Raw genomic sequence first — 54,406 nt, forward strand, 5'->3', positions numbered from 1 at the left:
TGTGATGAGTCGGGACATGTGTTCCAGATGAGTCGCGACATTGGTTACTCAGAGAGAGCCCGGCCATCGGCCGGGCTCCTTCTGTTGGTTGCGCCAGTAGCTGCGGGTGGGGTCGATGGTGTGGGTGGAGAGCACCTCGCCGGTGTGTAGGGCGATGACGGTGATGGTGGCGTCGTCGGCGAGGGCGAGGACGCGGGTGCCGCGGTGGTCGGCGCCGATGCCGAGGTGGTGCATGCGGCCGGCGCGGCGGAGGCTGATTTTGCCGTGCTGGTCGACGTGGTCGTAGCGGATCCGGTAGTGGCCAGGGGTGCGGGGTTCAGCGGGGAGGGCCTTCGGGGTTGCCCGGTAGGCCTGCCCGGGTGTTGATCGGTTCAGGGCGCGGTGGGGGCGTTGCTCGTTGTAGTGGTCGCGAAAGGTTTCGAGCTGGGCTTGCATCTCGGCGAGGTCGTGGGCGGCGGGGCGGGCTGCGAGCCACCGTTTCTGCGTTTGGTGGAAGCGTTCGATCTTGCCCTGGGTTTGCGGGTGGCCTGGTGAGCCGTTCTTCTGGGTGACGCCCAGGAGCGGGAGCAGGTATTCGAAGGCGTTGCGGCCGCCGCCGAAGCGGGCGGTATAAACGCGTCCGTTGTCGGTCAGGGTGGAGGCCGGGACGCCGTAGTTCTCGGTTGTGTTCAAGAAGATGGCGACGACATCGTCTCCGGTGACCGGGCGGTGGGCGGTGCAGGCCAGCAGGTAGCGGGAGTGGTCGTCCAGCCAGTTCAGGATCTCGATATCGGTGCCGTCGGCCAGGCGCCAGTGGGTGAAGTCGGACTGCCAGGTCTCGTTTGGTTGCGCGGCTTGGAAGCGGATATAGGAGGAGCGTGGTCGTTTGCGCGGCTCGGGCACCACGAGCCCGGCCTCGTGGAGGATGCGCCGGATGGTCGAGGTGGATGGTGCGGGTAGGCCCTCGTGCTCGAGGTGCCATGCGATGGTGGCCGGGCCGGCATCCAACCCGTTCCCGATCAGCTCTTGCCGCAGCTGCACGACCCGCTCCCTGACTTCGGGGGCGGTCTGCTGCGGGCTGGTATGTGGTGCCCGAGAGCGCGGCTCGACCGCGTCCAAGCCGCCCTGGCGATAACGGGCAAGGAGTCGATGTAGATGCTGGCGGCTCATCCCATACTCAGCCGACGCCGCGGCGACGGTGAGCTGCTTGGAAACGACCTTCAAAACGGCGACCCGGTTCTTCGACACGAGAGCGACTGTCGCCTATGACGCGACTCATGTGTCACCTATCAACTGTCGCCTATGTCGTGAACCCAGACACCTCGTGGCGCACACTGGTTGAGACAGTAGAGGAAGCCCCGGCGAGAGCCGGGGCTTTTTCGTTGGGTCGTCAACGTCGCGCACCAGACGAAGTGGACCACGCTCGGAATACGGGCTCTGCGGCCCACTCGGGACGGCGTGGGCGACGTACGACATCGGCACAGAACGACCGGCTTCCGCGCCCCAATGCGGGGTACCAGGTCGGGTCGTGGCTATGCTCCGCTTCATGGAGTACTTCGGGTGGTTTGGCGGGTTTGTCCTGCTGGCCGCCGCCATTGTGGGGCTGATTAAGCCGGTCCGCGAGGAAGTCGTGAATGTCGTTCGTTCCGGCTACTTGCGCTGGCGACCGTGGCGCATCGTTCTCTCGCAGGATTGGCTCACTCGCGAGCTGCGTGCAAGCTTGATAAGGGGGGACGACGGGACCGAAGTTCCGTACGTAATGCGCAACAGAGGGCCAAATCGCGTGACCAACGTCAGCCTGACCCACACATTCGGCAAGCGTGGATACTTGGCTGTGAACATCGAGGACCTCGCCCCCGAGTCCGAAAGCAAACCGTTCAGCTTCCCCAACCAGGGGTTGAAGAGGATCTGGCTCACAGTCGAGTGGGACGAAGCGTCGAGCAGGTCCCAGCGGGTGCGCCTGCCTAGGTTCAATGTGATGACCCGCGCGGATCGAAAGATTCAAAGGTGGCACAAGAAGGGCTCGCATTAGCGGTGCTCGACTATGCGACAGTCCGCTCTACGAGCTTGTCGCTGTGCACGAGCTGAACGAAAGCCTCCACTCGGCATCCGTCATGTACTCCGAGCTCATGCCTGGTCCCGGCCGCTAGGCTGCGCTCATGGACAGTGACGAATTCGCGAGAGCGACGAGCGACTACCAGCGCCCGAAGGGGGCCGACGAAACCTTCGGCGACTTCCTCGATCGCATGCATCTCGCACTGCCTCCCGAGGACTACCCGATCACTGCGAACCTCGTGGCATTCATTAAGGCGAGTCACGACGTAGACGGGGCCATCGACCCCGGCGACATGATGGTCGAGCTTCTCGGCGCGGTGTTCTCGCTGGAGACCCGCGTCGCGGCGCTTGAACACCGCCAGAAGTAGAGCCACCCAGCCTACGGATCAGAAGGTTTGGGGGTTCGATTCCCTGGTGGCGCACACTGGTTGAGACAGTAGAGAGAGCCCCGGCGGAGAGCCGGGGCTTTTTCATTGGGTCTTAGCCGTCGCGCCTCCGACAACGTGGGCCGTGCTCGGAAACGGGGCGCTGCGGCCACTCGGTACGGAGTAGGCGACGCGCGATATCCGCGAGAAGTAGCGCTCTCAGCGCCGCGTCGGATAAGTGGGCGGGCCGCCGGCCGTTGTCGCCAGTCGCGGCCCGCCTCACTATTCAAGAGCTTGGCACGTCGCGGCCATGACGTGCGCACCGCAACGCGTTCTGCTCAAACGAGCAGCGCGTTCACTCGAGGTCGTACGTCAGGTGCGTCGCCGTCGTGGTGACCACGACCTCCCGCTGCACGAGCTGACGCGGCCGCGACCCGGTGAACAGGGGGGTGCCTGCGCCGAGGATGATCGGTGACAGGTGCAGGACGAGCGTGTCGACCAGGCCCGCGGCGAGCGCCGAGCCGACGAGGGCGCCGCCGCCCATGAGGACCGCGTCCAGGTCGGCTCCGCGCTCCGCGGACACCGCTTCGGCGCGCGAGCGGGCGGCGGCGACGGCGTCCTCCAGGCCGGTGGTGACGAACGTCCAGTCCAGTCCGGTGAGGCGCACGGCGGGCGGGGCCGAGCTCGTGACCACCAGGAACGGGGGCTTGCCGACCTCCGTGGCGCCGTAGCCGAGGTCGTCGCTCCAGCCTCCCGGGCCGTCCACGACGTCGAAGAGGTTGCGGCCCATGACCACGACGCCGGAGCGCTTCGTCGCCGCCGCGAGGATGCGCTTGTCGTCGGGGTCGTCGGAGAACACCCAGCGGTGCAGCGGCTCTCCCCCGGTGCCGAGTCCGTTGCCGGGGCCGGCGTCCGGGCCGGTGACGTAGCCGTCCAGCGAGACGGTGATGTCGGCGACGACCCTGGTCATCGCGGTCAGCCCCTCGCCAGGAGTTCGTCGAGCTTCTCGTAGCCCTCGCGCATCCCGTACTCCATGCCCGAGGAGATCATCGCCTCCAGCGCCTCCTTCGACGGGAACACCGAGTGGCCCGCGAGCCGGGTGCGGCCGCCGGGGAGCGGTTCGAAGCGCAGGAGGTCGAGGCTCACCTGGTCGGGCGCTCCGAGGAACTCGAAGGTCTGGATGATGAGCTCGTTCTCGACGACCGTGTGGATGACGCCGCGGAACGCATAGACGTCGCCGCCGGCGTCCTTCTGCTCGAAGGCGTAGCCGCCTCCGGTGCGGAAGTCCCAGTGGGTGATCGTGTTGTCGAGGCTGCGGGGGCCGATCCACTGCACGTACAGGTCGGGGTCGGCGTGGGCGCGGAAGACGGCCTCCACCGGCGCCTCGAACTCCCGCGTGATGTCGGCGTACGAGGTGCCGGGTACGGCATCGATGACGACAGGGTTGGTCATGATTCCTTCTCCTTGGTTCGCTTGCTCTGTTCTGGTGAGGATGCCGGGGGCGCGGCGAGCAGGGCGTCAAGCCTGCGGTACTGCTGCTCGGCCTCCAGGCGGTACCGGTCGATCCACGAGGTCAGGCGTTCCAGCGCGGCGGCGTCGAGGTGCACAGGGCGGCGCTGCGCCTCGCGGGTGCGCCACACGAGCCCGGCGGACTCGAGGACGCTGATGTGCTTGGACACCGCCTGCAGGCTGATCTCGAACGGCTCGGCCAGCTCGTTGACCGTCGCCGGCCCCCGGCTGAGCCGCGCGACCATCGCGCGCCGCACCGGGTCGGACAGGGCCGCGAAGGCCCGGTCGAGCTCGTCGTCCATCGTTATCAACCTGTCCATTTATCAATCAATCGGTTGATAAAAGAATAGATCGCGTTGAGGGAGGCGTCAACCCCTGCCTCCCCGGGTCAGGACGGCAGCGAGGCCCCCACGACACCGGGCACGGCGCCGGTGTAATCCCGGAGGCGCTCCAGTCCGTCGGTCGTCGCCGACACGTGGCCACCGACCACGACGACCCGGCCCCCCGACGCGACGGCGGCGACTAGGCCGGCCTCGGCGTCCTCGAACACGACGCACCGGTCGATCGGCACGCCGAGACGCTCGGCGGCGAGGAGGTAGCCCTGCGGGTCGGGCTTGCCGCGCGACACGTCCTCCGCGGCCACCAGCACGGCCGGGACGGGGACGCCCGCCGCCTCCAGGCGCACGACGGCGAGTTCGCGCGGCGCGCTCGTGACGATCGCGACGGGCACGCCCGCCTCGGCGAGCGCCGCCAGCAGCGCGGCGGCTCCCGGCACCTCCACGATGCCGTCGGTGCGCGTGAGCTCCTCGGCGACGAGCCCGGCCACTAGTTCAGCCCGTCGCTCGGCGGGAAGGCCGGGCAGGAAGTGCGCGACGGTGTCGACGGCCTGCCTGCCGTGCGCGTAGGCGAGGATCTCCGCAGGGTCGAGGCCGTGACGCCGGCCGAACTCGCTCCAGACGGCCTCGACCACGGCGTGCGAGTCGACGAGCGTGCCGTCCATGTCGAAGAGGAATCCGGATGCGCTGATCTCCATCGGACCAGCCTAGGCGGCGCCCGCGGCGGGAGTCCGCGGGCCGCCGTCGCTCAGCGTCCGGTCGTGCGCGCGTCCTGCGCTGCCCGCAGGTCGGCGAGGCCGCGCTCGGTCTCGCGGGTGACGCGCCCGCCACGCGCGGCGACCGCCGCGGGGAGCCAGTCGCTCAGCACGAAGCGGCGACGGCGCGGCGGGATGGGCTCGCCGCCGTTGGTCTTGACCGGGCGGGCCACCCAGCCGTGTTCCATTCCTTGTATCCAGGTTCCGTTTGCCATGTCATCAACGTTACGACCGAAAATATTCGGCCACCATGTGGCTTCAGGTCTATCTTCGCAAAGATACGGCCAGTACACTCGGAGGCATGTTGAAGCGCGTGGCCGTGCCCGTCATCGACGAGTTCGCGATGTTCGAGTTCGGCGTCATCTGCGAGGTGTTCGGCCTCGACCGCAGCTATGCGGGGATCGAGCCGTTCGACTTCCGGGTCTGCTCGGCGACCCCGGGCGAGCCGATCCGCAACGAGACCGGCGTGCAGCTCATCGCGCCATACGGGCTGGAGGCGATGGAGGACGCCGACCTCATCGCGGTGCCGGCCGCCACCATCCGCGACGAGTACCCGGAGGAGCTGCTCGACGGGCTCCGGCGCGCGCACGCCCGCGGCGCCATCCTGCTCAGCGTCTGCTCCGGCGCGTTCGTGCTCGGCGCCGCCGGCCTCCTCGACGGCCGCGAGAGCACGACGCACTGGCGCTACGCCGACGCCCTCCAGCGCCGCTTCCCGCTCGCGCGGGTGAACCCGGATGTGCTCTTCATCGACGACGGCACGATCATCACCAGCGCCGGCACGTCTGCCGGGATCGACGCGTGCCTGCACCTGGTGCGGCGCGAGCTCGGCAGCGCGGTCGCCAACACGATCGCGCGCAACATGGTCGTGCCGCCGCAGCGTGACGGCGGCCAGCGGCAGTACATCGAGCGGCCGGTGTCCGACTGCGAGGACGACACCTTCAGCGAGCTGCTGGAACACCTGAGCACCACGCTGGACGAGAACCACACCGTGTCCGGCCTCGCGGCCAGGACCCACATGTCGACCAGGAGCTTCTCGCGCCGCTTCGTCGCCGAGACCGGGGTGCCGCCGATGCAGTGGCTGACCACGCAGCGTGTCCTCCATGCCCGGCTGCTGCTGGAGACCACGGACATCCCCGTCGAGGAGGTCGCGCGGCGCAGCGGGTTCGCGAGCGCCACGCTGCTGCGCCACCACTTCGACTCGGAGGTCGGCGTGCCGCCCACGCGCTACCGGGCGGCGTTCGCGAGCCGTTGACGCGCGGGGAAACAATCCGCCGCCGCCCTGGTTGACTCGAAAGGACGATCACCCGCGACGGAAGGACCCCCGCATGGCCACGCAGATCCAGTACGACCGGCTCGGCGGTCCCGAGGTCCTCCAGGTGGCGACGGTCCCGGACCCGGTCGCGCCCGACGACGGCGTGGTCGTGGAGGTGCGCGCCGTCGGCGTGAACCCGATCGACGGCAAGCTGCGCAGCGGCGGCCGGCCGAGCGCCCCGATCACCGCGCCCCGCGTGCCGGGAAGCGACGCAGCAGGGGTCGTGCTCTCGGTCGGGGCCGGCGTGGACGGCTGGGCGCCCGGCGACGAGGTGGTCGTCCGCAACGCACGCGGCGCCTACACCACGCACCTGGTCGCACCGGCCTCCCACCTCGTGCGCAAGCCGGCCGCGGTGAGCTGGGAGCAGGCGGCGGCGATCGGCGTCCCGGTGAGCACCGCGCACCAGGTGCTGGTCTCGCTCGGCGTCGGGCCGGGGACGACGCTGCTCATCCACGGCGGCTCCGGCAGCGTCGGGAGGGTGGCGATCCAGCTCGCCCGCCGGATGGGCGCGACCGTGATCGCGACCGGGTCGCCGGCGAATCACGAGCGACTGCGCGCTCTCGGGGCGACCCCCGTGGCGTACGGCGACGGGCTGCTGGACCGCCTGCGGGCCGCCGCGCCAGACGGGTACGACCTCATCCTCGACGCCATCGGCTCCGACGAGGCGCTGGAGGCCTCCTTCGCGCTCGTCGACGACCGCTCGCGGATCGGCACGATCGTGGTCGGGCCGCGCGCGGCCGAGCTGGGCATCCGCGCGTGGGGAGGCGGGAACCCCGTCCCGCTGACGGCCGACGAGCTGCGGCTGCGCGACGACGCCTACGCGCTCGCCCTCGCCCTCATCGCCGAGGGCGGGCTGGAGGTGGACATCGCGCGGACGTTCCCGCTGACGGAGGCCGCCGACGCCGCGCGGTTGGTGGAGTCGGGGCATCCCGGCGGCAAGGTGATCCTGCTGCCGTGACCTGTCCGGGTCAGTGGTGCAGCAGGCGCCGGTGGACGGCGTGTGCGACCGGGAGGTCGTCCCCGCGGTAGTGCTTGAGCAGCCTCCAGTTGCGCAGTGCGAGCCGGGCGCAGACCGCGACCGTCACGACCCCGCACACGACGATCCCCCACGCCCGCGGGTTCTCGCCCTCAGTCGGGATGAGCACGGTGACCGCGACCGTGAAGATCAGCGCGAGGACGGCGAACAGCACTCCCAGCCCGACGCGACGCAGCGCCCGGGCGCGCTCGACACGGTCGCCCATGCAGCGCAAATTACTCCGCGCGACGGGCGTGCGCCAGGTCGTACACGCGGCTCCAGCCGAGCTCGAAGCCGACCTCGTCGATCCGGCCCTCGTCCCGCGCGCGCTCCAGTGCGAGCAGCGACGCGAGGGAGGCCGTGACCAGGTGCTCGTCGCCGTACGTCTCGTACCGGTCGCCGACCGCGACGGTGGAGCAGCGGATCACGCGGCACTCCCTCCACACCCGGCGCGTCAGCACCGCGGCCACGATGAAGCCCGCGAGGTAGACGGCAACCAGCGCTCCGATCGCCGTCACCGCCGGAGCGGGCGCGAGCACGAGCGCGGGGAGGAGGGCGAGCAGGCCGCCGACGGTCGGCCAGCGCCGCCGGAAGACGATGGCGCGGCGCTCGGCGGAGGTGGTCCCGGGCGGATAGAGGAACAGCCGGCGCGCGCAAACACCCGTGCGCGCCGTGTACAGCGCGGAGGTCTCCTCGAACCAGCCCCAGCGGTGGGCTCCCTCGAAGAACCGGCTCGCCCTGCCGCGCACGGGAGGTCGCTCGATCGTCGTCACGGATATCGGTCTACGCCGCCACGGGCGCGGTGGCGCGCATCCTCACAGAATCCATGCGCGCAGCGGGCGGAACCAGACGATCTGCACACGGCGCTCCTCCGTCCGCCGTCATTCGGTCGTGGCGCCGCTGCCGAACCGCTCCTGCCATTCGGCGTAGGTATGGTCGCGTCCGAGCGGGCACTCGCAGCGGATGAGGATCGGCTGTCCGGTCACCACGCTGGTCGCGCGCTCGACGTGCGGCACGGTCGGCCCGGCATCGGACGGGACGCCACGAGACTGCGGTTTCATGGATGCGAGTATCCGGTGTCCGCGCGGTCCTCCCCCGGTCGGCTCCACGGTCACGCGCGAGCAAACATGCAGGATTTCACCTGCCCAATCACTGTCCGGAGGTCGGTGGTCGCTGGCAGGATGACGTCATGGCCGTCACCTTCCTCCAGCCGGACGGGCTCGTCCGCAGTCCCGCCTTCAGCCACGTCGCCGTCGTCCCCGCCGGATCGGCGACCGTTTACCTCGGTGGCCAGAACGGCGTCGACGAGACCGGCACGCTCGTGTCGCCGGAGGTCGGCCCGCAGGCCGCGCGCGCCCTCGACAACGCGAAGGCCGCCCTCGCGGCGGCGGGAGCGACGCTCGACGATGTGGTGCAGTGGTTCGTCCTCATCGACGCCTCCGCCGACCTCGGCGCGGCGTACGGGGCAATCGCGCCCCAGCTCGCCCGGGAGGGCGCGCCGCCGCTCGTGACCGGGTCGCGCGTCGCGGGGCTGGGGGTGCCGGGGGCGTTGATCGAGATCAGCGCGATCGCGGCCCTGCCCTCCTGAGCGGCCCTGCCCTCCTGAGCCGTTAACGCGAGAGCCCCCGCCCATCTGGGCGGGGGCGACTCGTGGAGGACGTCAGTGCTTGAAGGCGTCCTTCACCTTCTCGCCGGCGTTCTTGAGGTCGGCCTTGGCCTGGTCCCCCTTGCCCTCGGCCTCCAGGCGCTCGTTGCCGGTCGCCTTGCCGGTGGCCTCCTTGGCCTTGCCGCCCGCGTTCTCCGCGGCGTTCTCCATCTTGTCGTCGAGTCCCATCGTTATCCCCTTTCGATCAGGTCGTCCCGACGCTCCCACGGTGTCGTGCGCCGGTCCAGGGTGCACAGCCGGACGGGTTTTTCAATCCCCTCAGTCCTCCACAGGCGCGTGCGAGCGCGAGTTATCCACGGGAATGTCCAGCCCCTTCCAGCGGGGTTCGCCGCGCGAAAGAATCCTTGGTGTGAGCCACGACGTCCCGAAAAGCACCTACCGCCTCCAGATCACGCCCGACTTCACGCTGAGGGACGCCGCGCAAGTGCTCGGCTACCTGCGGCGTCTGGGCGTCGGCGCCGTCTACCTGTCGCCGCTGCTGCAATCGTCCGCGGGGTCGGCGCACGGCTACGACGTGGTCGACCCCACACGGGTGGACGAGTCGCGCGGCGGCCCGGACGCGCTGCGCGAGTTCGCGGACGCGGCCCACCGGCGCGGCCTCCAGGTCATCGTGGACATCGTGCCCAACCACCTCGGCGTCGCCGTGCCGCACGAGAACCCGTGGTGGTGGGATGTGCTCCGCTTCGGCCAGGAGTCCGCGTACGCCGGGCACTTCGACATCGACTGGGCGTTCGGCGGCGGCCGGCTGCGCCTCCCGGTGCTCGGCGACGGGCCGGACGAGGAGGACGCGCTGCGCGTCGTGGACGGCGAGCTGCGCTATTACGACCACCGGTTCCCGATCGCTCCCGGCACCGAGTTCGCGTCGCCGCGCGAGGTTCACGCCCGCCAGCACTACGAGCTGGTCTCGTGGCGCCGGGCCGACGCCGAGCTGAACTACCGCCGGTTCTTCGCAGTGAACTCGCTGGCCGGGGTGCGGGTGGAGGATCCGCGGGTCTTCGACGACACGCACGCCGAGATCGCGCGCTGGGTGCGCGAAGGGCTCGTGGACGGCCTCCGCGTCGATCACCCGGACGGCCTCCGCGACCCCGGAGACTACCTTCGGCGGCTCGCCGACCTGGCCGATGGGCGACCGGTCTGGGTGGAGAAGATCCTGGAGGGCGACGAGCGGATCCCGAGCTGGCCGATCGCCGGCACGACCGGGTACGACGCGCTCGGGCTCGTGGATCGGGTGTTCGTCGACCCGTCGGGCGAGGAGCCACTGACGGCGCTCGCGGAGGAGCACGACGCGCGCGAGGAGAGCAGGGACTGGCCGGGGCTGGTGCATCGCCGCAAGCGGGCGGCGGCCGACGGGATCCTGCGGTCGGAAGTGCTGCGGGTCGTGCGCGACCTGGGCGGGGAGGGTGCCGCCTCCGACCCCCTCGCCGACGCCGTGGCCGAGCTGGCTGCGGCTTTCCCGGTCTATCGGAGCTACCTCCCGTTCGGCGATGACCACCTGCGGGCGGCGCTCGACGCGGCCTCCGCCACGCGGCCGGACCTCGCCGACGCGCTGCAGGAACTCGGCACGGCCTTCGCGCCGGACCCCGACAGCAACCTGGGGGCGGCCTCCGCGCGCTTCCAGCAGACCAGCGGCGCGATCATGGCCAAGGGCGTGGAGGACAACGCCTTCTACCGGTACACCCGGCTGGCGTCCCTGACGGAGGTCGGCGGCGACCCGGCGGAGTTCGCCGTGGCTGTGGCGGACTTCCACCGCCTGCAGCAGCAGCGCCTGGCCGACCTCCCGCACTCGCTGACGACGCTGAGCACGCACGACACCAAGCGCAGCGAGGACACCCGGGCGCGCATCGCTGTGCTCGCGGAGCTGCCCGAGCGCTGGGGCCGGTTCCTCGCGGCGGTCCGCCAGCGCGTGTCGATCGGCGACGGGTCGCTGGAGAACCTGCTCTGGCAGTCGATCGTCGGAGCGTGGCCCGCGTCGCGGGAGCGCCTCCAGGCGTACGCCCTCAAGGCCGCGCGGGAGGCCGGCGCGAGCACGAGCTGGACCGACCCCGATGCCGCCTTCGAGGACGCCATGGGCGAACTGGTGGACGCGGCGTTCGACGACCCGCGCGTGGCCGCGGAGGTCGCGGCGATCGCCGCGATCGTCGAGGCGCCGGGTGCGAGCAACGGCCTCGGCGCGAAGCTCGTCCAGCTGACCATGCCCGGCATCCCGGACGTCTATCAGGGCTCGGAGCGCTGGGAGCGGTCGCTGGTCGACCCGGACAACCGCCGCCCGGTGGAGTTCGACGCCGCGGCCGGGCTGCTCGCCCACCTCGATGACGGCTGGGCCCCGCCCATCGACTCCTCGGGAGCGGCGAAACTGCTCGTGACCTCCCGAGCGCTGCGGCTGCGCCGCGAAAGACCGGAGCTCTTCGCCGAGTACCGGCCCGTGACGGCGGACGGCGAGCGCGCAGAGCACCTCGTGGCGTTCGACCGCGGCGGCGCCGTCACGCTGGCCACCCGGCTGCCGGTCGGGTTGGCTCAGGCGGGAGGCTGGGGCGACACCGCGGTCGACCTGGGACCGGCGACCTATCGGAACGAGCTGACCGGACGCGAGGTGCGCGGCCGGGCCCGGCTCGCCGAGCTGTTCGACCGGTACCCGGTCGCGCTGCTGGCGGTGGTCCGATGAGCGCGCGGGGCGGCGTGATGGGTGACGACTTCCGCGACCGCACCTTCCCGGTGTGGGCGCCGGACGCCGGTGCGGTGGAGGTCGAGGTCGCCGGATCCGGGAGGCATCCGCTCCAGAAGGACGAGCGCGGGTGGTGGCGTCTGCCCGCACCCCTCGACGGCGGTGACGCCGCCCTCGACTACGGCTTCGTGGTGGACGGAGCCGGCCCGTTCCCCGACCCGCGCTCGCGGCGTCAGCCCGGCGGCGTCCACGCGCTCAGCCGCACCTGGGACCCTGACGCCTTCGCCTGGACCGACGACGACTGGCGCCCCGGCACGCTCACCGGCCGCGTGATCTACGAGCTCCACCTCGGCACCTTCACGCCCGAGGGCACGCTGGACGCCGCGGCCGCTCGGCTCGACCACCTCGTGGACCTCGGTGTGGAGGCTGTAGAGCTGCTGCCGGTCAACGCGTTCAACGGGCCGCACGGGTGGGGCTACGACGGGGTCCTCTGGTTCGCGGTGCACGAGCCGTACGGAGGTCCCGACGCCTACCAGCGGTTCGTGGACGCGTGTCACGGCCGCGGGATCGCGGTCATCCAGGACGTCGTCTACAACCACCTCGGGCCGAGCGGCAACTACCTCCCGATGTTCGGCCCCTACCTGAGCGAGGGGCGGAACACCTGGGGCTCGTCCGTCAACCTGGACGGGCCGCACTCAGGCGAGGTCCGGCGGCTCATCCTCGACAACGCCCGGTACTGGCTGCGCGACATGCACGTCGACGGCCTGCGCCTGGACGCCGTGCACGCACTCCACGACAGCAGCGCCGAGCACATCCTGGAGGCGCTCGCGCGGGAGGCCGCCGGCATCCGCGAGACGACCGGCCGGCCGGCGACCCTGATCGCCGAGAGCGACCTCAACGACCCGAAGCTGATCCGCGAGCGGCGCAGCCACGGCTACGGCCTCGACGCCCAGTGGGACGACGACGTGCACCACGCCGTCCACGTCAACCTGACCGGAGAGACGAGCGGGTACTACGGCGACTTCGCCGGGCCGCAGGCGCTGATCAGGGTCTTCGAGCGCGGCTTCTTCCACGACGGCGGCTGGTCGAGCTTCCGCGAACGGAACCATGGCCGGCCGCTCGACGCCGACATCCCGTTCACCCGGCTGGTCGCGTTCAGCCAGGACCACGACCAGATCGGCAACCGCGCCGTGGGCGACCGGCTCACCGCGACGCTCGACGAGGGGCGCCTCGCGGTCGCCGCCGCCCTGATCCTGCTCGGCCCGTTCACGCCGATGCTGTTCATGGGCGAGGAGTGGGGCGCGACCACGCCGTGGCCGTTCTTCAGCTCGCATCCCGAGCCCGAGCTGGCGGAGGCCACCCGCGCCGGCCGGATCGCCGAGTTCGCCCGGATGGGCTGGGACCCGGACGTGGTCCCCGACCCGCAGGACCCGGCCACCTTCGAAAGCGCCCGCCTTGATTGGACCGAACCCGGCCGTCCGACGCACGCCCGCCTGCTCGCCTGGTACCGCCGCCTCATCGAGCTGCGCCGCGGGCTGCCGGCCGACGCGCGCGCGACCGATGTCAGCTGCGTGGATGGCATGTTCGGGTTCACCCGCGCCGGGCTCCGCGTGGAGGCGGCACTCAGCGGGAGCGGCCTCCCCGCCGCCGCGGATGAGACGGTCACGGAGGCCGTGTTCGACGGCGCGGTCCGCGTCAGAAAAGTAGAGAGGTGAACAGAATGCTGTACGCAACGCCCCCGGCAGACCTATATAGTGATCTATATAGCTTTGAGGGGGAGGTCATGGCCATCACATCGATCGACATCGATCCGGATCTGCTCGCGCAGGCGAAGGCGACCACGGGTGCATCCTCCAATCGGGAGGCCGTCGACATCGCGCTCCGGAGGCTGGTCGCGATGCACCGTCAGCAGGCAGCTGTCGAGCGCATCATCGCCCACCGATTCGAGCCGGACCAGATCGACGCTCCGACCATCAGGCCGACGTTCATACCGGGCACCGGGGTCGACTCGTGACCACCTATCTCGTCGACAACAGCATCTGGCAGAAGGTTTCCAGCAGCCCGGCTATCGCGCGGCGACTGAGGGAAGTCACCCCCCAGCATCTGCTCATCACCTGCCCACCGCAGGTTCTGGAGTACTGCCACTCCGCCCGTTCTCCCGAAGAGTACGAGAAGTTGCGGGAGCACATGGCTGGGTTTCTCGAAGCCTGGGAGCACCCCAGTGAGAGCGAGGCTCTCGGCATCCAGCAATCCCTCTGGGACAACGGTGCCGTGCGCGCCGCGGGCGCGTTCGACTGCCTCATCGCCGCGTACGCCGTGGCGAACGACGCCGTGATCCTGAACTCCGATCAGGACTTCGGCTTCATCGAATACGCCACGGGTGGCGCCGTGCGGCAGGAGTACGTCGCGGCCGCCTAGCTGGCCCCGATACCGCTGTCAACCGCTTCCGCCGCCGCCACGCGCGCAGGTAGGGTGTCGGTCTACCGATCATCGGAGGCACCGTGCCCCAGCTCTGCCCCCAGCTCAGCGACCCCGCGCCCACCAGCGTCGCGCACCGCAGCACGTCCCAGGCGGTCCGGTGAGCGGCGACGGCTCCGCGCCGTATCCGCTCGGCATCACGCTCGTCGAGGGCGGCGCCAACGTCGCCGTCTACAGCGAGAACGCGGACAACGTCTACGTCTCGCTCTTCGACGCGCGCGGCCGGGAGACCCGCACCGAGCTCACCAACCGGACCGGGCATGTCTTCCACGGCTACGTGCAGGGCCTCGTCCCCGGCACGCGTTACGGCCTCCGGGTCGCCGGACCCTGGGATCCCGCCAACGGGCTGCGCTTCTCGCCCGCGAAGGTCCTACTGCCGACCCGCGCCCGCGCCGTCACCGGGTCGTGGGACAACTCCCAGGCCGTGTTCGGCCACCAGCTCGGCAGGCCCAAGCGGCGCAGCGACACCAACGGGAAGCGGCACGTCGCGCTCGGCGTCGTCGTCGACCCGCAGGAGTTCGACTGGGGCGACCACGAGCGCCCGTTCACGCCGCTCAGCGAGACCATCATCTACGAGACCCACGTCAAGGGTTTCACCAAGCTGATGGAGTGGGTGCCGGAGGAGTTCCGCGGCACCTACGCCGGCCTCGCGCACCCGGCCGCCGTCGAGTACCTCAAGAACCTGGGGGTCACGGCGGTCGAGCTCATGCCCGTGCACCAGTTCGTGCAGGACCCGCACCTCCAGGAGAAGGGCCTCCGCAATTACTGGGGCTACAACTCCATCGGCTTCTTCGCGCCGCACAACGAGTACGCCGCCACGGGCGACACCGGGCACCAGGTGGACGAGTTCAAGGGCATGGTGAAGGCGCTGCACGCGGCCGGCCTGGAGGTCATCCTCGACGTCGTCTACAACCACACCGCCGAGGGCAACGACCTCGGGCCGACCTACAGCTTCAAGGGCATCGACAACCCCTCCTACTACCGGCTCGTCGAGGGCGACCGCGCGCACTACTTCGACACCACCGGCACCGGGAACAGCGTCAACGTCAGCCATCCGGCCGCCCTGCAACTCATCATGGACTCGCTGCGCTACTGGGTGGACGACTACCACATCGACGGATTCCGGTTCGACCTGGCCACCACGCTCACCCGGCAGGGCGGCGACGCCAGCCTGCACAGCGCGTTCCTCACACTCATCCAGCAGGACCCGACCCTCGCGCGCGTCAAGCTGATCGCCGAGCCGTGGGACACCGCCGGGTACCAGCTCGGCGGGTTTCCGGCCGACTGGTCGGAGTGGAACGGGCAGTTCCGCGACGACGTGCGCGACTTCTGGCGCGGCACCCCCGGCGTGCTCGGGACGCTTGCACAGCGCGTGCTCGGCAGCCCGGACATCTACGAGGACTCCCGCCGCGCGCCGCTGTCGAGCGTCAACTTCGTCACCGCCCACGACGGCTTCACGCTGGCCGACCTCACCAGCTACGACGAGAAGCACAACGAGGCGAACGGGGAGGACAACCGCGATGGGGAGTCCGACAACCGCTCGCGCAATTACGGCGTGGAGGGCCCGACCGACGACGAGGAGATCCTCGCCGTCCGCGTCCGGCAGCGGAAGAACTTCCTCGCGACGGTGTTGCTCTCGGCCGGCGTCCCGATGATCCTCGGCGGCGACGAGCTCGGCCGCACCCAGCAGGGCAACAACAACGCGTACTGCCAGGACAACGAGATCTCCTGGTACGACTGGGCGAACGCCGACTGGGACCTGCACGCGTTCACGGCGACGCTCATCCGCCTGCGCCGCACGGAGCCGGCCCTCCGGCCCGAGTGGTACCGGCACGCGCCCGACGTGGGCGGCCCGGACACCGTGCGGATCGTGCGTGCGGACGGGGAGTCGTTCACCGACGAAGACTGGGCCGACCCGGAGGCGCGCTCGATCGCGTTCGTGCTCATGCACGAGGGGGCGGACTCCTTCCTCCTGCTGCTCAACGCGGCCGGGAACGGGGTGGAGTTCGTGCTGCCCGACCCGCCGGGCGCGCACTGGGAACTGGAGCTGTCCAGCGACCCGGAGCTCGCCCTCCACGATGGCGAGAGCGTCATCGTCGGCGAGACCTCCTTCGCCCTGTTCCGGTCCGCGGCGGCGGGATGACCGAGTGGAACGGTCCTGACTCAGAGCCGCCGCAGCCGCAGGGCCGGGTCGCGTTCGCGGGCGGCGACCACCTCGGCCGGGTCCACGTCGCCGAGCAGCACCTCCGACGAGTCCCCCGCCTCCCCGATCACATCGCCGTGCGGGTCGGCGAGCAGGCTGTGGCCCACCGAGATCGGCTCCGCCTGCGACACCGCAGCGGCGAAGCAGCCGTTCTCGATCGCGCGTGCCCGCGCGAGCGTCCGCCACTGGTCGACCTTGTGCGGGCCAGGCACCCACGACGAGCACACCGCCAGCAGGTCCGCGCCGGCGTCGGCGAGCGCGCGGCCGAGCTCGGGGAAGCGGAGGTCGTAACAGGTCATCAGGCCGACAGTCAGCCCGCCCGCTTCGAAGACCACCGGCTCCGGCTCGGGGGCGGGGGCGATCCACTCCGACTCCCGGAAGCCGAACGAGTCGAAGAGGTGGATCTTGCGGTACCGGGCCAGGAGGCTGCCGTCCGGGCCGAACGCCGCCAGGGTGTTGAACGGCCGGGGGTCGGCGCCGTCGGACGACCGTTCGACGAGCCCCGCCACGATCGTCACGCGCCGGGAGGCCGCCAGCCCGGCGACGGCGGAACCGAAGCGGCCGTCGAGCGGTTCGGCCACGCCCGCGAAGGTCGCGTCCACCATCTTCTTCTCGTACATCGCGTACTCCGGCAGCAGCACCAGCTCCGCTCCCCGGTCCGCCGCGCGCGCGACGGCGTCGCCGACAGCCCGGAGGTTGCCTGCGACGTCGTCGTCCGACGCGAGCTGCGCGAGCGCGAGCCGCACGCCTACTCCCTGGCCGGGGCCGGGGCGGCCTCCGTCGCCACCGGGGCCGGAGCAGGGGCCGGAGCGGCCGGCCGCGTCTCGTCTGCGGTTTCCGCATCGGCTTCGTCGTACGCGATCTCCGGAGGAAGCTGGCGGAAGCCCTTCGTCACGAAGGCGAGCACGATGACGCCGATCACCAGCCAGCTCAGTCCGAGCACGATGGCGTTGATGTCCAGCCTCGTCAGCAGGTAGCCGGTGATGATCGCGCCGATCGCGGGCAGCACCACGTAGAGGATCGCGTTGTGGCGGTGGCCCTCACGCCGCTGGCGGAAGTAGTAGACGATCACGGACACGTTCACCATCGTGAAGGCGACGAAGGCGCCGAAGTTGATGAACGAGGTGGAGGTCGCGACATCCAGGAACATCGCCACCAGCCCGACGACGCCGATGATCACCAGGTTCACGACCGGTGAGCGGAACCGACGGCTGATCTCGCCGAACACCTTGCGGGGCAGCGCTCCGTCCCTGCCCATCGCGAACATCAGGCGGGCGGCGGAGGCCTGCGCGGCGAGGCCGGAGGCGAACTGCGCGACCACCAGGCCCGCGATGAAGATCGAGCCGAATACGTTGCCGCCGATGGTGATCGCGATGTCGAACGCGGCGGACGACGCGTCGTGGAACTGGCCGCCGGGGTGCACGAGTTGGGTCGTGTATGACACCAGGATGAAGATCACGCCGCCGATCAGGGCGATGAGCAGGATGGCGCGCGGCACGGTCTTGCGCGGCTCGATCGTCTCCTCCGTGAACGTGGTCACGGCGTCGAAGCCGAGGAAGGAGTAGGCCGCGATCGCGGCGCCCGCTGTGACGCCCTGGAACGACGCAGTCGGGTTCGCGAACGGCCCGGCCGAGATCAGGCCGCCCGCACCCTGACGCGCGACGACCGATCCGATCGAGAGCCCGACGAACACGACGATGACGAGCACCTGGAACGCCATCAGGATGTAGTTCGTCCGGTCGGCGACCTTGATGCCGAGGATGTTCAGCAACGTCGTCACGATGATGAAGCCGAGGATCCACAGCCAGCCCGGGACGGCGGGGAACTGCGCTTCCAGGTAAGCGGCGCCGATCAGCCAGATGACCATCGGGAGGAACAGGTAGTCGAGCAGCACCGCCCAGCCCACCAGGAAGCCGACCCGTGGATCGATGGTGCGCCGCACGTAGGTGTAGGCCGAGCCGGCGACGGGGTAGGCGGCGGCCATCCTGCCGTAGCTGGAGGCGGTGAACAGCATCGCGACCAGCGCGACGAGGTAGGCGGACGCGCTCGCGCCCCCGGTGGTCTCGGCGACGACGCCGAAGATGCCGAGGACGATCAGCGGCGTCATGTATGCGAGGCCGAAGAGCACGAGGGACGGGAGGCGCAGGGTCCGGGCCAGCGAGGGCTGAGCGGGAGCAGGAGCAGGAGCAGTGGACATGCCGGGTTCCTTCAGAGGAGAGGCTGACGGGAGAGGGTGGTGCTCGGGAGGGCGCGGGACTGGACGGCCCAGTCGCGCGGGTCGATCCGTCCCGCGTACAGCGGCAGCGGGATCGCCGCGTCCTCTGGGCGGAACTGCGACCACATCCGGTTGACGCCGGCGGTGCCGTACTCCCGGACGTGGGCGACCCGGTCGAGGTCGAGCGCGAGGGCGAGGACGGTCTCCTCATCCCCCGCCGACTCCGCGAGGACGGCGCCTTCGGGGTCGACGACGATCGAGCGCCCGCGACCGACCGGGCCGGCGGTGTTGACGCTCACGGTGAAGACCTGGTTCGCGATGGAGTTGGCCCGCGCGAGCACGACCTCCTGCTCGCGGTCGGGTGTGGTCGTCTTCACGACGTTCACGATGACCTCCGCGCCCAGCCAGGCCAGGTGCCTGCTGACCTCGGGGAACCAGGCGTCGTAGCAGATGTCGAGCCCGACGGTGCTGCCGTCGAGGTCGAACACGACGAAACGGTCTCCAGGCACGTACGGCTCGAAGGGACGCCACGGGAAGATCTTGCGGTAGCTCGCGGCGAGCGCGCCGTCCGGGGCGAACGCGAGCGCGGTGTTGAAGAGCTCGCCCTGCGGGCCGCGCTCGCAGACGCTGCCGGGGACCAGCCAGACGCCCGCATCGGCGGCGATCGCGCCGAGGGTGCGCACCAGCTCGCCGTCCAGGGGGACGGCCGACGCGCCGAGCGCAGTGTTCCGCACCGACTCCGGCAGGTGATCGGCCCCGAACAGGTGGAGCTCGGGATAGACGACGAGGCGGGCGCCCGCGGCCGCGTGGCGGGCCACGTCGGCGGCGAACGGCTCGAGCTCGGCTCCGATCGCACGGGGCGCCGACTGGACGGCTGCAACGGTGAGCTGACCCGGCATTGCGGACCTCCATTGGTCGGGATGGGCGGGGACGGGGATGCTGCGGAACTGCTGGGAAATAAAATAGATCATTATGATCGAATTTGTCCACCCCCGGTGATCTCCCTATGCTGGACGCCATGACCGGAGACGCTCCCGGCACGCTCACGCACACGGCCGTGCCCGCACTGACGGGCCCTGCCGTGGCCGGGATCACGCGGCTCTCGGCCGTCGACACCGTGCGCGCGCGCATCGCACTCGCGGTCGAGCTGCGGCTGCTCGCGCCCGGCGAGCAGCTCCCGAGCGACGCGGACGTCGCCGCCGCCCTCGACGTCAGCGAGATCACCGCGCGGCGCGCGATCAAGAGCCTGGCCGAGGAGGGCCTGCTCCGGCGGGTCAGGGGCCGCTCGGGCGGCACGTTCGTCGCGGAGGCCGCGCCCGCAGCCACAGCCGGCGCCGGCTCCGCGGTCGAGACCTATCGCGCGGACGCGGAACAGGTGCACCGCCTCATCGACCAGCGCCTGCTCGCCGAGACGAGCCTGACGCACCTGGCCGCCGTGGCCGCCAGCGACGAGGACCTCGCCGAGCTGGACGCAGCGGTCGCCGCTGCCGCCACCGCCCAGGACTGGACCGAATACCACGCCGCGGACGAGCGGTTCCACCTGGCGGTCGCGCGCGCCGCCGGCCGTCCGGCGCTCGTCGGCCTGTACGAGGAGACCCTGCGGCGCCTCTACGCGTACTTCATCCCCTACCCGATCGCCTACCTCCACGAGGTCAACGCCGAGCACGCCGCGCTGGCCGCCGCGATCCGCGGCCACGACCCGCAGACCGCTGTCGCGCTCGCAGAACGGCACGTCGCCGTGCTCCACGAGACCATGTTCGTGGGGTTGGAGCGGGACTGACCCGCTCCGCCGAGTTCACTGCGACCGCGCCGCGAGCACCTCCGCGATCCGCCCCGGCACCGTCTCGTCCTGCAGGGAGGTCGTGTCGCCGAGCGGCCGCCCGTCGAACAGGTCGACCAGCAGCCGCCGCATGATCTTGCCGGAGCGCGTCTTCGGGAGGTCGTCGACCACCACGACGTGGCGCGGCTTCGCGATGGCGCCGATCGCGCGGGCCACCTGGTCGCGCAGGCCGGAGGGATCGAGCGCCCCGGCCGGGATGACGAACGCCGCCACCGCCTGGCCGGTGGTCGCGTCGCCGACGCCGACCACGGCGGCCTCCGCGACGGACGGATGCGCGACCAGCGCCGACTCGATCTCGATGGTGGACAGCCGGTGGCCGGAGACGTTGATGACGTCGTCCAGCCTCCCGAGCAGCCACAGGTAGCCGTCGTCGTCCACCGCCGCGCCGTCGCCGGCGAGGAAGTAGCCCCGGTCGGCGAACGCGCTCCAGTAGGAGTCGCGGTAGCGCTCCGGGTCGCCCCAGACCGTGCGTGACATCGCGGGCCAGGTGCCGTCGATCACGATGGAGCCGCCGGAGCCGCGCGGCACGTCCTCCCCGCGCTCATCCACCACGCGCACCGTCACGCCGGGCACCGCCAGTGTCGCCGAGCCGGGCTTCAGCGCGGTGACACCGGGCAGCGGGGCGACGATGGCCGCGCCGGACTCCGACTGCCACCAGGTGTCGACCACGGGCGCGCGGCCGGCGCCGAGCTGCTCCCGGAACCAGACCCAGACCTCCGGGTTGATGGCCTCCCCCACTGTGCCGAGGAGCCGGATGCTGGAGAGGTCCCAGGGGCCGGCCGCGGCGAGCCCGTCCGGGAACCAGCTCATGAAGGTGCGGATGAGCGTGGGCGCCGTGTAGTACGTCGTCACGCCGTAGCGCTCGATGATCTCGAAGTGCCGGCCGGCGCTGGGCGTGTTCGGGGTGCCCTCGTAGATGACCGATGTCGCGCCGTTCGACAGCGGGCCGTAGAGGACGTAGGTGTGCGCTGTCACCCAGGCGAGGTCGGCGGTGCACCAGTAGACGTCGGAGTCCTTCGCGTCGAAGAGCGCCCAGTGGCTCCACGACGCCTGGGTGAGGTAGCCGCCGGTGGTGTGGACGACGCCCTTCGGCCTCCCGGTGGTCCCGGAGGTGTAGATGATGAACAGCGGGGTCTCGGCGTCGAAGAAGCGGGGCTCGTGAACGTCGGGGGCGGTGTCGACGACGTCGTGCCACCAGACGTCGCGGCCGGGCGTCCACGGGACGTCCGGGGTGAGTTCGCCGGTGCGGCGGACGACCAGCACGTGCTCTACCGCGTCGACGCCCGCGACGGCGGCGTCGGCCTGCGCCTTCACCGGCACCGCCTCGCCGCGGCGGAACTGCCCGTCCGAGGTCACCAGCAGTTTCGCCCCGGTGTCCTCCACCCGGAACCGCAGCGCCTCCGCCGAGAAGCCGCCGAACACGAGCGAGTGGATGGCGCCCACCCGCGCGATGGCGAGCGTGATGACGACCGTCTCCGCAAGCACCGGAAGGTAGACGACGACGCGGTCGCCCTCCCCGATTCCGAGCGCGGTGAGGGCGTTGGCGGCCCTGGCGACGCGGCGCTGGAGGTCCGCGTAGGTGACGGTCTCGCGGTCGCCCGGCTCGCCCTCGAAGTGCAGCGCGACGCGGTCGCCGTGGCCGGCGGCGACGTGCCGGTCGACGCAGTTGACTGCGGCGTTCAGTCTTCCACCGGCGAACCACTCGGCGCGCGGGATGCTGAGCTCGCCGTCGGGGCCGGGGGTGGCGGGCTCCCAGGTGTGGGCGGTGCGCCAGGGCTCGGCCCAGTCGAGGCGGGCGGCCTGGCGCTCCCAGAACGCGACCGGGTCGGCGGCGGCCTCGGCGAACACGTCCGGCCCGACGTTCGCCTGCGCGGCGAACCCGGCGCTCGGCTCGTAGAGGCGGGACTCGCGGCCCAGGTTCTCGATCGCGGTGCTCACCCTCCGACGCTAGCGGCGGCCTCCCGCACCGCCGCCCTCGCCCGTAACGCCCCGTAACCGCCGGCAGGGTGGGAGCATGAGGGCATGGAACCGGTCGCAGCGCTGAACGAGATCGCCTTCTGGCTGGAGCGCGAGCTCGCCCCGTCCTTCAAAGTCCAGGCGTTCCGGAAGGCCGCCGCGATCATCGCGCCGCTCGGCACGCCCGAGGTCGCCGCACGCGTCGCGGACGGACGGCTCAAGCGCACGAAGGGGATCGGCGACCGCACCTTCCAGGTCATCTCGCAGGCCGTCGAGGGGGAGGTCCCGACCTACCTGGCCGACCTCCGCGAGCGCAACGCTGAGCCGCTCGACGCCGGCGGGGCCGAGCTGTGCGCCCAGCTGCGCGGCGACCTCCACAGCCACACCGAATGGTCGGACGGCACCGTGCCCATCGAGGTGATGGCCGCCGCCGCCGCGACGCTGGGGCGCGAGTACCAGGCGATCACCGACCACTCCCCCACGCTCACGGTCGCCAGCGGCCTGAGCGCCGAGCGGCTGGAGGAGCAGCTCGACATCATCGCCGGCCTCGACACCGGCAGCGTGACCCTCCTGACCGGCATCGAGGTCGACATCCTGGAGGACGGCACGCTCGACCAGACCCCCGCCCTCCTCGACCGGCTGGATGTCGTGGTGGCGAGCGTGCACTCCAAGCTGCGCGCGGACAGCCGCACCATGACCGCCCGGATGCTCGGCGGCATCCGCGCCCCGCACACGAACGTGCTGGGCCACTGCACGGGACGGCTGGTGCAGGGGTCGCGCGGGACCCGGCCGCCGAGCGAGTTCGACGCCGACGCGGTGTTCGCGGCGTGCGCGGAGAACGGCGTCGCGGTCGAGATCAACTCGCGGCCGGAGCGACAGGACCCGCCGGACGACCTCATCCAGCGGGCGCTCGACGCGGGCTGCCTGTTCTCGATCGACACCGACGCGCATGCGCCGGGACAGCTCGACTTCCTCGCTTACGGCGCGGCGCGGGCGGCGGCGAACGGGGTGCCGGCGGAGCGGATCGTGACGACGTGGCCGCTGCCTCGGCTGAAGGAGTGGCTGGCGAAGTAGATTTCGCCGACTGTCGGAATCGACACTCAAAACGCCGAATCACCACGTATTCCGCGGCTGAATCGCCCGATATGGTATGCGATCCGTCGTTGTCGATTCGGATTTCGTTGCGGAGTGGGCTTACTATGGCACGTCCCCGACTGCAGCGAAGGAGCTCGCGTGTCCACCAACCCCGCACCCACCGCACTCCGCCGGTCCCTCGGCCTCTGGGCGATCGTCGGCCTCGGACTCGGCTACATGACCCCGATGACCGTGTTCGACACGTTCGGCATCGTGACCGGGGAGACCAACGGCGTCGTCCCGTCCGCGTACCTCTTCGCGCTGGTGGCGATGGTGTTCACCGCGGTGAGCTACGGCCGGATGACGCGGGTCTTCCCCTCGGCCGGGTCGGCGTACACCTACGCGTCGGAGACCATCCACCCGAACGTCGGCTTCCTGGTCGGCTGGTCGTCGCTGCTCGACTACCTGCTGCTGCCGCTGGTGAACGCGCTGATCGTCCGGCTGTACCTGGAATCGTTCTTCCCGCAGGTGCCCGGCTGGATCTGGGTGGTCGGCTATGTGGCGGCGATCACGGCGATGAACCTGTTCAGCATGTCGTCCACCTCCAAGGTCAACGGCGTCCTGGTGGCGTTCCAGGTCGTCCTGATCGCGGTGTTCGTGGCGCTGACCTGGGCGTCGCTGAACGCGGGCGCGGGCACCGGGACGGTCTTCAGCCTCACGCCGCTCTTCCACGGAGGCGTCCACATCCTTGCGGTGATCGGCGGCGCGACCGTCGTCTGCTTCTCCTTCATCGGCTTCGACGCGATCACGATGTACACCGAGGAGGCCAAGGACGCCCGCACGGTGCCGAAGGCGATCGTGCTCGCGCTGATGATCGGCGGCGCGATCTTCTTCGTCGCCGCGTGGTTCGCGCAGTCGCGCTTCCCGACGCTCGCCGGCTTCCACTTCACCGACGACACGCTGCCGGAGATCGCGCTCAAGACCGGTGGGCTGCTCTTCCAGATCCTGTTCATCTCGGCGGCGGTCGCGGCGGCCGTGGCCTCCAACCTGGCGTCGCACGCGAGCGTCTCGCGCATGATCTACGTGATGGCGCGCAACGGGAACGGCCGCATCTCGCGGACGCTGTCGTTCGTGCACCCGAAGTTCCGGACTCCCGCCGTGGCGGTGCTGCTGGTCGGCGCGGTGTCGCTGCTGGCGGCGGCGTTCACGCTGGAGTTCGTGTCGTCGATGATCAACTTCGGCGCGCTCATCGCCTTCACGATGGTGAACGCGACGGTGATCATCCACTTCGCGATCCGCAAGCGGCAGGTGCGCGGGGCGAAGCAGATCGTCCGCAACCTCGTGCTGCCGGGGATCGGGATGCTGCTGACCGGCGTGCTGTGGGCCAACCTCCACTTCGACGCGCTCACCTACGGCCTGATCTGGCTGGCGATCGGGATCGTCACGCTGCTCGTGCTGACCCGGGCGTTCCGCAAGCGCCTCGGCGTGAAACTGGACGAGGACGGCGACGCTGCGATCATCACCCGAGAGGGCGCACCCTCCGAGGTCGCGCGCTGACGGCTTCCGTCGAGGGGCACGTTGTTGTCACTTATGCGCGTGCAAAGTGACAACTACGTGCCCCTCGGCGCCGGTCGGGGTGGACGCGCGGGCTAGTTGCCCCAGGCGGAGGCGGGGGCGGTGACGATCGGCACGGGGGACGTGCTCCAGTGCGAGCCGTAGCCGTAGTGGCTGCTCGCCCACGGGGAGGCCCAGATCGCGGCGGCGGTGACGTCGGCGCTCGTGCCGGCGGTGAGTCCGGCGACGACGGCCGGGTAGCCGCGCTGCAGGTTCTCGGCGCAGTACTTCGCGGCCGTCACGAGGTCGGGGTAGCTGCCGAAGCCGGCGCCGCCTCCGGAGCCGTAGCCGTTGTTCAGCGGGTTGTTGCGGTTCCACCAGTCCGGCGGGCCGTTCTCCTGACGCATCCAGCGCAGCATGAAGTCGACGTTCGGCTTGGTCGTCTGCCAGCCGCCGAACATCAGCACCAGCTCGGCCCACGACTCGTTCGTTCCGATGCGGGCGAGGCTCTCGATGCTGTCCGTCGCGCCGAGGGTGTCGCGGTCCACGACGGGGGCGCCGATCGTGGCGTCCACCAGGAGGTGCTGCACGGCGTCCGAGGCGGGCGCGCCGGGAGCGAGCGTCGTGGCCTCCGGGCCGACCACGGTCGCGGCGAGCGCGGCGTCCGTCGGCACGATCGAGAAGCCGCAGACCAGAGCGATCACGGCCAGCGAGACGCCGAGGCGGTGGTGGAGCGGGAGCTGCAGCGGGCGGCGACGACGTCGGGGTGCTGACGCATTCCGGGGCGTGGTCCGGGGCGCCTTCGGGGCGCTCGACCGCCTCGCCGCGGGTACGGCGGCACGACGGCCTGCCGAGCGGCGGCCGCGACTGCGAGAGGGGTCCGCGGGCGTCATACCCGATCGAGGGTACCAGCGGCTGACTTTAAGGGAACCCGGGAGGGTGGGCTATTCGGCGGCCAGAGTGGAGCTCGCGCGCCCCTCCGCGGCGGTCGCCCCCGGCCCTGCGGGACGGCGGACGCTCATCACCACGACGCACACGACGATGGCCGCGAACAGCACCAGGCTGACCGGTCCGGTGCCCAGGTCGAGGCCGCCGCGCGCGTGGGAGACGGCCAGATAGTCCGAGATCGAGGCTCCGAAAGGCCGGGTCAGAACATATGAGGTCCAGAAGGCTGCGGTCGCGCCGAGCCCCCACCAGCGGTACGCGACACCCGGAATGGCGAACAGCACGCCGAAGAGGATGCCGGACACCAGGTAGCCGAGCCCGAAGGTCGTCGCGGTGAGGTCACCCACCGCCGTGCCGAGCGCGAACGTCGCCAGCACCGCGCACCAGTAGAAGAACTCCCGGGGCCGCGTGTCGATGTGGTGCACCGACAGCGTCCGCTGCGTGCGGTACCAGACCAGGAACACGACGGCCAGGACAACCGCGAAGAAGACCGTCGAGACCAGGTACGGGATGCCGATGACGATGTGCAGGACGTCGGCGACCATCGTGCCGAACACCGCCACCATCAAGACCGTCAGCCAGTACACCCACGGGATGTAGCGGCGCACGGCGAACTGCAGCACCAAGGCGGCGGCGAACACCACGAAGGCGGCGATGACCGCGATGACCGGGTCGTAGTTCTTGACCAGGTAGTCGGAGGTCGTCTCCCCCATCGCCGTCGTCAGCAGCTTCGTGACCCAGAACAGCGCCGTGACGGCGGGGACCTTGTTGCGGAGCATCCCGACAGCATCCCGCATCGCCTCCCAGAATCCTCTGAGAGGCCGGGGGCTGGGAGGGGGCCGGGGATCCTTAGCGGCATCTGGGGAGGCGGCGCGCAGGCTGGAGGGTCGAAGGAGGAGCGATGACCGCGACCACACCCCGCCGGGCGCTCGGCGGAGACGAGCAGCGATCGGCTACGCCGTCCGCCACCGCGCGTGGCGTCATCCTCCCGCTCATCGTCGTCCTGCTCGTGGTGCTCGCCGGCCTCGCGATCGTGGCCTCCCCCGCCTTCACCGCGTGGGACCTCGGCGTCATCCGCGCCGTCGAGAGAGCCCGCACGCCGTTCCTCGACGCGGTGACGCTTGCCGACGACCTCCTGTTCTCGCCGGCGGCCGCCCTCGCGACCGTCGGGCTGATCTCCGCGGCGACCTGGATCGCCCGGCGCAGGCTCGGGCCGGCGCTCGCGTTCGCGGCGCTCGCCCTGCTCCCCTGGCTGGGCAGCTCCGTCGTGAAGGATGTCGTGCAGCGCCCGCGGCCGCTGTCCGCCGGGCTCCCGCACCACGTCCTCACCGACACCGGATTCAGCTTCCCGAGCGGGCACACCAGTTTCGCGGTGGCGCTCGCCCTCGGCCTGCTGATCGTGTTCGGCCAGGGCCGTCTGCGGAGACCGCTCATCGCGTTCGCGGTCGTCGCTCCCCTGCTCACCGCGCTCTCCCGCGTCTACCTCGGCGTGCACAATCCCAGCGACGTGCTGGCGTCGCTCGTCTACGCGACGGCGGCGGTCCTGCTCGTGCTCGGCGTGCTGCGGCTGATCGCGCCGCCGCTGGAGCGGCTCCCGCTCATCGGTCCGGGGCTCGACCCCGCGCACGGCCGCGAACCACGGGGGCCGCGCTAAGTTGAACGACATGGAGGCCTCCCGACTGCGCGTGCTGCTCGTCGAGGACGACCCGCGCCTCGGCCCGCTGATCGAGCAGGTGCTGTCGGAGGCGTACGACGTGACGCGCGTGGTCGACGGGGAGGCCGGGCTCGCGGTGGGGCTCCGGGAGCGGTTCGACGCGATGGTGGTCGACCGGCGGCTGCCCGGCATCGACGGCGTGACCCTCGTCGGCAAGCTGCGCGACGGCCGCGTCGTCGCACCGATCATCATGCTCACCGCGCTCGGCGCCCTCCGGGACCGCGTCGAAGGCCTGGACGCCGGGGCGAACGACTACCTGGTCAAGCCGTTCGAGTTCGACGAGCTGCTCGCGCGGCTGCGGGCGCTGACCCGCATTTTCACCGGCGAGGGCCGCGAGCTGCCGGTCGGGGGATGGCGGTTCTACCCGGAGAGCCGCAGCATCTACTCGCCCTACGAGGGTCGCATCCAGCTCACCGAGCGGGAGTCCGACCTCCTGCGGCTGCTGGCGGAGAGCCCGCTGCGGACGTTCTCGCGCGCGCACATCCTGGAGGCGGTGTTCGAGGCGGACGAGCAGCCCGGGACCGTCGACACCTACGTCCACTACCTGAGGCGCAAGACCGATCCGGAGATCATCGCGACCGTGCGCGGCGAGGGCTATCGGCTGGGGCAGCTGTGACCAGGCGGGATGATGTCGACTTCCGGGAGGTCCGCCGCGCCTCCCGCACGGTCGGCCTCCAACTCACCATCGCGTCGGGCGCGCTGGTCGTCGCGGCGATCGGGGTGGCGTTCTTCTTCGTGCTGGACCAGCTCCAGCCGTCGGAGCTGCAGGAGGCTCCGCGCCCCGGCGAGCACAAGATCTACATCGACACCGTGGACGCGATGATCGCGTTCATCGTCGTCGGCGTGCTCGCGGTGATCGTCGCCGGCGTGCTCGCCGTGGTGGTCACACGGCGAGCGGTGCGGCCGCTCGGGGAGGCGCTGCGCCGGCAGCGGGACTTCGTGGCGGACGCCAGCCACGAGCTGCGGACACCGCTCGCGGTGCTCGACGCGCGGCTCCAGGTGTTGCAGCGCGGCCTCCCGGACGGCGACCCGTCGACCGCGACGGTGGCGGAGCTGCGCGACGACACCCGCACGCTGATCGAGGTCGTCAACGACCTACTGCTCGCCGCCGACCCCGAACGCGAGCGCGCCGCGGCGTCGGACGGTCCGGTGCAGCTGGCCGACCCGGTGCGCCGAGCGGTCGAGTCGCTCGGGGTGCTTGCGGGGCAGGCCGGGGTGACGGTCCGGCTGGAGGTGCGGGACGAGGTCGCGAGCGACATCCCGGCGACGACCCTGCAGCGCTGCGCGACCGCCCTGCTCGACAATGCCGTCGCACACTCCCCTGCCGGCGGCGTGGTGACGGCGACGATCCGGCGGGAGGGGCGCTCGGCGTACCTGACAGTCGCGGACCAGGGGCCGGGCATCCAGGGAATCGACCCGGCCCGGATCTTCGACCGGTTCGCTCGCGCGGCGCCCGCGACCACGACCGCCGGTCCCTCCCGATCGGGCTTCGGCATCGGCCTCGCGCTCGTGCGGGAGGTCGCGGTGCGCCACGGCGGCGAGGTCCGCGTGGCCTCCACCGGCCCCGCCGGGACCGCCCTCGAGCTGCGCCTCCCGGCCCGCTGAGCCGCCGACGCGGCGGATTCTCCGCCCACTCGGCGACTTTGGGGCGAGTTTGCGCCGTCTCGCGCGGTTGGTGAGGCTGGGTCAGGACTGGTTGAGGCGGGCGAGGAGGGTGGCGAGGCGGGAGACGTCGTCCGGGCCCCACTGGCGGAGGCTGCGGTAGAGCTGCGCCTGGTCGGCGGCGCGCGCCTCGTTGACGCGCTCGATCGCGGCGGGGGTCGCGACCAGGAAGCTGGCGCGGCGGTCGGCCGGGTCGGTGCGGCGCTCGACGAAGCCGAGCTCCTCCAGGATGCGCACCTGGCGGCTGACGACGCTCTTGTCCGTCGCGAGCTCCCCGGCGAGGGCGCCCGCGTGCACGGGCCCGGTCCGCACCAGGGTGTTCAGGAGTTTGAAGCCGACCGGCTGGAGGTCGGGGTGCACGCGCGCGGACCGCTCGCGCATCCCGGCGCTCACGCGGTTGAAGAGGATCGTGAACTGCTCCTCCACCGCCGCGATCGCCGTGTCGGCCGGGTCGGTGGGAGCGGATTCGGGGCGGGCGACGCTGTCATCCAGCGCGACCTGCTCCGTGTTGTCCATGGGCGCGATCATAACGCGTCCGGTCAGCGTCGTTCCTGGGGTGGCTAACGGAGGAGATCTGTGCGGCCGGACCCCGGAATCGCAGTCAGCGGAGGAGATCGGGACGGGTGAGGGCCGTAGGTCCTCCGTTGGCGACCGGCGGTGGGGGTGGGGCCTGTGCCCCCTACACTTGCTGCATGACAGCCCCCGCCCTCCTCGCCTTCGCGGGCCTCTGCGCGATCCTGGCGGTGACGCCCGGCCCCGACACGTTCCTCGTCCTCCGGTACAGCCTGGCCCGCCCGGGCGCCGGCCTCGCGGCGTCGGCGGGGTCCGCCGTCGGCTCGATGCTGTGGGCGCTCGCCGTCGCGTTCGGGCTGGCCGCGCTGCTGGAGCAGTCCGCCGAGGTCTACCGCGTCGTCAAGATCGCGGGCGGCCTCTACCTCCTCTACCTCGGCGTCGCAGCGCTGATCGCCAGCCGCCGGCACGCCGCCCAGGGTCCGGAGGCGAGGGTGCGGACGACCAGCCTCCACTCCGGCTTCCTTGCTGGGGTGCTGTCCACGGTGATGAACCCGAAGGTCGGTCTCTTCTTCCTCGCGATCGCGCCGCAGTTCGTCCCCCACGACGGCGCCGCGATCGGCAACACCCTCCTGCTGGGCGCGATCGACGCTGTCGTCGCGGCGGCGTACCTGACGGTGGTGGCGCTGCTCGCGTCGCGGGCTGTGCTGTGGCTCAAACGGCCGGCGGTGACCAAGACGCTCGAACGCGTCTCGGCCGCGATCCTGGCAGCACTCGGCATCGGCACCATCGCGCTGAGCGCCGCCGAATAGGCCTACGGGCGTGCGCATGGGCTGACAAGATCCACAAGGTGTACGGTTGTTCTGACATTTGGACCGACCTGTGGAGGACGCGGATGCAAGCCGAGTACCCGCTGCCCGCGGACCTGTTCGACAGCCTCGACAAGTCCAGCCCGGTGCCGCTCTACTACCAGCTCGCGACGGCGCTGGAGGCGGCGATCCGCGCCGAGACGGTGCCACCGGGATCCCGCCTCGAGAACGAGATCTCGCTCGGCAACCGGCTCGGGCTGTCGCGTCCCACCATCCGCCGCGCGCTGCAGGAGCTGGTCGACAAGGGCCTCCTGGTCCGCCGCCGCGGCATCGGGACGCAGGTCGTCCACGGCCGGGTGACCCGCAATGTCGAGCTGACCAGCCTCTACGAGGATCTGGGCCAGTTGGGGCAGACGCCGACGACCCGCGTCATCTCCTACGAGATCGGGATCGCGGACGAGACCGCGGCGCGCGAGCTCGGGGTCAAGCTCGGCTATCCCGTGCTGGAGCTCACCCGGCTGCGGTCGGCCGACGGCGTGCCGCTGGCGATCCTCGAGAACACGCTTCCCGAGGACTTCATCGACATCCCGCGCGAGGACCTGGAGACCCGCGGCCTCTATCAGCTGCTGAAGGCGCGCGGCGTTGCCATCCGGGTCGCCAATCAGCGGATCGGCGCCCGCGCCGCCAACGCGAACGAGGCCGACCTCCTGGAGATCCGCCGCGGGTCGCCGCTGCTCACCATGTCGCGCACCGCGTTCGACAACTCCGGCCGGGCGGTGGAGTTCGGCCGGCACGTGTACCGTCCCGACCTCTACTCGTTCGAGCTCACCCTGGTCGACCGCTGATCGACGCGGCTCAGGCGTAGAACGCGGGGCGCTCGACCGACTCGACGGGGACGGGACCGGACTGCTCCAGCGCCCGGACGCCGGCCTCGCACGCGAGGGCGACGAGGTAGCCGTCCCACGCGTTCGGCCCGGCGATGAGCGAGCCGTCGCGCACGGCGTCCACCCACGCCTGCACCTGGGCGTCGTAGGCGCGGGCGAACCGGGTCTTGAAGGTCGTGTGCTCGGCGATCGAGAACGCGGCGTCGGACCAGCGCTGCAGGCCGGACGGCTGGCCGATCCGCGCGACGCCGGTCTGGAAGACCGCCTCGGTGCCGACCTGATAGCCGAAGCGCACGCTGACGTTCATCTCCACGTCGACCAGGACGCCGTTCTCCAGCTCGATGAGCACCAGGATGGGCTCGCGGAGCCGCTCGGGCGCGAGGTCGTTGCGCCGCGGGTACTTGACCTCGACGCTGCGTACAGGCGAGCCGGCGAGCCACGGCATGACGTCGAACTCGTGCACGACCGAGTCGGTGATGAGCATCGACTGGGTGTAGCTGTCGGGCACGGACGGGTTGCGGTGCACGCCGCGCAGCATCAGCAGCTCCCCCGCGTCGCCGCCGACGATCAGCTCGCGCAGCGCGCGGTACTCCTCGTCGAAGCGGCGCATGAAGCCGAGCTGGATGTGCGGGCGGTCGAGCTTCTGCTCCAGCTCCACGATGCGCAGCGACGACGCGCTGTCCGGCGTCAGCGGCTTCTCGCACAGGATCGGGAGCTTCGCCTCCAGCGCGGGCACGAGCACGGGCTCGTGGAACTGGCCGGGCGTCGCGATGATCACCGCGTCGAGGGCGGAGGCGTCGAGCGCGTCCTCGACGCTCGCGAAGGCCCGCGCTCCGGGCGCCGCGGCTGCCGCGGCCTCCGCCCGTCCGGCGTCCGGCTCCACGATCGCGGAGACGGTGGCCCCGCTGATGGTGCGCGTGATGCGCTGGATGTGGTCGGCGCCCATCTGCCCGGCGCCGACGACGCCGACGCGGAGGTCCTGGTTGCTGGTGGTCATGCGGATACGGCTCGATTCTGTGCGTGGCGGAGGGTGTCAGCGGGCGAAGGTCAGCGGGTGCGGGTGAGCGGCGAGCATCCGAAGATGTGCCGGCGCGTGCGGGTGGCGATCCCGAGCGGGACGTCGATGTCGATGCCGGGCATGTCCTGCTCGACGATCGCGAAGGTCTCGGGGTCGATGGCGGCGACTGCCTCGATGATCGGAGCGAAGTCCGGGATGCCGGCCGGCGGCTCGACCATCACGTCGATCGCGGCGTCCGCGAACGCGACGTCGTTCTTGAGCACCTCGAAGCGCAGCTCCGGGTCGATCTGCTTGAGGTGCAGATACCCGATGCGCTCCGGGTGGTCCTGGATCAGCGTGACGCTGTCACCGCCGTAGTAGGCGAAGTGGCCGGTGTCGAGACAGAGGTTCACGTAGCGCGGATCGGTCTGCGCGAGCAGGCGCTCGACCTCGCGGTGCGTGCCGACGTGGGAGTCGGCGTGCGAGTGGAACTGCTGACGGAGACCGTATTCCTCGAGCAGCATACGACCGAGGCGGTCGTGCCCGGCGGCCAGCGAGGTCCACTGCTCGTCGGTCAGCGTGCGCGGCTCCAGCGTCTCGCCGGTGGCGTCCGACCGCCAGAGGTCGGGGATGACCACGATGTGCTCGCCGCCGACCGCCCGAGTGAGCGCGGCGACCTTCTCGACCTGCTCGACGGCGCGGTCCCACTGGTCGGCTCCCTTGTGGAAACCGGTGAAGACGGTGCCGCCGCTGATCCGCAGGTCCCGCTCGGCGAGCTCGTCCAGGAGCTGCGCCGGATCGGTCGGGAGGTAGCCGTACGGCCCGAGCTCGATCCAGTGGTACCCCGCGGCCTGGACCTCGTCGAGGAAGCGGTCCCACGGGGTCTGCCGCGGGTCCTCGGGGAACCACACGCCCCACGAGTCGGGCGCTGTGCCGATGCGGAGGCCGGAGGTGTGCGCCTCGGGCGCGCGGTGGTCGGTGGCGGTGTCGGTCATCGTCGTCCTTCGGTGGCTGTGGTGGTCGTGGTTCGGTGCGGCGCGCTCACCCGAGCAGAGGCCGCTGCTGCTTCTGCTGCCGGACGTAGGCGGCGCGGGCGGTCCGCGTGCTCTCCAGCGCGGAGACCTCCGCGACCGGGACGTCCCACCAGCCCTCGCCGTCGGGCGCGTAAACGAACGGGTCGGAGTCGATGTGGATGAGCGTGGAGGTCGTGGACGCCTTGGCCGCCGTGACGGCCTCCTCGAGTCGGGCGGCGGCATCGGGGCCGGGCGCCAGCTCGATCACGTCGATGCCGAAGCTGCGGGCGTTGGCGGCGAGGTCGACCGGCAGGAAGTCGCCGCGCTCGAAGTTCAGCTCGGCCTCGTCGCGGTACCGGTAGCGCGTGCCGTAGCGCTGCGAGCCGACCGTCTCGGAGAGGTGGCCAATGGACGCGTAGCCGTGGTTCTGGATGAGCACGACGACGATCTTGATGCCCTCGGCGACGGCGGTCGCGAGCTCGGTGTGCAGCATCAGGTAGGAGCCGTCGCCGACCAGGACGATGACGTCACGGTCGTCACCGGCGGCGTCCAGCCCGCGTTTGACGCCCATCCCGCCGGCGATCTCGTAGCCCATGCACGAGAACGCATATTCGACGTGGTAGCCGAGCGGGTCGCGGACGCGCCACAGCTTGTGCAGGTCGCCGGGAAGGGAGCCCGCCGCCTGCACGACGACGTCGCGCGGGTCGGAGGCGCGCTGGACGGCGCCGATGATCTGCGGCTGCCCGATGAGCGCGGACTCGGCTTCGAGGGCCGTGGGAGCGAGGGCCGCGTCGACGACGGCGTCCCACTCCGTCTTCTCCTCGGCTATCCAGGTCGCGTAGCCGGGGTGCACCGTGTACCCGGCTAGCGCTTCGGTCAGCGCCGCGAGCGCTTCCCGAGCGTCGGCGATCAGCGGGAGCTGCGAGCCGTGCTTGTAGGCGTCGAACGGCGCGACGTTGACGTTCACGAACTGCACGTCCGGGTTCTGGAAGACCGTACGACTGGCGGTGGTGAAGTCGCTGTAGCGGGTGCCGACGCCGATGACGAGGTCGGCCTGCGCCGTGATCCGGTTGGCGGCGGTGGTGCCGGTCGCGCCGACGCCGCCGAGGTACTGCGGGTGGTCCCAGCTCAGGGAGCCCCCGCCGGCCTGCGTGGTGCCGACCGGGATGCCGGTGGCCTCCACGAACGCGCGCAGCACGTCCTCCGCGCCCGAATACAGGACCCCGCCGCCCGCGACGATCACGGGACGCTGCGCGCTGCGGATCGCGTCGACGGCCGCCTGCAGCGCCCAGCCCTCCGGGAGCGGACGGCGGATGTGCCACTCGCGGGGAGCGAGGAACTCCTCCGGGACGTCGAGGGCCTCGGCCTGCACGTCCTCGGGCAGCGCGATGGTCACCGCGCCGGTCTCGGCCGGGTCGGTCAGCACGCGCATCGCCGCGAGCGCAATGGAGAACAGCTGCTCCGGCCGCTGCACGCGGTCGAAGAACCGCGACACGGGCCGGAACGCGTCCGTCACCTGCATGCCGAGGTCGTGCGGGTGCTCCAGCTGCTGAAGCACCGGATCGGCGACGCGCGTCGCGAAGGTGTCGGACGGCAGCAGCAGTGCCGGGAGGCGGTTCGCCGTCGCGAGGGCGGCGCCGGTGATCATGTTGGCGGCGCCCGGCCCGACCGACGCGGCCGAGGCGAGCGTGGCCCGGCGGCGGTGGATGCGCGCGAAACCGACCGCCTGGTGGACCATCGCCTGCTCGTTGCGCGCCTGGTAGTACGGCATCCGGGCCGCGTCCTGCACGTTCGCCTGCTTGAGCGCCTGGCCGATGCCGGCGACGTTGCCGTGCCCGAAGATGCCGAGCATCCCGGGGATGGTGCGCTCGCGCACGTCGCCGTCGACGGTCCACTGGTTGGCGAGGAACTCGACGAGCGCCTGGGCCACCGTCATCCTGCGGGTCGTCGCCGTGTCGGTCATCATTGGGCGGCTCCTTGCGTGGTCGAGACGTAGGGAAGGCGGGGGTCGGTGTCCTGGGCGGTCCAGGTGTCGCGCAGCCAGGCCTGGCGCGGGTCGTCGCTGATCAGCCAGGCGCGCTCTTCGCCGGGACCGGCCATGACGTTGAGGTAGTAGAGGTCGTACTCGGGGGCTGCGACGGCCGGGCCGTGGTAGCCGAACGGCACGAGCGCGATGTCGCCCGTGCGCACGAGCGCGTTGGTCTCGATATCGCCGGCGGCCGAGCGATAGGTGGCGAAGCTCCCGAAGGCGTCCGCGGTGGGTGGCGCGCCGGCGCCGCGGACCGGGGCGGCCTCGAAGTAGTAGATCTCCTCCAGCCGGGACTCGTGGCCCGGCACGTCCTCGTCGTGCTTGTGCGCGGGGTGGGACGACCAGTTGCCCGCCGGAGTGATGACCTCGCACACGATCAGGGAGGCCGCGTCCAACGCGCCCGGAGTGCCGAAGTTGTGCACCTGACGGCTGTCCCGGCCGGCGCCGCGCAGCTCGACGGGCACCGCATGCTTCGCGATGTACACCGACGGCTTGCGGACACGCGTCGGCGCCTCCGCCACGGCGACCCGGCCGAACCCGCTGATCGTCAGACCGTTTCCGGCGCCGACGTAGACCACATCGGTCGGCCCGTCGAACACGCTCGACCGACCCGCGAGATGGGTGGTCTCCCCGTCGTGCTCGATTGCGAACGACCCGGCGAGCGGGACAACGATGCGCTCGACGTCACCGGCCTCCAGCTCGACCGCGTTGCCGGCGAGCTCCGCGACCCGGAGCCCGGTGTGCTGCCAGCCGTCGAGGGAGTCGTCGACCACGGACTCCCACCAGCGGTCGGTCAGCGCGCCGCGCGGGAAGAACCATTCGTTGTGCTCTGCCATGTCCGCGATCCTCAGGTGTTCTGCGGGAAGCCGAGGTTGATGCCGCCGTGGGTCGCCGGGTCGAGCCAGCGGCTGGTGATCGCCTTCTCGCGGGTGAAGAAGTCGAAGCCGTGCACGCCGTAGGCCTTGGCGTCGCCGAACAGGGAGGCCTTCCAGCCGCCGAACGAGTGGTAGGCGACCGGGACGGGGATGGGCACGTTGATGCCGATCATGCCGACCTGCACCTCGTTCTGGAACCGCCGGGCGGCGCCCCCGTCGTTGGTGAAGATCGCGGTGCCGTTGCCGAACTGACCGGAGTTGATGAGGTCGAGGCCCTCCTGGAAGGTCTGCACGCGCACCACCGAAAGCACCGGCCCGAAGATCTCCTCGCGGTAGGCGGCGGAGGTGATCGGGATGTTGTCGATCAGGGTCGGGCCGAAGAAGAAGCCGTCCTCATGTCCCTCGACGGTGAAGCCGCGACCGTCGACCACGATGTCTGCGCCGTCCGCCTCGGCGATGTCGACGTAGCCGGACACCTTGTCCCGGTGCACGCCGGTGATCAGCGGCCCCATATCCGGCTCGCCCTGGCCGTCGCCCGCGCCGTTGCCGATGCGCAGCTTTCCGATGCGCTCGGTGATCTTCGCGATGAGGTCGTCCGCGACCGGCTCCACGGCGAGCACGACCGAGACGGCCATGCAGCGCTCGCCCGCCGCGCCGTACCCGGCGTTGACCGCCTGGTCGGCGACCAGGTCGAGGTCGGCGTCGGGGAGCACCAGCATGTGGTTCTTCGCGCCGCCGAGCGCCTGGACGCGCTTGCCGTTCTTCGACGCCGTCTCGTAGATGTACTGCGCTATCGGGGTCGAGCCGACGAACGAGATGGACTGCACGACCGGGCTGTTCAGGAGGCCGTCGACGGCGAGCTTGTCGCCCTGGAGCACGGTGAAGACGCCGTCCGGGAGGCCGGCCTCCTTCCACAGCCTGGCGAGCCACAGCGCCGCCGACGGGTCCTTCTCGGACGGCTTGAGGACGACCGCGTTGCCCGCGGCGATCGCGACGGGGAAGAACCACATCGGCACCATCGCCGGGAAGTTGAACGGCGAGATGACCCCCACCACGCCCAGCGGCTGCTTCAGCGAGTACACGTCGATGCCGGTGGATGCGTTCTCGGAGTAGGCGCCCTTGATCAAGTGCGGGAACCCGGTCGCCAGCTCCACGACCTCCTGACCGCGCAGGATCTCGCCCATCGCGTCGGAGAGCACCTTGCCGTGCTCGGCCGTGATGATCGACGCCAGCTCACCCTTGCGGGCGTTCAGCAGCTCCCGGAACGCGAACAGCACCGACTGCCGCCGGGCGATGGAGTACTGGCCCCACACCTCGAACCCGCGCTGCGCCGACGCGATCGCCTCGTCGATCTCTGCTTGATCGGCGAGGGCGACATTCGCCGTCGGGACGCCCAGGGCCGGGTTGAAGACGGGAGCGGTACGCCCGCTCGTGGAGGGCCGCTCGGCGCCGTCGATCCAGTGCGGGATCGTCGGCAGCTCGCCCGCGGCGACGGGGGCGGTGGAGGTGTCGGTGCTCGTCATGGTGTCGTTCCTTCGAGGTGCTGCGTGCGGTGAGCGGGCCGGATCAGCGGCCGTGGACGAGGGAGGCGGCGATGTCGACGGCGCGGCCGACGTCCCCGTCCTTCGGATAGAGGAGGGTACGCCCGACGACGAGCCCGTGCACGCCCGGGAGCGCGAGCGCGGCCTCCCACGACGCGAAGGTCTCCTCGGGCGCGGCGTCGGTGTCGCCGCCGAGCAGGAGCGTGGGCAGCGTGGTCGCCGCCATGACGCGCTCCATCTCGGGAACGACCGGGAGCTTCAGCCAGGTGTACGCCGACGAGGCGCCCAGGCCGGAGGCGATGGCCACCGACTGGATGACCGCGTCCGTCGTGAGGTCGTTGACGATCCGCCCGTCGCTCCACCGGCTCATGAACGGTTCGAGGAGGATCGGGAGCCGCGCCCTGGCAGCCGCGGTAACCGCGTGCGCCGTCGCCTCCAGCGTGCGCGCCGTGCCGGCGTCCTCCAGGTTGACGCGGACGAGCAGCTTGGCCGCGTCCACGCCGTCGTGCACCATCGCGTCGACGTCGTAGCCGGTGTAGCGGTCGTCCATCTCGAAGACGGCGCCGCGGAGGCCACCGCGGTTCATCGAGCCCACGGCGATCTTGTCGTCGAGGGCGCCCAGCAGCGCCAGGTCTTCGATGATGTCGGGGGTGCCGAGCACGCCGTCCACCCCCGGGCGGGACAGCGCGAGCGCCAGCCGCTGCAGGAGGTCGTAACGGTCGGCCATCGCGATCGGGTCGTCGCCGACGCCGAGGGCGCCGCGGGCCGGGTGGTCGGCCGCGACGATGAAGAGGCGGCCGTCGTCGCGGACGAGCGGGCGCCGGGTGCGCGCGGCGAGCACGGTTGCGACGTCGTCGGGGCTGGTGTGGCGGCGGGCGCGGAGGCGCTCGAAGGCGGCCGCGTCGATGATCGGAGCGGAGCCGGCGATCAGGTCAGCTGTGGACATTCTGGAGCTCCTTCAGCACCGACTCGACCTCGGCGGTCGTCGGCATGGCGGTGGAGCACTCGCGGCGCGTGGCGACGATGGCTCCGGCGATGTTGGCGAAGCGGATGACCCGCTCCAGCGACCAGTCCTGCAGCAGGCCGTGGCAGAGCGCGCCGCCGAAGCCGTCGCCCGCGCCGAGGCCGTTGACGACCTCCACGAAGTACGGAGGCACCTCCACGGTCTCCTCGCGCGTCTTGGCAAGCACGCCGCGCGGGCCCTGCTTGACGACGGCCAGCTCGACGCCGCGCTCGAGGAGGGCGTCGGCCGCCCGCATCGGCTCGGTCTCGCCGACCGCGATCTCGCACTCCTCCCGGTTGCCGACCGCGACGGTGACCTGGGCGAGCGCGCGCTCCACCTCGGCCGTGGCCGTCGCCCCGCTCGGCCAGAACATCGGCCGGTAGTCGAGGTCGAGGACGGTGAGCGGCCGCCGACCCCGCGCCTCCCACGCCACGTGGTGCGCGGTGCGGCTCGGGTCGCGGGACAGGCCGGTCACGGTCGACCAGTAGATGCGGGCGCGGCTGATCGCGTCGAGGTCGAGGTCCTTCGCTGTGAGGGCGAGGTCGGGAGCGAGGGGGTCGCGGTAGAAGTACAGCGGGAAGTCGTCGGGCGGGAAGATCTCGCAGAAGGTCACCGGCGTCTTGAGGGTGTCGACCGTGCCGACGAACCGGTCGTCGACTCCCAGCCGGCGGAGCTCGCGGTGGGCGTAGCGCCCGAACGGGTCGTCGCCGGTTGCGGTGATCACTGCCGAGCGCAGACCGTGCCGGGCGGCGGCGATCGACACGTTGGTCGCGCTGCCGCCGAGGAACTTGCCGAACGTCTCGACGTCCTCCAGCCCGACCCCGTCTTGCAGGGGGTAGAGGTCGACACCGATGCGCCCGATGGTGATCAGGTCGAACGTCTCCCCATGCTCGGTCATGTCGGGAACTCCTTCATCGGGGGCGTGCTGTGGTTCGTGTCAGAAGCGTATCATTTGACAGGACAAACTATCAATCTGCACAACGGAGGTCCCATGCCCCTCGTCCGGATCGAACTCCAGGAGGGCCGCCCGGCGTCAGCCGTCCGTGCCATCGCCGACGCCGTCCACGACGCCATCGTGAGCGAGTACCGCATCCCCCGGCGCGACCGGTTCCAGATCATCACCGAGCGCCCGGCCGGCTCGATCATCGCGGAGGACGCCGGGCTCGGCTTCGAGCGCAGCGACGGCGTGGTCGTCATCCAGATCTTCACGCAGCGCGGCCGCGCGACCGAGGCCAAACAGAGCCTGTTCGCGGAGATCGCACGCCGGCTCGGGGAGGTCGGCGTCGCCGGGGAGGACGTCTTCATCGGCTACGTCGAGAACGGCCCGGAGGACTGGTCGTTCGGCTTCGGGAGGTCGCAGTACCTGACCGGGGAGCTCGCCGTGCCGGGCGCGGCGCTGGCCTGAGCAATCACGGCGCCGCGACGCTCGCCTGCAGCGCCCGGATGAGCGACTGCGCGTCGTACGGGCCCGTGTGGCGGCGGCCGTTGATGAAGAAGGTCGGCACGGCTGTGATGTCCATCGCCTCCGCGTCGAGCATGTCGTCCCGGACGCGCGCGGCCACCTCCGGCGAGCTCAGGTCGGCCTCGAACCGCTCCAGGTCGAGGCCGAGCTCCACCGCGCGCCGCATGATGTCCGACGGGAGCTGGTGCTCCTGATCGGCGAACAGGCTGCGCTCGAACTCGAAGAACTTCCCCTGCCGCGCGGCCGCCTCCGAGGCCTCCGCCGCGGCGAGGGCGTTCGGATGGAACCGCGTCAGCGGAGCGTGCCGCCACACATACCGGAGGTCGTCGCCGAGGACCTCGCGCACCTCGCCGACCGATCCGGTCGCCTTGAGGCAGAAGCCGCACTGGAAGTCGCCGTACTCGACGATCGTGAACGGGGCGTTCGGGTCGCCGAAGACGTGGTCGCGCCTCGGGTCGACCGGGCGCACCAGCGTGAGCCCCATCTCCTCCTTGGGCCGGTGCACGTCGGAGAGACGGAACACGATGGTCGCGACGACGAACGCGATCACCGTCGCCGCCAGGACGCCGACCCGGGCGGCGTTCTGGGCGGCCTCCCCCGGGATGGCGAGGTCCACGATGAACAGCGAGATGGTGAAGCCGATCCCGCACAGGGCGGCGCCGCCGGCCAGCCGGTCCACCGTGAGGCCCGGGCCGAACTCTCCGATCCGCAGCGCCCGCAGCAGCACGGTCGAGCCGAAGACGCCCACGAACTTGCCGACCACGAGCCCGGCGACCACGCCCCACGCCAACGGGGAGACCACCGCGCCGGCCAGGATGTCGCCGTTCAGCCGCACGCCCGCGTTGGCGAGCGCGAACAGCGGCAGCACCACATACGCGACGTAGGGCGACCACGCCGACTGCAGCCGCTCGTTGATGGAGATGGACTCCCGGAGGCTGTTGGCCGCCGCCCGGGCGTACTCGGTGTTCGGCGACTGCCGGAACGTCCTCGCCAGGTCGAGCGCGTGCTCCACGTCCCGCCGGTTGGGCCGGTACACCGGGATCAGCAGCGCGATCGCGACGCCGGCCAGCGTCGGGTGCACGCCGGAGGCGAGGAACGCCAGCCAGACGATCACCGCGAGCGTCCCGTAGACGGGCCCGCGCCCTCCGCGGAGGTAGCGCGTGAAGTAGACACCCACCAGCCCGACCGCGGCGACGATCAGCGGCACCGGGTTGAAGTCCTTCGTGTAGACCAGCGCGATGATGCTCAGCGCGCCGATGTCGTCCACCACGGCGAGTGCGAGCAGGAACACCCGGAGGCGGCCGACCGCGCGCGGCCCGATCAGGGCGAGGCCGCCGACCAGGAACGCCGTGTCGGTGGAGATCACGACGCCCCAGGCGTTGGCATGGCCGGTCCCCATCGCGAACAGCACGAAGATGACCGCCGGCACTGCCAGCCCGAAGATCGCCGCGACGACGGGGACGACCGCGCGGGACCAGCTCGTCAGCTCGCCGATCGCGAACTCGCGCCGCACCTCCAGCCCCACGGTGAAGAAGAAGATCGCCATGAGCGCGTCGTTGACGAGCGCGTGGAGGGTGAAGTCGAGGTGGAGGTCGCCCAGCCCGAGCGTGAGGTGCGTCTCCCAGAAGTGCTCGTAGCCGGTGAAGGAGATGTTCGCCCAGACGATGGCGATGAGCGTCGCGAGCAGCAGGAGCAGCGCGCCGATGCGGCTGCGTCCCATGGCCCGGAACCGCTCGGCCAGGGTGGGCCGGCGGTCGCGGGACGTGCCGACGGCCTCCGGATCCGGCGAGCGCTGGATCAGCGTCAGGTTCGTCATGGTCCATCTCAACGCTTTCGGCGCGAGAGCGCCAGACCCCGGGGCGTGTGGGCGCTAGTGGAGGACTCTGGAAATCGAACCAGACAAGTCGCCCCGATAGGCGAGTCCCCCGTGGATCACTCCACCTTACAAGCTCGACCGCTCGGCCGCGGCCTCCGCCGCTGTGTCGGCCAGCGCCCCCAGCAGCCGCAGCTTCTCCGCGTCGGCGTCCGTGGCGGCGTGGTAGAGCACGAGCACGATCCCGTCGGTGCCGGTGACCTGCAGCTTCTCGCGGTGGACGGTGAGCGGCCCGACCTGGGGATGCTGGAAGGCGAAGGTCGCGCCCTGGCGCTCGCGGACGTCGTGCCGGCTCCACAGCCTCCGGAACACCGGGCTCGCGATGAACAGCTCGCCGACCAGCTCGACCACGCGCGCGTCGTCGGCGTCGGCGCCGACCGATCGCCGGAAGCCCGCGATCAGCACGGCCGAGGCGGCCTCCCAGTCGGGGAAGAGCGCCTGCTCGGCCGGGTCGAGGAACACGTCGCGCATCCGGTTGCGTCCGGGGACGAGCCGCGGCGAGAGCGCGGAGGCGAGGGCGTTGGCGGCGAGCACGTCGAGGTATCGGCCCTCCACGAACGCCGGGAACGGGAGTTGCGGGACCAGCGCGGCGAGGCTCTCCGGGAGCGTCTCGGCGCGCGGTCGGCGCGGCCGGCGCGGCGCCCGGTCGCTGTCCGGCAGCCCGAGCAGGTATGCGGTCGCCTCCTCGTCCAGTTGCAGCACGCGCGCGATCGAGCGCAGCACCTGACCGGACGGGTTGCGGTCGCGGCCCTGCTCCAGCCGGAGGTAGTACTCGGCGCTGATGCCGGACAGCATCGCGACCTCTTCGCGGCGGAGGCCGGCCACCCGGCGCGTGCCGAGCACGGGGATGCCGAGGCTCTCGGGCGAGACCAGCTCGCGCCGGGCGCGCAGGAACTCGCCCAGCAGGTTGCCCTGCCCCTCCGGCTCGACGCTCATGCGGTCCACGCTACGCGGAGACGGGCCGGGCAGGGTGTCCCTCCGACTACCAGTGTCGACAGGGGGCTGGATGCGTCCGGCCGGTGGGGGAACCATCGAAGGGTCAGCACCAGACCAACCGAAAGGACCGAGCATGGCAGACCAGCGCATCCTCGTCACCGGCGGCTCCGGCTTCATCGCCGGGCACATCATCCTCCAGCTTCTCGGCAGCGGCCACGAGGTCCGCGCCACCATCCGCTCGCTCGACCGCGAGGACGCCGCGCGCGCCGCGCTGGCCGAGGCCGGGATGACGAACGGCGACGCGCTGCACTTCGTCGCGGCCGACCTCCTGGACGACGCCGGCTGGGCCGAGGCGGTGGACGGCGTCGACGCCGTCCTGCACGTCGCCTCACCCGTCCACCTGGGGCCGGTCGACGACGAGGACGACGTGATCGTGCCGGCACGCGAGGGCACGCTGCGGGTGCTGCGCGCCGCCCGGGACGCGGGGGTGCCGCGCGTCGTGCTGACCTCCGCCTTCCACGCGGTCGGGTTCGGTCATCCTCCCCTCGACCGCGCGTTCGCGGAGGCAGACTGGTCGCCGCTCGACGGCCCGGGGATGGACGCCTACGGGCGCAGCAAGGTGCTCGCCGAGCGCGCGGCATGGGAGCTGCTCGACGGCGGCTCCACCGAGCTGGTCACGATGCTCCCGGTCGCGGTCGTCGGGCCGCTGATCGGCACAGGAATCTCGGGCGCGAACCACCTGGTGCGGCGCGTGCTCATGGGCGAGCTGCCCGCGTATCCGGATTTCGCCGTCCCGTTCGTGGATGTGCGGGATGTCGCCGCGGCGCACATCGCCGCGATCACCGCAGAGGGCGCGGCGGGCGAGCGCTTCCTGCTCGCGTCCCAGGAGGACGCGGTGCCGCTCGCGGAGGTCGGAGCGGTGTTGCGGGACGGGCTCGGCGAGCGCGCGAGCCGGGTGCCTGCCGCGACGGCGTTGCTGCCCGATGCCGCGGTGCGCGCCGCGGCCGAGGCGAACCCGGGGATGCGGTCGATGGCGGCCGAGCTCGGCTACCGGAAGAAGGTGTCGACCGAGAAGGCCCGGCGCGTGCTCGGGTTCGACCCGCGCCCGTGGGAGGAAGCCGTCATCTCCGCCGCCGACAGCATGCTCGCCAAGGGCGTCGCCTGACATCGAGGGGCACGTAAACGCCCCTAAAGCGCGGTTTTAGGGGCGTTTATGTGCCCCTCGGCGGTTCAGGAGTCGGCGAGGAGGGACGCGTAGAGCTGCTGGGTGGCGGGGCTCGGGGAGACGCCGAGCTCGTCGCGCAGCACGGCGCGCAGCTCGCCGTACACCGCGACCGCCGCCCCGACGTCGCCCTGGCGCTGGAGTGCCCGCATGAGCACCTGGTAGCCGGTCTCGCGCAGCGGGGCGACCGACACCAGGCGGCGCCCCGCGCGCACGGCGGCAGGAAGCTCGGTGCCCCCCATCTCCAGGGTCGCGGCCGCGTAGGCGTCCAGCGCGCGCACGAGGATGTCGGCGAGCGTGCGGCGCTCCTCCTCGATCCAGCCGGCGTCCTCGCCGGGCAGGAACTCCCGCTGGGCCACCAGCATCGCGCCGATCGCAGGACCCCAGGCCGCCGCCCAGTGTCCGAGGGCGACCTGCGACTCGGCGCGGTGGACGGCCTGCTCCGCCCACTCCACGTCGACGTGGGCGTCCTCGCCGAGGTCCAGGCGCAGCGCCGTCCGCCCCTCCAGCGCGTCGGCGCCGAGCAGCCGCCGCAGCTTGGACACCAGCGGGTTCAGCCCGGCCCCGTGGGCGGCGACCGCGCCCGGCCAGACCGCCTCGGCCAGCTCCTCCCGGGTGCACGGCCGGTGCCGGTTGAGCACGAGGTACGCGAAGAGCAACCTCCCCTGGCGGCCGGGGAGGGCGTCCTCCAGCCGCTCCCCCGCCGCTTCGAGGTGCAGTGTCCCGCAGAGCTGCACCCGGACTCCACCGGACGCCAACGTCATGCCAACATTCTGCCAACGGGCCCTGCGTAGAACTATGAGGGAGGACGAGATGACCAGGATCATCCGGTGCGAATGCGGCTACATCGCCCGCGGCGAGACGGACGCGGAGGTCGTCGACGACATCAGCGCCCACATGCGGTCCGACCATCCTGCCCTCTTCCAGGCAGTCGCGCGGGAGGACCTGCTCGGCTGGATCCAGTTGGAGTGAGCCGCAGGGAGGCCACCATGAGCTCCACAACCACCACCACCATTACCCGAGCCGACGTGCGCGCCGATGCTCCCCTCGTCGGGCCCGACTGGCTCGAATCCCACCTCACGGACCCCGGCGTCCGCGTCATCGAGGTGGACGTGAACGCCACCGCCTACACGTCGGGCCACCTCCCCGGCGCCGTGCTCTGGAACCCGTACGCCGACCTCAAAGGCCCGGACTACCGGCCGGTCGCGGACGACGCGATCCGCGCGCTCTTCGAGCGATCCGGAATCACCCCGGACACGACCGTCGTGTTCTACGGCTACGCCCCGTCGCTCGGGTTCTGGCTGATGACGCTGTTCCGGCACGCGGACGCGCGCATCCTCGACACCTCCCGTGCGGTCTGGCAGGAGGCCGGCCGGCCGTGGACGACGGAGACGCCGGAGGTCGCGCCCTCCCGCTATCCGCTGCCCGAACCGGACGACGCGATCCGGGCCACCGCCGCCGACGTGCGCGCGGCGATCGCGCGCGCGGGCACCACGATCGTGGACTCCCGGAGCGCCGCCGAGTACACCGGCGAGCGCTTTTGGCCGTCCGGGACCCCGGAGCCGGGAGGCCGCGCGGGCCGCATCCCGTCGGCGGTGAACGTCGACGCGGCCGGCGTCTTCGACGAGCGCGGACGGTTCCGCGACCGCGACACCCTGGCGGGCATGTTCGCCGCTATCGACCCGGACGCGGAGGTCATCACCTACTGCACGATCGGCAACCGCGGCTCTGCCGAGTGGTTCGCGCTGCGCTACCTGCTCGGCCACGCGAACGTGCGCGTCTACGACGGGTCGTGGGCGGAGTGGGGGCACGACCCGGACACGCCGATCGAGTGAGGTCGCCTACTGGCCGTCCTTCCGGATCCACCGGAAGGACAGCCGGCACGCGACCAGCCCGGCGACGAGCCAGATCAGCAGCACCACCGCGATCCAGCCGAGCTGCCAGCTCCCGCTCGGCTCGGCCGCCTCGAAGCTCGCCGGGAGGAACACGCTCCGCATCCCCTGCGCGATCCACTTGAGCGGGAACAGGCTGGCGATGTTCTGCAGCCAGGTCGGCAGCAGGTTGAAGGCCAGGTAGACGCCCGAGATGAACTGCAGCACCAGCACGATCGGGATGATGACCGCCGTCGCACTCTTGCCTGTGCGCGGCACCGCGGAGAGCGCGATGCCCAGCACGGCGGACGTGACGATGCCGAGCGCGTAGATCCAGGCGAAGCGCAGCCAGGCCTGCGGGTCGGTCGGCAGCGCCACCCCGAACAGTACCCGCGCGACGAACAGCAGCAGCCCGATCTGGAGGATGCTCGTCGCGATGACCTGGCCCATCTTGCCCAGGAAGTACGAGACGACCGGCAGCGGGGTGCCGCCCAGGCGCTTCAGCGTCCCGTCGCTCTTCTCCACGGCGATGTCGACGGCGAGGTTCTGCACGCCGCTGAGGAGGATGCCGGCGGCGATCATCCCCGGCAGGTAGTAGGCCGCCTGCGTGATGCCGCCGCTGCCGTCCGGGGCCGCGCCGACCTTGCCGAGGCCCTGGAACGCGACCGAGAAGATCCCGAGCATGACCACCGGGAACAGGAAGGTGAAGAAGATGGTGTCCGCCTGGCGGAAGTACACGAGCACTTCATAGCGGATGCGGGCCCAGCCCAGCGCGACCGAGGTCATGCGGCCACCTCCTCGGCGGCCCGCTGGTCCGCCTCGCGCACCAGCCCGAGGTAGATGTCCTCCAGGCTCGGGCGGATGACCTCCAGGTCGCGGGGCTCCCCGCCGGCCTCGGCAGCCAGTCGGGCGACCAGCGCTCCCGGCGCGTCGGTGCGCTCCTCGTGCGGGGAACCGGTGGAGTCCCGCCAGCGGACGATCGGGACGCGCGCGGCCGCCCCGCCGATCGCGTCCACCGCGCCGATGTCGAGCAGCGCGCCGTGCGCGATGACGGCGGCCCGGTCGCTCAGCTGCGCGGCCTCGTCCAGGTAGTGGGTGGTGAGCAGGATGGTCGTGCCCTCCCGTTTCAGCCCGCGCACCAGTTCCCAGAACTGCCGACGGGCCTCCGGGTCGAACCCGGTCGTCGGCTCGTCGAGGAAGAGCAGCTCCGGACGCCCGATCACGCCGAGCGCGACATCGAGCCGGCGGCGCTGGCCTCCGGACAGGTTGCGGATGCGGACCTTCGCCTTCTCCTCCAGCCCGACCGCCGCGATGACCTCCTCGACGTCGCGGCTGCGCGGGTAGTAGCGCGCGAACTGCGTGAGCTGCTCGCGGACGGTCACGTTCGCCGCCTCGGCCCCGGACTGCAGCACGATCCCGAGCCGCGCCTTCCACGCGGTGCCGGCTTTGCCCGGATCGGCCCCGAGGACGCTCGCCTCGCCGTCCGACCGGTCGCGGTAGCCCTCCAGGATCTCGATGGTCGTGCTCTTTCCCGCACCGTTCGGCCCGAGCAGTGCGAAGGTCTCGCCCTCGGCGATCTCGAAGTCGACGCCGCGCAGGGCCTCGAAGGACCCGTACGACTTGCGGAGGCCGCGCACGACCACGGCGGGAGGACGTGAGCTCATGCGGCAATCATGCCGTGCGCCGAGTGGAGTGCGCATCCTCCGCCGGCAGTTCGAAGCGCTGATGAATCCGCGGATCGCCATCGACTTTCCGCGCGAATCGGATCACACTTGCGCATAACGCGTACACCTCGGGAGGTGCCGCATGGGTTCGCTCATCTACGACTCCACGGTCATCGAGTTCGACGAGCGCCTGCTCCTGCATCTGCAGATCGTCATCGTCAACAAACTGCGGCGACACGAGAGCTTGACCGGCCCCGTCGTCACCGGCGAGGACGGCCGCTCGGAGGTGTCGGGACGCGGCGTGGGATCGCCGCCCGTCGTCCAGCACCTGATGGACGGCGCACTGCGCGGCTGACCTCCCCGGCCACCGCGGCGATGCGGAGTCGGGGCGACCGAGCGGCGGGGACGAGTGTTTCGGGACCTCGTCCCCGCCTTGGCCTGCTCACGAGCGCTGCCGCACCCGCTCGGAGGAGAGCGCGCGCTCGACCGCTGCCGCAGGGATGCGCTCGGCGGCGCGGCCCGGACGGTCCACGCGTACGGGCACGCCACGGCGCTCGCCGAGCTGCAGCGCGAGAACCTCGGCGAGGTGCAGCGGCCGCTGACCCGGGCCGAGCATGTCGGCGAGCTGCTCCACCTGCGTGCGGCAGCTGAAGCCGTCGGCGATCACGCGCGCGTCGGCGCTCGCCTCCCGGAGGGCGGGCAGCAGCGCGTGCTCCGCTGCCGCCGCCGACACGTCCAGGTGGCCGGCCTCGAAACCGAAGTTGCCCGCGAGGCCGCAGCAGCCCTCCACGGTGGTGGTCTCGATGCCCGCCGCATCGAGGATGGCCTGGTCCGGCGCGAAGCCGCCGACCGCGTGCTGGTGGCAGTGCGGCTGCACCACCGCGCTGCCGCCCACGTGCGGAGGCGACCACTCGGGCGTCCGCTGCAGCAACTCGGCGAAGGAGGTCGCCCGCTCCGCGACGACGGCGACGTTCGGGTCGTCCGGGAGGAGCTCCGGCGCGTCGGAGCGGAACACCGCGAGACAGCTCGGCTCCAGCCCGACCAGCGGGACGTCGTCGCCGAGCGCCGCGGCGAGCGCCGCCGCGGTGTGCGCGAGCATCCTCCCCGCCGTCGCGAGCTGCCCGGTCGAGATCCAGGTCAGCCCGCAGCAGAGGTGCCCCGGCGGCAGGACGACGCGGTAGCCGGCGTCCTCCAGTACGGTCACCGCCGCGCGGCCGATGGAGGGGTGGAAGTTGTCGGTGAACGTGTCCGGCCAGATCATCGCGTCGCCCAACGGCGCGGGAGGCGCGGGCGGCCGGGCGGCGAACCAGTCGGTGAAGCGCTGCGGGGCGAACCGCGGCACCGGCCGGTCGGGCTCCACGCCGCCGAGGCGCTTCGCGACGCGCGCGACGCCCGGGAGGCGGGCGAGCCGGTTCACGAGGGCCGGGGCGACGCTCGCCAGCCGCGCCCAGACCGGCAGCCAGCCCATCGTGTAGTGGGCGGCCGGGCGCAGCCTCCCCGCGTAGTGGTGCGACAGGAACTCCGCCTTGTAGGTCGCCATGTCGACGTTCACCGGGCAGTCGGTCTTGCAGCCCTTGCACGACAGGCACAGGTCGAGCGCGTCCCTCACCTCGGTGGAGCGCCAGCCGTCGGCGATCGGGCTCTCCCGGTACTGCCCCTCCAGCATCTCGAAGAGCAACCGTGACCGGCCGCGCGTGGAGTGCTCCTCCTCGTTCGTCGCGCGAAACGACGGGCACATGACGTTGCCGCTGTGGCTGCGGCAGTTGCCGACTCCCACGCAGCGCAGGGCGGCGCGGTCGAACTGCCCGCGGTCCTTCGGGTAGGAGAAGTGCAGCTCGACGTCGACCTTCGGGCGGTAGCCGGTGCCGAGCCGGAGGTCCTCGGTCGGCGGGTTGGGGCGCACGACCTTGCCTGGGTTCATCCGGTCGTGCGGGTCGAACAGCGCCTTGAACCGCTCGAACAGCCGGATGACCTCCTCGCCGAACATGATCGGCAGCAGCGCGCCGCGCGCCTGCCCGTCGCCGTGCTCGCCCGAGAGCGACCCGCCGTACTGCGCGACCAGCTCGGCGCCGCGGCCGATGAACGCGCGGTAGTGCGCGATCCCCTCCTCGGTGACCAGGTCGAACGGGATGCGGCAGTGCAGGCAGCCCTGCCCGAAGTGGCCGTAGCGGGAGACGTTCTCGTAGCCGAACTCGTGGAGGAGCCGGCCGAAGTCGCGCAGGTAGTCGCCCAGTCGCTCCGGGGGCACGGCGGCGTCCTCCCAGCCCTCCCAGGTGTCGGGCCGGTCGGGGATCCACGCGGTCGCGCCGAGGCCGGCCTCGCGCACCTCCAGGATCTCCTTCTGGTGGGCGGGATCGTCGAAGACGCGATCGTCCGGCACGACGTCCCGCTCGCGCAGAGCGGCGACCGCCCGCTGTGCCTTCGCGTCGGACTCCTCCTGGCTGTCGCCGTCGAACTCGCACACCAGCCAGCCGTCGCCCTCGGGAAGCAGGTGCAGCGCCTCCACGTTCTGCCGCTTGGTCTTCTGGTCGTTCACCAGCACGCTGTCGATGCCCTCGATGGTGAGCGGGTCGTGCACGGCGATCGTCGGGGCGGCGTCGGCGGCGTCCTCGATGCTCGGGAAGCCGAGCACCAGGAAGGTGCGCGCCGACGGCAAGGGCACCAGGTCGAGCTCGGCGCGCAGCACCGTGACGAGCGTGGACTCCGAGCCGACCAGCGCCCTGCCCACGTCGAAGCCCGCCTCCGGCAGCAACGAGTCGAGGTTGTAGCCGGAGACCCGGCGCGGGATGCGCGGGTAGCGCTCGCGGATCAGGTCGCCGTCCTCCTCGGCGAGGTCGCGCATCGCGGTGTAGAGCTCGGCGACCCGGCCGCCGGCGCGCTGGATGCGCTCGAACTCCTCGGTGGAGGTCGGCCCCGCCCAGAAGCGGTCGCCCTCGTAGGTCAGCACCTCCAGCCGGCGCACGTTGTCGTCGGTCTTGCCGTAGGCCTGTGCGCTGGAGCCGCACGAGTTGTTGCCGATCATCCCGCCGAGCGTGCAGTGCGAGTGCGTCGCCGGCTTCGGGCCGAACTGGAGGCCGTGCGGGGCGAGGATCGCGTTGAGGTCGTCGAGCACGATGCCGGGCTCGACCACGGCCACGCGCGCGTCGGGGTCGAGGGAGAGCACCCGGTTGCAGTACTTGCTCCAGTCGATGACGACGCCGTGGTTGGTGCACTCGCCGGCGAGGCTCGTGCCGCCGCCGCGGCTGAAGACGGGGGCTGCGAACTCGCGGCAGACGGCGACGGCCTCCACCGCGGCCTCCACGGTGCGCGGGATGACGACGCCGATCGGCACCTGCCGGTAGTTGGAGGCGTCGGTCGAGTAGGCGGCGCGGCTGCCGTCGTGGAAGCGCACCTCCCCGTCGACCCGGTCGGCGAGTGCGCTTGCCAGCGTGCGGACGTCCACGCCGCCGGAGGTGATGGTGCTCGTCATGGTCGCGCCTCCCTGTCGTCCGAGGCCTCCACTGGGATGGAATGCCCTGGGACCGCTCAGCGCAAGGGGTTGAACGGATCCGGAGGCGGCGGAGCATCGGTATCGACCGACACTGAGCGAGAGGAGCACGCGTGAGCCGCATCGAGACGCTGGAGGGCGCCGTCGTCGTCGTGACGGGCGCCAGTGGAGGGGTCGGCCGCGCCGCCGCCGTCGAGTTCGCTCGGCACGGCGCGAGCGTCGCGCTGCTGGCCCGCGGCGAGGCGGGGCTGGAGGCCGCGGCCGGCGAGGTGCGTGAGGCCGGCGGCCAGGCGCTCACCGTACCGGTCGACGTCGCCGACGCGGACGCGGTCGAGGCCGCGGCCGAGCGCGTCGTGGGCGAGTGGGGCCGCATCGACGTGTGGGTGAACTGCGCGTTCTCGTCCGTCTTCGCGGAGGTCGGCCGGATCACGCCGGACGAGTTCCGCCGGACCACGGAGGTGAGCTACCTCGGCTTCGTCTACGGAACGATGGCGGCGCTGCGCCGGATGCGCCCGGCCGGCGGAGGGACCATCGTGCAGATCGGCTCGGCGCTCGCCTATCGCGGCATCCCGCTGCAGTCGGCGTACTGCGGCGCGAAGCACGCGATCGTCGGGTTCACCGAGTCGGTGCGCGCCGAGCTGATGCACGACCACAGCGACGTCGCGATCACGATGGTGCACCTGCCCGCGATGAACACCCCGCAGTTCCGCTGGCTGCTATCCCGGCTTCCGAAGCAGGCGCAGCCGGTGCCGCCGATCTACCAGCCGGAGGTCGCCGCCCGCTCGATCGTCCGCGCCGCGGTGCGGCCGCGGCGGGCGTACTGGGTGGGCGCGTCCACGGTGGAGACCATCCTCGGCAACCGGGTCATCCCCGGCCTCCTCGACCGCTACCTCGGACGGACCGGGTTCGCGTCCCAGCAGACCGACGAGCCGCGGCCCGCCGACCAGCCTGCCAACCTGTGGGAGCCGGCGGACCGGGAGGTCGACCACGGCACGCACGGCCCGTTCGACGACCGGGCGAAGCGGACGAGCGCGCAGGCCTGGGCATCGCGGAACCGGCGCGCTCTCGGCGCGGTCGGCGCCGCCCTCGCCGGCGCGGCCCTCCTCACCGCAGGCAGCGCGGCCTCCCGCCGCCGCTGACCGCAGCGGGGTGGCGACACCCCCCGCACGCCCCCCCCGGGGTGTGGGGGGTGTTGCCACCCCTCTGCTGTTTCCAGAGGTTGGTCAGGAGGCGCTCAGGGGGCGCAAAGCGCGGGCTCCTAGGGTGGTGCTCCGCGCGGGAGGTCCGCGCGAGGCGAGCGGGCGGAGGTGCGGGATGCGCAAGGCTGTCGTCGCCCTCCTGGTGGCCACCCTCGTCGTCGCCGGCGGCCTGTTCGCGGCCTCCCGGCTCGTGGCCTCGCCCGCGGTGGTCGCCGCCGTGCCCCCGCCGTGCGCCGACGCCACCGCGACCACGGTGGCCAGCCGCGCGGTGCCGAAGGGGCCGGTCGCCGGATTCTGCGCACCGGAGCTCGCGATGGCCGCGACGATCCTCCAGGCCGCCCGCGACCAGGGCGTCGGGCAGTACGGCGAGACCATCGGGGTCATGACCGCGATCGGCGAGTCCGGCCTCCGCAACCTCGATTACGGCGACGCGGCGGGCCCGGACAGCCGTGGGCTCTTCCAGCAGCGGGACAACGGCGCGTGGGGCACCCTGGCCGACAGGATGGATCCGTACACGGCGGCGACGAACTTCTTCCGCAAGCTGGCGCGCCTCCCCGGCTGGCAGTCGATGACGCCCACGGAGGCCGCGCACGCCGTGCAGGTCAACGCGGACCCCGGCTACTACGCGCAGTACTGGGGCGACGCGCAGACGGTCGTCGCCGCGCTGGGCGGCTGAAACGCTCGCTCAGCGGCTGAACCGCGCTCAGCGGATGTAGGAGGCGTCCGGCCCGGTCTCCCCTGAGCTCTCCAACGGCGGGTCGCGCAGCTCGCTGAGCTCGGCGACGGCGCTCTCGATCGCGTCGAGCGCGAGCCGCAGCGGCTCGACCCAGGCGGCGGGGCCGGCGCTCGCCGCGGTCGCGGCCGACGCGAGGCTCGCGCGCGCCCGGCGGATGGAATCCTCGGCTGTCTCCAGATTGTCCATGCCGCCATCGTCCCACCGCCGGGGGCAGTGCGGGCGCCTGAGAGTCCTGACAGACGCCGCGCACGGCACCTCGCCCGCGTTCACCTGCGCTTCTCGCTCCCCCGCTGGGATCCAGGCGACGACACGCCCGGCCTCGCGAGCCGCCGTAACCCCGCATTCATAAACCGTTTGGTTGACCCCCCGACGAGGGTCAATCAGTGTCTAGCCTGTGGCCTCGCTATGAGGTCCCTCGCCTTCTCAGTTCCTCCACTTTCGGGAAAGGTCTCGACCCATGCCTCGCAACACCCCCCGGCGCCAGAAATCCGGCAGTCGCCGGTTCTCCGCCCTCACGCCGCGGCAGCGCGTCCTCGCGGTCACCGCGGCGACCTGCGCGCTCGTCGTCCTCGGCGGCGGCATCGCCACCGCCTCCACCATCGCCTTCGGAAACCAGCAGGTCGGCGTGAACTACGCCAATGGCGAGCAGATCTCGTCCGACCAGGTGATCCAGCCGGCCGGGACGCGCCTGATGACGCCGTTCGGCAAGCTGATGGGCTCGACCGTCAGCCCCGACGGCCGCTTCCTCGTCGGCACCAGCGCCGACCGCTCCGTCGACCTCCAGGTCTTCGACCTCAAGACCTACAAGCCGGTCGCTGCGGCGGGCACGCTCTCGGCGACCTCGTTCGCGACCGCGGCCACCAACGCCGGTTACGGCTCGATGAAGTACCTCAAAATCTCGGACGGCACCGTCGGCCAGGAGGGCCCCGTGTTCTCGCCCGACGGGAAGTTCCTGTTCGCGCCGGTCGCGACAGGCATCGTGCGGTACCCGTTCAACGCGG

At 71.4% G+C, this 54,406-nt stretch carries 57 protein-coding genes (1 of these 57 cut by a window edge); 26 read left to right on the forward strand and 31 right to left on the reverse strand.

Annotated elements, in window-relative coordinates:
• Positions 1-48 precede the first annotated feature (48 nt).
• On the reverse strand, positions 49-1,227 hold the full coding sequence (locus tag ABCS02_RS30875) for an IS481 family transposase (protein ID WP_345839547.1): 1,179 nt from the start codon (positions 1,225-1,227) through the stop codon (positions 49-51).
• A 298-nt stretch (positions 1,228-1,525) separates the two neighbouring features.
• Between ABCS02_RS30875 and ABCS02_RS30880 the strand changes: the two genes are divergently transcribed.
• Together ABCS02_RS30880 and ABCS02_RS30885 are read left to right on the forward strand one after the other, a co-directional pair.
• The gene (locus tag ABCS02_RS30880; protein WP_345839548.1) at positions 1,526-2,011 is read left to right on the forward strand and encodes a hypothetical protein; all 486 of its coding nucleotides are present in this window, start codon (positions 1,526-1,528) and stop codon (positions 2,009-2,011) included.
• Between the two features lie 127 nt (positions 2,012-2,138).
• Entirely contained in the window at positions 2,139-2,402 is a 264-nt protein-coding gene (locus ABCS02_RS30885) for a hypothetical protein (protein WP_345839549.1), read from the forward strand.
• 352 nt (positions 2,403-2,754) lie between these two features.
• On the opposite strand, the gene ABCS02_RS30890 is transcribed toward ABCS02_RS30885, so the two are convergent.
• The 5 genes from ABCS02_RS30890 to ABCS02_RS30910 form a co-directional block, all read right to left on the reverse strand.
• On the reverse strand, positions 2,755-3,369 hold the full coding sequence (locus tag ABCS02_RS30890) for a dihydrofolate reductase family protein (protein ID WP_345839550.1): 615 nt from the start codon (positions 3,367-3,369) through the stop codon (positions 2,755-2,757).
• 5 nt (positions 3,370-3,374) lie between these two features.
• Positions 3,375-3,851 carry an SRPBCC family protein gene (locus ABCS02_RS30895; RefSeq protein WP_345839551.1) on the reverse strand — a complete coding sequence of 159 codons (477 nt, stop codon included), beginning with the start codon at positions 3,849-3,851 and terminating at the stop codon, positions 3,375-3,377.
• Entirely contained in the window at positions 3,848-4,210 is a 363-nt protein-coding gene (locus ABCS02_RS30900) for a metalloregulator ArsR/SmtB family transcription factor (RefSeq protein ID WP_345839755.1), read from the reverse strand. Before ABCS02_RS30900 ends, ABCS02_RS30895 begins: the two co-directional genes overlap by 4 nt.
• An 86-nt stretch (positions 4,211-4,296) precedes the next feature.
• The gene (locus ABCS02_RS30905; RefSeq protein WP_345839552.1) at positions 4,297-4,941 is read right to left on the reverse strand and encodes an HAD-IA family hydrolase; all 645 of its coding nucleotides are present in this window, start codon (positions 4,939-4,941) and stop codon (positions 4,297-4,299) included.
• Positions 4,942-4,991: 50 nt separating this feature from the next.
• Positions 4,992-5,186 (reverse strand): hypothetical protein, encoded by a 195-nt coding sequence (locus ABCS02_RS30910; RefSeq protein WP_345839553.1) that lies wholly within the window; start codon positions 5,184-5,186, stop codon positions 4,992-4,994.
• A 113-nt stretch (positions 5,187-5,299) separates the two neighbouring features.
• Between ABCS02_RS30910 and ABCS02_RS30915 the strand changes: the two genes are divergently transcribed.
• Together ABCS02_RS30915 and ABCS02_RS30920 are read left to right on the forward strand one after the other, a co-directional pair.
• Positions 5,300-6,250, forward strand: a complete 951-nt coding sequence (locus ABCS02_RS30915) for a helix-turn-helix domain-containing protein (protein ID WP_345839554.1) — start codon at positions 5,300-5,302, stop codon at positions 6,248-6,250.
• Positions 6,251-6,323: 73 nt separating this feature from the next.
• Positions 6,324-7,268, forward strand: coding sequence for an NADP-dependent oxidoreductase (locus ABCS02_RS30920; protein ID WP_345839555.1), 945 nt, complete (start codon positions 6,324-6,326; stop codon positions 7,266-7,268).
• 10 nt (positions 7,269-7,278) lie between these two features.
• Here the strand turns inward: ABCS02_RS30920 and ABCS02_RS30925 are convergent, their stop codons facing one another.
• The 3 genes from ABCS02_RS30925 to ABCS02_RS30935 form a co-directional block, all read right to left on the reverse strand.
• On the reverse strand, positions 7,279-7,551 hold the full coding sequence (locus ABCS02_RS30925) for a hypothetical protein (protein WP_345839556.1): 273 nt from the start codon (positions 7,549-7,551) through the stop codon (positions 7,279-7,281).
• A gap of 10 nt (positions 7,552-7,561) precedes the next feature.
• Positions 7,562-8,098 carry a DUF6611 family protein gene (locus ABCS02_RS30930; protein WP_345839557.1) on the reverse strand — a complete coding sequence of 179 codons (537 nt, stop codon included), beginning with the start codon at positions 8,096-8,098 and terminating at the stop codon, positions 7,562-7,564.
• Positions 8,099-8,206: 108 nt separating this feature from the next.
• The gene (locus ABCS02_RS30935) at positions 8,207-8,386 is read right to left on the reverse strand and encodes a hypothetical protein (RefSeq protein ID WP_345839558.1); all 180 of its coding nucleotides are present in this window, start codon (positions 8,384-8,386) and stop codon (positions 8,207-8,209) included.
• Between the two features lie 128 nt (positions 8,387-8,514).
• On the opposite strand from ABCS02_RS30935, the gene ABCS02_RS30940 reads away from it, so the two are divergent.
• Positions 8,515-8,913, forward strand: a complete 399-nt coding sequence (locus ABCS02_RS30940) for a Rid family hydrolase (protein WP_345839559.1) — start codon at positions 8,515-8,517, stop codon at positions 8,911-8,913.
• Between the two features lie 72 nt (positions 8,914-8,985).
• Here ABCS02_RS30940 and ABCS02_RS30945 read toward each other — a convergent pair whose 3' ends face one another.
• A complete protein-coding gene (locus ABCS02_RS30945; protein WP_345839560.1) occupies positions 8,986-9,159 on the reverse strand; it encodes a CsbD family protein in 174 nt (57 codons plus the stop codon).
• Positions 9,160-9,340: 181 nt separating this feature from the next.
• On the opposite strand from ABCS02_RS30945, the gene treY reads away from it, so the two are divergent.
• The 5 genes from treY (at position 9,341) to glgX (ending at position 16,274) form a co-directional block, all read left to right on the forward strand.
• Positions 9,341-11,653 carry a malto-oligosyltrehalose synthase gene (gene treY, locus ABCS02_RS30950; RefSeq protein ID WP_345839561.1) on the forward strand — a complete coding sequence of 771 codons (2,313 nt, stop codon included), beginning with the start codon at positions 9,341-9,343 and terminating at the stop codon, positions 11,651-11,653.
• A complete protein-coding gene (gene treZ, locus ABCS02_RS30955) occupies positions 11,650-13,368 on the forward strand; it encodes a malto-oligosyltrehalose trehalohydrolase (RefSeq protein WP_345839562.1) in 1,719 nt (572 codons plus the stop codon). Before treY ends, treZ begins: the two co-directional genes overlap by 4 nt.
• A 68-nt stretch (positions 13,369-13,436) precedes the next feature.
• The gene (locus ABCS02_RS30960; RefSeq protein ID WP_345839563.1) at positions 13,437-13,667 is read left to right on the forward strand and encodes a type II toxin-antitoxin system VapB family antitoxin; all 231 of its coding nucleotides are present in this window, start codon (positions 13,437-13,439) and stop codon (positions 13,665-13,667) included.
• On the forward strand, positions 13,664-14,071 hold the full coding sequence (locus tag ABCS02_RS30965; RefSeq protein WP_345839564.1) for a VapC toxin family PIN domain ribonuclease: 408 nt from the start codon (positions 13,664-13,666) through the stop codon (positions 14,069-14,071). Before ABCS02_RS30960 ends, ABCS02_RS30965 begins: the two co-directional genes overlap by 4 nt.
• A 160-nt stretch (positions 14,072-14,231) precedes the next feature.
• Positions 14,232-16,274, forward strand: coding sequence for a glycogen debranching protein GlgX (glgX, locus tag ABCS02_RS30970; RefSeq protein WP_345839565.1), 2,043 nt, complete (start codon positions 14,232-14,234; stop codon positions 16,272-16,274).
• Positions 16,275-16,294: 20 nt separating this feature from the next.
• Here the strand turns inward: glgX and ABCS02_RS30975 are convergent, their stop codons facing one another.
• From ABCS02_RS30975 to ABCS02_RS30985, 3 genes are read right to left on the reverse strand one after another with little or no spacing between them, the layout of a single operon-like run.
• A complete protein-coding gene (locus ABCS02_RS30975) occupies positions 16,295-17,080 on the reverse strand; it encodes a carbon-nitrogen hydrolase family protein (protein WP_345839566.1) in 786 nt (261 codons plus the stop codon).
• 2 nt (positions 17,081-17,082) lie between these two features.
• Positions 17,083-18,531, reverse strand: coding sequence for an APC family permease (locus ABCS02_RS30980; protein ID WP_345839567.1), 1,449 nt, complete (start codon positions 18,529-18,531; stop codon positions 17,083-17,085).
• 11 nt (positions 18,532-18,542) lie between these two features.
• Complete coding sequence (locus ABCS02_RS30985; RefSeq protein ID WP_345839568.1) at positions 18,543-19,448, reverse strand: carbon-nitrogen hydrolase family protein; 906 nt, start codon at positions 19,446-19,448, stop codon at positions 18,543-18,545.
• A gap of 119 nt (positions 19,449-19,567) precedes the next feature.
• Between ABCS02_RS30985 and ABCS02_RS30990 the strand changes: the two genes are divergently transcribed.
• On the forward strand, positions 19,568-20,329 hold the full coding sequence (locus tag ABCS02_RS30990) for an FCD domain-containing protein (protein ID WP_345839569.1): 762 nt from the start codon (positions 19,568-19,570) through the stop codon (positions 20,327-20,329).
• Between the two features lie 15 nt (positions 20,330-20,344).
• Here ABCS02_RS30990 and acs read toward each other — a convergent pair whose 3' ends face one another.
• Positions 20,345-22,327 carry an acetate--CoA ligase gene (acs, locus tag ABCS02_RS30995; protein WP_345839570.1) on the reverse strand — a complete coding sequence of 661 codons (1,983 nt, stop codon included), beginning with the start codon at positions 22,325-22,327 and terminating at the stop codon, positions 20,345-20,347.
• Between the two features lie 84 nt (positions 22,328-22,411).
• Between acs and ABCS02_RS31000 the strand changes: the two genes are divergently transcribed.
• Complete coding sequence (locus ABCS02_RS31000; protein WP_345839571.1) at positions 22,412-23,419, forward strand: PHP domain-containing protein; 1,008 nt, start codon at positions 22,412-22,414, stop codon at positions 23,417-23,419.
• A gap of 159 nt (positions 23,420-23,578) precedes the next feature.
• On the forward strand, positions 23,579-24,976 hold the full coding sequence (locus ABCS02_RS31005) for an APC family permease (protein WP_345839572.1): 1,398 nt from the start codon (positions 23,579-23,581) through the stop codon (positions 24,974-24,976).
• Between the two features lie 92 nt (positions 24,977-25,068).
• On the opposite strand, the gene ABCS02_RS31010 is transcribed toward ABCS02_RS31005, so the two are convergent.
• Together ABCS02_RS31010 and ABCS02_RS31015 are read right to left on the reverse strand one after the other, a co-directional pair.
• Positions 25,069-25,677 (reverse strand): hypothetical protein, encoded by a 609-nt coding sequence (locus ABCS02_RS31010; protein WP_345839573.1) that lies wholly within the window; start codon positions 25,675-25,677, stop codon positions 25,069-25,071.
• A gap of 240 nt (positions 25,678-25,917) precedes the next feature.
• A complete protein-coding gene (locus ABCS02_RS31015) occupies positions 25,918-26,715 on the reverse strand; it encodes a hypothetical protein (RefSeq protein WP_345839574.1) in 798 nt (265 codons plus the stop codon).
• Positions 26,716-26,819: 104 nt separating this feature from the next.
• On the opposite strand from ABCS02_RS31015, the gene ABCS02_RS31020 reads away from it, so the two are divergent.
• The 3 genes from ABCS02_RS31020 to ABCS02_RS31030 are packed head-to-tail and all read left to right on the forward strand — an operon-like array spanning position 26,820 to position 29,237.
• Complete coding sequence (locus ABCS02_RS31020) at positions 26,820-27,572, forward strand: phosphatase PAP2 family protein (protein WP_345839575.1); 753 nt, start codon at positions 26,820-26,822, stop codon at positions 27,570-27,572.
• Between the two features lie 10 nt (positions 27,573-27,582).
• Positions 27,583-28,248: a response regulator transcription factor gene (locus tag ABCS02_RS31025; protein ID WP_345839576.1), complete on the forward strand. Its 666-nt coding sequence runs from the start codon at positions 27,583-27,585 to the stop codon at positions 28,246-28,248.
• Complete coding sequence (locus ABCS02_RS31030; protein WP_345839577.1) at positions 28,245-29,237, forward strand: HAMP domain-containing sensor histidine kinase; 993 nt, start codon at positions 28,245-28,247, stop codon at positions 29,235-29,237. Before ABCS02_RS31025 ends, ABCS02_RS31030 begins: the two co-directional genes overlap by 4 nt.
• An 81-nt stretch (positions 29,238-29,318) precedes the next feature.
• Here the strand turns inward: ABCS02_RS31030 and ABCS02_RS31035 are convergent, their stop codons facing one another.
• Positions 29,319-29,810 (reverse strand): MarR family winged helix-turn-helix transcriptional regulator, encoded by a 492-nt coding sequence (locus ABCS02_RS31035; RefSeq protein WP_345839578.1) that lies wholly within the window; start codon positions 29,808-29,810, stop codon positions 29,319-29,321.
• A gap of 176 nt (positions 29,811-29,986) precedes the next feature.
• Here ABCS02_RS31035 and ABCS02_RS31040 point away from each other — a divergent pair, with 176 nt between their 5' ends.
• Positions 29,987-30,616 carry a LysE family translocator gene (locus ABCS02_RS31040; protein ID WP_345839579.1) on the forward strand — a complete coding sequence of 210 codons (630 nt, stop codon included), beginning with the start codon at positions 29,987-29,989 and terminating at the stop codon, positions 30,614-30,616.
• 83 nt (positions 30,617-30,699) lie between these two features.
• Positions 30,700-31,458, forward strand: a complete 759-nt coding sequence (locus tag ABCS02_RS31045) for a GntR family transcriptional regulator (RefSeq protein WP_345839580.1) — start codon at positions 30,700-30,702, stop codon at positions 31,456-31,458.
• A 10-nt stretch (positions 31,459-31,468) separates the two neighbouring features.
• Here ABCS02_RS31045 and ABCS02_RS31050 read toward each other — a convergent pair whose 3' ends face one another.
• The 7 genes from ABCS02_RS31050 to iolC are packed head-to-tail and all read right to left on the reverse strand — an operon-like array spanning position 31,469 to position 39,853.
• Positions 31,469-32,494, reverse strand: coding sequence for a Gfo/Idh/MocA family oxidoreductase (locus ABCS02_RS31050; RefSeq protein ID WP_345839581.1), 1,026 nt, complete (start codon positions 32,492-32,494; stop codon positions 31,469-31,471).
• A 50-nt stretch (positions 32,495-32,544) separates the two neighbouring features.
• Positions 32,545-33,489 (reverse strand): sugar phosphate isomerase/epimerase, encoded by a 945-nt coding sequence (locus ABCS02_RS31055; RefSeq protein ID WP_345839582.1) that lies wholly within the window; start codon positions 33,487-33,489, stop codon positions 32,545-32,547.
• A gap of 46 nt (positions 33,490-33,535) precedes the next feature.
• Positions 33,536-35,473: a 3D-(3,5/4)-trihydroxycyclohexane-1,2-dione acylhydrolase (decyclizing) gene (gene iolD / locus ABCS02_RS31060; protein ID WP_345839583.1), complete on the reverse strand. Its 1,938-nt coding sequence runs from the start codon at positions 35,471-35,473 to the stop codon at positions 33,536-33,538.
• The gene (iolB, locus tag ABCS02_RS31065; protein WP_345839584.1) at positions 35,470-36,372 is read right to left on the reverse strand and encodes a 5-deoxy-glucuronate isomerase; all 903 of its coding nucleotides are present in this window, start codon (positions 36,370-36,372) and stop codon (positions 35,470-35,472) included. The genes iolD and iolB overlap by 4 nt, the downstream gene beginning before the upstream one ends.
• An 11-nt stretch (positions 36,373-36,383) precedes the next feature.
• Entirely contained in the window at positions 36,384-37,934 is a 1,551-nt protein-coding gene (locus ABCS02_RS31070) for a CoA-acylating methylmalonate-semialdehyde dehydrogenase (protein ID WP_345839585.1), read from the reverse strand.
• 43 nt (positions 37,935-37,977) lie between these two features.
• Positions 37,978-38,898, reverse strand: coding sequence for an aldolase (locus ABCS02_RS31075; RefSeq protein WP_345839586.1), 921 nt, complete (start codon positions 38,896-38,898; stop codon positions 37,978-37,980).
• Complete coding sequence (gene iolC, locus ABCS02_RS31080; protein ID WP_345839587.1) at positions 38,885-39,853, reverse strand: 5-dehydro-2-deoxygluconokinase; 969 nt, start codon at positions 39,851-39,853, stop codon at positions 38,885-38,887. Before iolC ends, ABCS02_RS31075 begins: the two co-directional genes overlap by 14 nt.
• 93 nt (positions 39,854-39,946) lie before the next feature.
• Between iolC and ABCS02_RS31085 the strand changes: the two genes are divergently transcribed.
• The gene (locus ABCS02_RS31085) at positions 39,947-40,360 is read left to right on the forward strand and encodes a tautomerase family protein (RefSeq protein WP_345839588.1); all 414 of its coding nucleotides are present in this window, start codon (positions 39,947-39,949) and stop codon (positions 40,358-40,360) included.
• 4 nt (positions 40,361-40,364) lie between these two features.
• Here the strand turns inward: ABCS02_RS31085 and nhaA are convergent, their stop codons facing one another.
• Together nhaA and ABCS02_RS31095 are read right to left on the reverse strand one after the other, a co-directional pair.
• Complete coding sequence (gene nhaA, locus ABCS02_RS31090; protein ID WP_345839589.1) at positions 40,365-42,233, reverse strand: Na+/H+ antiporter NhaA; 1,869 nt, start codon at positions 42,231-42,233, stop codon at positions 40,365-40,367.
• Positions 42,234-42,359: 126 nt separating this feature from the next.
• Positions 42,360-43,226: a helix-turn-helix transcriptional regulator gene (locus ABCS02_RS31095; protein ID WP_345839590.1), complete on the reverse strand. Its 867-nt coding sequence runs from the start codon at positions 43,224-43,226 to the stop codon at positions 42,360-42,362.
• A gap of 133 nt (positions 43,227-43,359) precedes the next feature.
• On the opposite strand from ABCS02_RS31095, the gene ABCS02_RS31100 reads away from it, so the two are divergent.
• Positions 43,360-44,391, forward strand: a complete 1,032-nt coding sequence (locus ABCS02_RS31100) for an NAD-dependent epimerase/dehydratase family protein (protein WP_345839591.1) — start codon at positions 43,360-43,362, stop codon at positions 44,389-44,391.
• Positions 44,392-44,456: 65 nt separating this feature from the next.
• Here the strand turns inward: ABCS02_RS31100 and ABCS02_RS31105 are convergent, their stop codons facing one another.
• Entirely contained in the window at positions 44,457-45,212 is a 756-nt protein-coding gene (locus tag ABCS02_RS31105; RefSeq protein ID WP_345839592.1) for a BTAD domain-containing putative transcriptional regulator, read from the reverse strand.
• A gap of 49 nt (positions 45,213-45,261) precedes the next feature.
• On the opposite strand from ABCS02_RS31105, the gene ABCS02_RS31110 reads away from it, so the two are divergent.
• Together ABCS02_RS31110 and ABCS02_RS31115 are read left to right on the forward strand one after the other, a co-directional pair.
• Positions 45,262-45,420: a DUF1059 domain-containing protein gene (locus tag ABCS02_RS31110; RefSeq protein WP_185275210.1), complete on the forward strand. Its 159-nt coding sequence runs from the start codon at positions 45,262-45,264 to the stop codon at positions 45,418-45,420.
• A 17-nt stretch (positions 45,421-45,437) separates the two neighbouring features.
• Positions 45,438-46,283: a sulfurtransferase gene (locus ABCS02_RS31115; RefSeq protein ID WP_345839593.1), complete on the forward strand. Its 846-nt coding sequence runs from the start codon at positions 45,438-45,440 to the stop codon at positions 46,281-46,283.
• Positions 46,284-46,289: 6 nt separating this feature from the next.
• Here ABCS02_RS31115 and ABCS02_RS31120 read toward each other — a convergent pair whose 3' ends face one another.
• Positions 46,290-47,105, reverse strand: coding sequence for an ABC transporter permease (locus ABCS02_RS31120; protein ID WP_345839594.1), 816 nt, complete (start codon positions 47,103-47,105; stop codon positions 46,290-46,292).
• Positions 47,102-47,983 carry an ABC transporter ATP-binding protein gene (locus ABCS02_RS31125; protein WP_345839595.1) on the reverse strand — a complete coding sequence of 294 codons (882 nt, stop codon included), beginning with the start codon at positions 47,981-47,983 and terminating at the stop codon, positions 47,102-47,104. The genes ABCS02_RS31120 and ABCS02_RS31125 overlap by 4 nt, the downstream gene beginning before the upstream one ends.
• Positions 47,984-48,125: 142 nt before the next feature.
• Between ABCS02_RS31125 and ABCS02_RS31130 the strand changes: the two genes are divergently transcribed.
• Positions 48,126-48,338 (forward strand): hypothetical protein, encoded by a 213-nt coding sequence (locus ABCS02_RS31130; protein ID WP_345839596.1) that lies wholly within the window; start codon positions 48,126-48,128, stop codon positions 48,336-48,338.
• An 87-nt stretch (positions 48,339-48,425) separates the two neighbouring features.
• Here the strand turns inward: ABCS02_RS31130 and ABCS02_RS31135 are convergent, their stop codons facing one another.
• Positions 48,426-51,452 (reverse strand): FAD-binding and (Fe-S)-binding domain-containing protein, encoded by a 3,027-nt coding sequence (locus tag ABCS02_RS31135; RefSeq protein WP_345839597.1) that lies wholly within the window; start codon positions 51,450-51,452, stop codon positions 48,426-48,428.
• Positions 51,453-51,583: 131 nt separating this feature from the next.
• Here ABCS02_RS31135 and ABCS02_RS31140 point away from each other — a divergent pair, with 131 nt between their 5' ends.
• Both ABCS02_RS31140 and ABCS02_RS31145 read left to right on the forward strand, forming a co-directional pair.
• The gene (locus tag ABCS02_RS31140) at positions 51,584-52,609 is read left to right on the forward strand and encodes an SDR family oxidoreductase (protein WP_345839598.1); all 1,026 of its coding nucleotides are present in this window, start codon (positions 51,584-51,586) and stop codon (positions 52,607-52,609) included.
• A 175-nt stretch (positions 52,610-52,784) separates the two neighbouring features.
• Positions 52,785-53,345 (forward strand): hypothetical protein, encoded by a 561-nt coding sequence (locus tag ABCS02_RS31145; protein ID WP_345839599.1) that lies wholly within the window; start codon positions 52,785-52,787, stop codon positions 53,343-53,345.
• A gap of 27 nt (positions 53,346-53,372) precedes the next feature.
• Here the strand turns inward: ABCS02_RS31145 and ABCS02_RS31150 are convergent, their stop codons facing one another.
• The gene (locus ABCS02_RS31150; RefSeq protein ID WP_345839600.1) at positions 53,373-53,591 is read right to left on the reverse strand and encodes a hypothetical protein; all 219 of its coding nucleotides are present in this window, start codon (positions 53,589-53,591) and stop codon (positions 53,373-53,375) included.
• A 271-nt stretch (positions 53,592-53,862) separates the two neighbouring features.
• Here ABCS02_RS31150 and ABCS02_RS31155 point away from each other — a divergent pair, with 271 nt between their 5' ends.
• A protein-coding gene (locus tag ABCS02_RS31155; protein ID WP_345839601.1) for a bifunctional YncE family protein/alkaline phosphatase family protein crosses the window boundary here: on the forward strand, positions 53,863-54,406 show its beginning. The gene runs 2,336 nt beyond the window's last position; the window shows 544 of its 2,880 coding nt (coding positions 1-544); its start codon is at positions 53,863-53,865; the stop codon falls past the right edge of the window.

The sequence above is a fragment of the Microbacterium sp. X-17 genome (assembly GCF_039615055.1).

Excerpts from the sequence above, each read along its gene's own strand:
- ABCS02_RS31025 (WP_345839576.1), top strand. The coding sequence starts at position 27,583 with ATGGAGGCCTCCCGACTGCGCGTGCTGCTCGTCGAGGACGACCCGCGC.
- iolC (WP_345839587.1), bottom strand. The coding sequence starts at position 39,853 with ATGACCGAGCATGGGGAGACGTTCGACCTGATCACCATCGGGCGCATC.
- ABCS02_RS31045 (WP_345839580.1), top strand. The coding sequence starts at position 30,700 with ATGCAAGCCGAGTACCCGCTGCCCGCGGACCTGTTCGACAGCCTCGAC.
- ABCS02_RS31105 (WP_345839592.1), bottom strand. The coding sequence starts at position 45,212 with ATGACGTTGGCGTCCGGTGGAGTCCGGGTGCAGCTCTGCGGGACACTG.
- ABCS02_RS31135 (WP_345839597.1), bottom strand. The coding sequence starts at position 51,452 with ATGACGAGCACCATCACCTCCGGCGGCGTGGACGTCCGCACGCTGGCA.
- ABCS02_RS31020 (WP_345839575.1), top strand. The coding sequence starts at position 26,820 with ATGACCGCGACCACACCCCGCCGGGCGCTCGGCGGAGACGAGCAGCGA.
- ABCS02_RS31120 (WP_345839594.1), bottom strand. The coding sequence starts at position 47,105 with ATGACCTCGGTCGCGCTGGGCTGGGCCCGCATCCGCTATGAAGTGCTC.
- ABCS02_RS31115 (WP_345839593.1), top strand. The coding sequence starts at position 45,438 with ATGAGCTCCACAACCACCACCACCATTACCCGAGCCGACGTGCGCGCC.
- ABCS02_RS31125 (WP_345839595.1), bottom strand. The coding sequence starts at position 47,983 with ATGAGCTCACGTCCTCCCGCCGTGGTCGTGCGCGGCCTCCGCAAGTCG.
- ABCS02_RS30990 (WP_345839569.1), top strand. The coding sequence starts at position 19,568 with ATGACCGGAGACGCTCCCGGCACGCTCACGCACACGGCCGTGCCCGCA.
- ABCS02_RS30940 (WP_345839559.1), top strand. The coding sequence starts at position 8,515 with ATGGCCGTCACCTTCCTCCAGCCGGACGGGCTCGTCCGCAGTCCCGCC.
- ABCS02_RS31055 (WP_345839582.1), bottom strand. The coding sequence starts at position 33,489 with ATGACCGACACCGCCACCGACCACCGCGCGCCCGAGGCGCACACCTCC.
- ABCS02_RS30920 (WP_345839555.1), top strand. The coding sequence starts at position 6,324 with ATGGCCACGCAGATCCAGTACGACCGGCTCGGCGGTCCCGAGGTCCTC.
- iolB (WP_345839584.1), bottom strand. The coding sequence starts at position 36,372 with ATGGCAGAGCACAACGAATGGTTCTTCCCGCGCGGCGCGCTGACCGAC.
- ABCS02_RS31015 (WP_345839574.1), bottom strand. The coding sequence starts at position 26,715 with ATGCGGGATGCTGTCGGGATGCTCCGCAACAAGGTCCCCGCCGTCACG.
- ABCS02_RS30925 (WP_345839556.1), bottom strand. The coding sequence starts at position 7,551 with ATGGGCGACCGTGTCGAGCGCGCCCGGGCGCTGCGTCGCGTCGGGCTG.
- ABCS02_RS30910 (WP_345839553.1), bottom strand. The coding sequence starts at position 5,186 with ATGGAACACGGCTGGGTGGCCCGCCCGGTCAAGACCAACGGCGGCGAG.
- nhaA (WP_345839589.1), bottom strand. The coding sequence starts at position 42,233 with ATGACGAACCTGACGCTGATCCAGCGCTCGCCGGATCCGGAGGCCGTC.
- ABCS02_RS31145 (WP_345839599.1), top strand. The coding sequence starts at position 52,785 with ATGCGCAAGGCTGTCGTCGCCCTCCTGGTGGCCACCCTCGTCGTCGCC.
- ABCS02_RS31000 (WP_345839571.1), top strand. The coding sequence starts at position 22,412 with ATGGAACCGGTCGCAGCGCTGAACGAGATCGCCTTCTGGCTGGAGCGC.
- ABCS02_RS30880 (WP_345839548.1), top strand. The coding sequence starts at position 1,526 with ATGGAGTACTTCGGGTGGTTTGGCGGGTTTGTCCTGCTGGCCGCCGCC.
- treZ (WP_345839562.1), top strand. The coding sequence starts at position 11,650 with ATGAGCGCGCGGGGCGGCGTGATGGGTGACGACTTCCGCGACCGCACC.
- ABCS02_RS31085 (WP_345839588.1), top strand. The coding sequence starts at position 39,947 with ATGCCCCTCGTCCGGATCGAACTCCAGGAGGGCCGCCCGGCGTCAGCC.
- ABCS02_RS31075 (WP_345839586.1), bottom strand. The coding sequence starts at position 38,898 with ATGTCCACAGCTGACCTGATCGCCGGCTCCGCTCCGATCATCGACGCG.
- ABCS02_RS30960 (WP_345839563.1), top strand. The coding sequence starts at position 13,437 with ATGGCCATCACATCGATCGACATCGATCCGGATCTGCTCGCGCAGGCG.
- ABCS02_RS30895 (WP_345839551.1), bottom strand. The coding sequence starts at position 3,851 with ATGACCAACCCTGTCGTCATCGATGCCGTACCCGGCACCTCGTACGCC.
- ABCS02_RS30915 (WP_345839554.1), top strand. The coding sequence starts at position 5,300 with ATGTTGAAGCGCGTGGCCGTGCCCGTCATCGACGAGTTCGCGATGTTC.
- ABCS02_RS30905 (WP_345839552.1), bottom strand. The coding sequence starts at position 4,941 with ATGGAGATCAGCGCATCCGGATTCCTCTTCGACATGGACGGCACGCTC.
- ABCS02_RS31100 (WP_345839591.1), top strand. The coding sequence starts at position 43,360 with ATGGCAGACCAGCGCATCCTCGTCACCGGCGGCTCCGGCTTCATCGCC.
- ABCS02_RS31050 (WP_345839581.1), bottom strand. The coding sequence starts at position 32,494 with ATGACCACCAGCAACCAGGACCTCCGCGTCGGCGTCGTCGGCGCCGGG.
- ABCS02_RS30980 (WP_345839567.1), bottom strand. The coding sequence starts at position 18,531 with ATGTCCACTGCTCCTGCTCCTGCTCCCGCTCAGCCCTCGCTGGCCCGG.
- ABCS02_RS31040 (WP_345839579.1), top strand. The coding sequence starts at position 29,987 with ATGACAGCCCCCGCCCTCCTCGCCTTCGCGGGCCTCTGCGCGATCCTG.
- ABCS02_RS31150 (WP_345839600.1), bottom strand. The coding sequence starts at position 53,591 with ATGGACAATCTGGAGACAGCCGAGGATTCCATCCGCCGGGCGCGCGCG.
- ABCS02_RS31110 (WP_185275210.1), top strand. The coding sequence starts at position 45,262 with ATGACCAGGATCATCCGGTGCGAATGCGGCTACATCGCCCGCGGCGAG.
- ABCS02_RS30985 (WP_345839568.1), bottom strand. The coding sequence starts at position 19,448 with ATGCCGGGTCAGCTCACCGTTGCAGCCGTCCAGTCGGCGCCCCGTGCG.
- ABCS02_RS30935 (WP_345839558.1), bottom strand. The coding sequence starts at position 8,386 with ATGAAACCGCAGTCTCGTGGCGTCCCGTCCGATGCCGGGCCGACCGTG.
- ABCS02_RS31095 (WP_345839590.1), bottom strand. The coding sequence starts at position 43,226 with ATGAGCGTCGAGCCGGAGGGGCAGGGCAACCTGCTGGGCGAGTTCCTG.
- ABCS02_RS30900 (WP_345839755.1), bottom strand. The coding sequence starts at position 4,210 with ATGGACGACGAGCTCGACCGGGCCTTCGCGGCCCTGTCCGACCCGGTG.
- ABCS02_RS31130 (WP_345839596.1), top strand. The coding sequence starts at position 48,126 with ATGGGTTCGCTCATCTACGACTCCACGGTCATCGAGTTCGACGAGCGC.
- ABCS02_RS30945 (WP_345839560.1), bottom strand. The coding sequence starts at position 9,159 with ATGGGACTCGACGACAAGATGGAGAACGCCGCGGAGAACGCGGGCGGC.
- ABCS02_RS31035 (WP_345839578.1), bottom strand. The coding sequence starts at position 29,810 with ATGGACAACACGGAGCAGGTCGCGCTGGATGACAGCGTCGCCCGCCCC.
- ABCS02_RS30885 (WP_345839549.1), top strand. The coding sequence starts at position 2,139 with ATGGACAGTGACGAATTCGCGAGAGCGACGAGCGACTACCAGCGCCCG.
- ABCS02_RS31070 (WP_345839585.1), bottom strand. The coding sequence starts at position 37,934 with ATGACGAGCACCGACACCTCCACCGCCCCCGTCGCCGCGGGCGAGCTG.
- iolD (WP_345839583.1), bottom strand. The coding sequence starts at position 35,473 with ATGATGACCGACACGGCGACGACCCGCAGGATGACGGTGGCCCAGGCG.
- ABCS02_RS30890 (WP_345839550.1), bottom strand. The coding sequence starts at position 3,369 with ATGACCAGGGTCGTCGCCGACATCACCGTCTCGCTGGACGGCTACGTC.